This is a genomic window from Mucilaginibacter sp. RCC_168 (assembly GCF_041355315.1).
Classification (GTDB): domain Bacteria; phylum Bacteroidota; class Bacteroidia; order Sphingobacteriales; family Sphingobacteriaceae; genus Mucilaginibacter.
This window is the reverse complement of record NZ_JBFUPN010000009.1, coordinates 173,015-230,685: the sequence shown is the minus strand read 5'-3', so window position 1 is coordinate 230,685 and position 57,671 is coordinate 173,015. Positions and strand designations below refer to the sequence as shown.

The 57,671-nt window shown below is 43.2% G+C and carries 55 protein-coding genes, 1 tRNA gene and 1 pseudogene (1 of these 57 cut by a window edge); 27 read left to right on the top strand and 30 right to left on the bottom strand.

Features of this window, described 5'->3' with window-relative positions; genetic code table 11:
• Positions 1 to 233 precede the first annotated feature (233 nt).
• From AB6735_RS10790 to AB6735_RS10765, 6 genes are all read right to left on the bottom strand, one after another.
• Positions 234 to 620 carry an RNA recognition motif domain-containing protein gene (locus AB6735_RS10790; RefSeq protein ID WP_370995934.1) on the bottom strand — a complete coding sequence of 129 codons (387 nt, stop codon included), beginning with the start codon at positions 618 to 620 and terminating at the stop codon, positions 234 to 236.
• Positions 621 to 836: 216 nt separating this feature from the next.
• Positions 837 to 1,289: a 3-oxoacyl-ACP synthase gene (locus tag AB6735_RS10785; protein ID WP_370995933.1), complete on the bottom strand. Its 453-nt coding sequence runs from the start codon at positions 1,287 to 1,289 to the stop codon at positions 837 to 839.
• Between the two features lie 427 nt (positions 1,290 to 1,716).
• A complete protein-coding gene (locus AB6735_RS10780; protein ID WP_370995932.1) occupies positions 1,717 to 2,346 on the bottom strand; it encodes a gluconate 2-dehydrogenase subunit 3 family protein in 630 nt (209 codons plus the stop codon).
• A 22-nt stretch (positions 2,347 to 2,368) separates the two neighbouring features.
• On the bottom strand, positions 2,369 to 4,102 hold the full coding sequence (locus tag AB6735_RS10775; RefSeq protein WP_370995931.1) for a GMC family oxidoreductase: 1,734 nt from the start codon (positions 4,100 to 4,102) through the stop codon (positions 2,369 to 2,371).
• 128 nt (positions 4,103 to 4,230) lie between these two features.
• Positions 4,231 to 4,902 (bottom strand): DUF1080 domain-containing protein, encoded by a 672-nt coding sequence (locus AB6735_RS10770; RefSeq protein WP_370995930.1) that lies wholly within the window; start codon positions 4,900 to 4,902, stop codon positions 4,231 to 4,233.
• A 158-nt stretch (positions 4,903 to 5,060) separates the two neighbouring features.
• Positions 5,061 to 6,116, bottom strand: a complete 1,056-nt coding sequence (locus tag AB6735_RS10765; RefSeq protein ID WP_370995929.1) for a hypothetical protein — start codon at positions 6,114 to 6,116, stop codon at positions 5,061 to 5,063.
• Positions 6,117 to 6,393: 277 nt separating this feature from the next.
• On the opposite strand from AB6735_RS10765, the gene AB6735_RS10760 reads away from it, so the two are divergent.
• From AB6735_RS10760 to AB6735_RS10750, 3 genes are all read left to right on the top strand, one after another.
• Positions 6,394 to 6,822 carry a CBS domain-containing protein gene (locus tag AB6735_RS10760; RefSeq protein WP_370995928.1) on the top strand — a complete coding sequence of 143 codons (429 nt, stop codon included), beginning with the start codon at positions 6,394 to 6,396 and terminating at the stop codon, positions 6,820 to 6,822.
• 269 nt (positions 6,823 to 7,091) lie between these two features.
• Positions 7,092 to 8,327: a DEAD/DEAH box helicase gene (locus AB6735_RS10755; protein ID WP_370995927.1), complete on the top strand. Its 1,236-nt coding sequence runs from the start codon at positions 7,092 to 7,094 to the stop codon at positions 8,325 to 8,327.
• The gene (locus AB6735_RS10750) at positions 8,324 to 9,325 is read left to right on the top strand and encodes a glycoside hydrolase family 43 protein (RefSeq protein ID WP_370995926.1); all 1,002 of its coding nucleotides are present in this window, start codon (positions 8,324 to 8,326) and stop codon (positions 9,323 to 9,325) included. Before AB6735_RS10755 ends, AB6735_RS10750 begins: the two co-directional genes overlap by 4 nt.
• A gap of 412 nt (positions 9,326 to 9,737) precedes the next feature.
• Here the strand turns inward: AB6735_RS10750 and AB6735_RS10745 are convergent, their stop codons facing one another.
• From AB6735_RS10745 to epsC, 3 genes are all read right to left on the bottom strand, one after another.
• Positions 9,738 to 9,929, bottom strand: coding sequence for a DUF5808 domain-containing protein (locus AB6735_RS10745; RefSeq protein WP_370995925.1), 192 nt, complete (start codon positions 9,927 to 9,929; stop codon positions 9,738 to 9,740).
• 37 nt (positions 9,930 to 9,966) lie between these two features.
• The gene (cysM, locus tag AB6735_RS10740; protein WP_370995924.1) at positions 9,967 to 10,839 is read right to left on the bottom strand and encodes a cysteine synthase CysM; all 873 of its coding nucleotides are present in this window, start codon (positions 10,837 to 10,839) and stop codon (positions 9,967 to 9,969) included.
• A gap of 118 nt (positions 10,840 to 10,957) precedes the next feature.
• The gene (gene epsC / locus AB6735_RS10735) at positions 10,958 to 11,767 is read right to left on the bottom strand and encodes a serine O-acetyltransferase EpsC (protein WP_370995923.1); all 810 of its coding nucleotides are present in this window, start codon (positions 11,765 to 11,767) and stop codon (positions 10,958 to 10,960) included.
• A 513-nt stretch (positions 11,768 to 12,280) separates the two neighbouring features.
• Here epsC and AB6735_RS10730 point away from each other — a divergent pair.
• The 8 genes from AB6735_RS10730 (at position 12,281) to AB6735_RS10695 (ending at position 17,410) form a co-directional block, all read left to right on the top strand.
• Positions 12,281 to 12,610 (top strand): ArsR/SmtB family transcription factor, encoded by a 330-nt coding sequence (locus tag AB6735_RS10730; protein ID WP_370995922.1) that lies wholly within the window; start codon positions 12,281 to 12,283, stop codon positions 12,608 to 12,610.
• 51 nt (positions 12,611 to 12,661) lie between these two features.
• Entirely contained in the window at positions 12,662 to 13,228 is a 567-nt protein-coding gene (locus tag AB6735_RS10725; protein ID WP_370995921.1) for a DUF6428 family protein, read from the top strand.
• Positions 13,229 to 13,246: 18 nt separating this feature from the next.
• A complete protein-coding gene (gene arsN2 / locus AB6735_RS10720; RefSeq protein ID WP_370995920.1) occupies positions 13,247 to 13,678 on the top strand; it encodes an arsenic resistance N-acetyltransferase ArsN2 in 432 nt (143 codons plus the stop codon).
• A 6-nt stretch (positions 13,679 to 13,684) separates the two neighbouring features.
• A complete protein-coding gene (locus tag AB6735_RS10715) occupies positions 13,685 to 14,116 on the top strand; it encodes an arsenate reductase ArsC (RefSeq protein ID WP_370995919.1) in 432 nt (143 codons plus the stop codon).
• On the top strand, positions 14,106 to 15,173 hold the full coding sequence (gene arsB, locus AB6735_RS10710) for an ACR3 family arsenite efflux transporter (RefSeq protein WP_370995918.1): 1,068 nt from the start codon (positions 14,106 to 14,108) through the stop codon (positions 15,171 to 15,173). The genes AB6735_RS10715 and arsB overlap by 11 nt, the downstream gene beginning before the upstream one ends.
• A 220-nt stretch (positions 15,174 to 15,393) precedes the next feature.
• On the top strand, positions 15,394 to 16,188 hold the full coding sequence (locus tag AB6735_RS10705) for an NIPSNAP family protein (RefSeq protein WP_370995917.1): 795 nt from the start codon (positions 15,394 to 15,396) through the stop codon (positions 16,186 to 16,188).
• 86 nt (positions 16,189 to 16,274) lie between these two features.
• A complete protein-coding gene (locus AB6735_RS10700) occupies positions 16,275 to 17,159 on the top strand; it encodes a sugar phosphate isomerase/epimerase family protein (RefSeq protein ID WP_370995916.1) in 885 nt (294 codons plus the stop codon).
• A 104-nt stretch (positions 17,160 to 17,263) separates the two neighbouring features.
• A complete protein-coding gene (locus AB6735_RS10695) occupies positions 17,264 to 17,410 on the top strand; it encodes a hypothetical protein (RefSeq protein ID WP_370995915.1) in 147 nt (48 codons plus the stop codon).
• Here AB6735_RS10695 and AB6735_RS10690 read toward each other — a convergent pair.
• From AB6735_RS10690 to AB6735_RS10670, 5 genes are all read right to left on the bottom strand, one after another.
• A complete protein-coding gene (locus AB6735_RS10690) occupies positions 17,393 to 18,907 on the bottom strand; it encodes a S41 family peptidase (RefSeq protein ID WP_370995914.1) in 1,515 nt (504 codons plus the stop codon). The genes AB6735_RS10695 and AB6735_RS10690 overlap by 18 nt on opposite strands.
• Positions 18,908 to 19,003: 96 nt before the next feature.
• Entirely contained in the window at positions 19,004 to 20,350 is a 1,347-nt protein-coding gene (locus AB6735_RS10685) for an MFS transporter (protein ID WP_370995913.1), read from the bottom strand.
• Positions 20,351 to 20,468: 118 nt separating this feature from the next.
• Positions 20,469 to 21,263, bottom strand: coding sequence for a molybdopterin-dependent oxidoreductase (locus AB6735_RS10680; RefSeq protein WP_370995912.1), 795 nt, complete (start codon positions 21,261 to 21,263; stop codon positions 20,469 to 20,471).
• Complete coding sequence (locus AB6735_RS10675; protein ID WP_370995911.1) at positions 21,244 to 21,951, bottom strand: cytochrome b/b6 domain-containing protein; 708 nt, start codon at positions 21,949 to 21,951, stop codon at positions 21,244 to 21,246. Before AB6735_RS10675 ends, AB6735_RS10680 begins: the two co-directional genes overlap by 20 nt.
• Before the next feature lie 48 nt (positions 21,952 to 21,999).
• The gene (locus AB6735_RS10670; RefSeq protein WP_370995910.1) at positions 22,000 to 22,803 is read right to left on the bottom strand and encodes a DUF1223 domain-containing protein; all 804 of its coding nucleotides are present in this window, start codon (positions 22,801 to 22,803) and stop codon (positions 22,000 to 22,002) included.
• Positions 22,804 to 23,055: 252 nt separating this feature from the next.
• On the opposite strand from AB6735_RS10670, the gene AB6735_RS10665 reads away from it, so the two are divergent.
• The 3 genes from AB6735_RS10665 to AB6735_RS10655 all read left to right on the top strand — a co-directional run bounded on the left by AB6735_RS10665 (position 23,056) and on the right by AB6735_RS10655 (position 24,298).
• Positions 23,056 to 23,628: a sigma-70 family RNA polymerase sigma factor gene (locus AB6735_RS10665; RefSeq protein ID WP_370995909.1), complete on the top strand. Its 573-nt coding sequence runs from the start codon at positions 23,056 to 23,058 to the stop codon at positions 23,626 to 23,628.
• 11 nt (positions 23,629 to 23,639) lie between these two features.
• On the top strand, positions 23,640 to 23,918 hold the full coding sequence (locus AB6735_RS10660; RefSeq protein ID WP_370995908.1) for a hypothetical protein: 279 nt from the start codon (positions 23,640 to 23,642) through the stop codon (positions 23,916 to 23,918).
• Between the two features lie 89 nt (positions 23,919 to 24,007).
• Positions 24,008 to 24,298 carry a hypothetical protein gene (locus AB6735_RS10655; RefSeq protein WP_370995907.1) on the top strand — a complete coding sequence of 97 codons (291 nt, stop codon included), beginning with the start codon at positions 24,008 to 24,010 and terminating at the stop codon, positions 24,296 to 24,298.
• A 62-nt stretch (positions 24,299 to 24,360) separates the two neighbouring features.
• On the opposite strand, the gene AB6735_RS10650 is transcribed toward AB6735_RS10655, so the two are convergent.
• The 4 genes and pseudogenes from AB6735_RS10650 to modA form a co-directional block, all read right to left on the bottom strand.
• Positions 24,361 to 24,948 (bottom strand): dihydrofolate reductase family protein, encoded by a 588-nt coding sequence (locus AB6735_RS10650; protein ID WP_370995906.1) that lies wholly within the window; start codon positions 24,946 to 24,948, stop codon positions 24,361 to 24,363.
• Between the two features lie 200 nt (positions 24,949 to 25,148).
• Positions 25,149 to 25,638: pseudogene (locus tag AB6735_RS10645) on the bottom strand (ATP-binding cassette domain-containing protein); the annotation flags it as partial.
• Positions 25,635 to 26,306 (bottom strand): molybdate ABC transporter permease subunit, encoded by a 672-nt coding sequence (gene modB, locus AB6735_RS10640; RefSeq protein ID WP_370995905.1) that lies wholly within the window; start codon positions 26,304 to 26,306, stop codon positions 25,635 to 25,637. The gene modB and the pseudogene AB6735_RS10645, both read right to left, overlap by 4 nt.
• Before the next feature lie 24 nt (positions 26,307 to 26,330).
• The gene (gene modA / locus AB6735_RS10635; protein WP_370995904.1) at positions 26,331 to 27,083 is read right to left on the bottom strand and encodes a molybdate ABC transporter substrate-binding protein; all 753 of its coding nucleotides are present in this window, start codon (positions 27,081 to 27,083) and stop codon (positions 26,331 to 26,333) included.
• A 327-nt stretch (positions 27,084 to 27,410) separates the two neighbouring features.
• On the opposite strand from modA, the gene AB6735_RS10630 reads away from it, so the two are divergent.
• From AB6735_RS10630 to AB6735_RS10615, 4 genes are all read left to right on the top strand, one after another.
• Positions 27,411 to 29,255 carry a 7TM diverse intracellular signaling domain-containing protein gene (locus AB6735_RS10630; protein ID WP_370995903.1) on the top strand — a complete coding sequence of 615 codons (1,845 nt, stop codon included), beginning with the start codon at positions 27,411 to 27,413 and terminating at the stop codon, positions 29,253 to 29,255.
• A gap of 450 nt (positions 29,256 to 29,705) precedes the next feature.
• Positions 29,706 to 31,586, top strand: coding sequence for a glycoside hydrolase family 30 beta sandwich domain-containing protein (locus AB6735_RS10625; protein WP_370995902.1), 1,881 nt, complete (start codon positions 29,706 to 29,708; stop codon positions 31,584 to 31,586).
• Positions 31,587 to 31,619: 33 nt separating this feature from the next.
• Positions 31,620 to 32,852, top strand: a complete 1,233-nt coding sequence (locus AB6735_RS10620) for a family 16 glycosylhydrolase (RefSeq protein ID WP_370995901.1) — start codon at positions 31,620 to 31,622, stop codon at positions 32,850 to 32,852.
• A gap of 55 nt (positions 32,853 to 32,907) precedes the next feature.
• The gene (locus AB6735_RS10615; protein WP_370995900.1) at positions 32,908 to 33,798 is read left to right on the top strand and encodes a hypothetical protein; all 891 of its coding nucleotides are present in this window, start codon (positions 32,908 to 32,910) and stop codon (positions 33,796 to 33,798) included.
• 55 nt (positions 33,799 to 33,853) lie between these two features.
• On the opposite strand, the gene AB6735_RS10610 is transcribed toward AB6735_RS10615, so the two are convergent.
• From AB6735_RS10610 to AB6735_RS10595, 4 genes are all read right to left on the bottom strand, one after another.
• Entirely contained in the window at positions 33,854 to 35,374 is a 1,521-nt protein-coding gene (locus AB6735_RS10610; protein WP_370995899.1) for a serine hydrolase, read from the bottom strand.
• A gap of 149 nt (positions 35,375 to 35,523) precedes the next feature.
• A complete protein-coding gene (locus AB6735_RS10605; protein WP_370995898.1) occupies positions 35,524 to 37,626 on the bottom strand; it encodes a glycoside hydrolase family 97 protein in 2,103 nt (700 codons plus the stop codon).
• 258 nt (positions 37,627 to 37,884) lie between these two features.
• Positions 37,885 to 38,526 (bottom strand): hypothetical protein, encoded by a 642-nt coding sequence (locus AB6735_RS10600; protein WP_370995897.1) that lies wholly within the window; start codon positions 38,524 to 38,526, stop codon positions 37,885 to 37,887.
• A 236-nt stretch (positions 38,527 to 38,762) separates the two neighbouring features.
• Positions 38,763 to 39,797: a DUF4097 family beta strand repeat-containing protein gene (locus AB6735_RS10595; RefSeq protein WP_370995896.1), complete on the bottom strand. Its 1,035-nt coding sequence runs from the start codon at positions 39,795 to 39,797 to the stop codon at positions 38,763 to 38,765.
• Positions 39,798 to 39,980: 183 nt separating this feature from the next.
• On the opposite strand from AB6735_RS10595, the gene AB6735_RS10590 reads away from it, so the two are divergent.
• Positions 39,981 to 41,132, top strand: a complete 1,152-nt coding sequence (locus AB6735_RS10590) for a M23 family metallopeptidase (protein WP_370995895.1) — start codon at positions 39,981 to 39,983, stop codon at positions 41,130 to 41,132.
• A gap of 139 nt (positions 41,133 to 41,271) precedes the next feature.
• The gene (locus AB6735_RS10585; protein ID WP_370995894.1) at positions 41,272 to 41,793 is read left to right on the top strand and encodes a hypothetical protein; all 522 of its coding nucleotides are present in this window, start codon (positions 41,272 to 41,274) and stop codon (positions 41,791 to 41,793) included.
• Between the two features lie 155 nt (positions 41,794 to 41,948).
• Here AB6735_RS10585 and AB6735_RS10580 read toward each other — a convergent pair whose 3' ends face one another.
• Positions 41,949 to 43,757 carry a glycoside hydrolase family 2 protein gene (locus AB6735_RS10580; RefSeq protein ID WP_370995893.1) on the bottom strand — a complete coding sequence of 603 codons (1,809 nt, stop codon included), beginning with the start codon at positions 43,755 to 43,757 and terminating at the stop codon, positions 41,949 to 41,951.
• A 171-nt stretch (positions 43,758 to 43,928) separates the two neighbouring features.
• On the opposite strand from AB6735_RS10580, the gene AB6735_RS10575 reads away from it, so the two are divergent.
• From AB6735_RS10575 to AB6735_RS10565, 3 genes are all read left to right on the top strand, one after another.
• On the top strand, positions 43,929 to 44,522 hold the full coding sequence (locus tag AB6735_RS10575; RefSeq protein WP_370995892.1) for a DUF308 domain-containing protein: 594 nt from the start codon (positions 43,929 to 43,931) through the stop codon (positions 44,520 to 44,522).
• 39 nt (positions 44,523 to 44,561) lie between these two features.
• Positions 44,562 to 45,146 carry a Crp/Fnr family transcriptional regulator gene (locus tag AB6735_RS10570; protein WP_370995891.1) on the top strand — a complete coding sequence of 195 codons (585 nt, stop codon included), beginning with the start codon at positions 44,562 to 44,564 and terminating at the stop codon, positions 45,144 to 45,146.
• 189 nt (positions 45,147 to 45,335) lie between these two features.
• A complete protein-coding gene (locus tag AB6735_RS10565) occupies positions 45,336 to 46,115 on the top strand; it encodes a polysaccharide deacetylase family protein (RefSeq protein ID WP_370995890.1) in 780 nt (259 codons plus the stop codon).
• Positions 46,116 to 46,248: 133 nt separating this feature from the next.
• Here AB6735_RS10565 and AB6735_RS10560 read toward each other — a convergent pair whose 3' ends face one another.
• The 5 genes from AB6735_RS10560 to AB6735_RS10540 form a co-directional block, all read right to left on the bottom strand.
• Positions 46,249 to 46,683, bottom strand: a complete 435-nt coding sequence (locus AB6735_RS10560) for a VOC family protein (RefSeq protein ID WP_370995889.1) — start codon at positions 46,681 to 46,683, stop codon at positions 46,249 to 46,251.
• A 266-nt stretch (positions 46,684 to 46,949) separates the two neighbouring features.
• Positions 46,950 to 47,828: an NmrA/HSCARG family protein gene (locus AB6735_RS10555; protein ID WP_370995888.1), complete on the bottom strand. Its 879-nt coding sequence runs from the start codon at positions 47,826 to 47,828 to the stop codon at positions 46,950 to 46,952.
• A gap of 118 nt (positions 47,829 to 47,946) precedes the next feature.
• Positions 47,947 to 48,528 (bottom strand): Crp/Fnr family transcriptional regulator, encoded by a 582-nt coding sequence (locus AB6735_RS10550; RefSeq protein ID WP_370995887.1) that lies wholly within the window; start codon positions 48,526 to 48,528, stop codon positions 47,947 to 47,949.
• Between the two features lie 544 nt (positions 48,529 to 49,072).
• Entirely contained in the window at positions 49,073 to 50,932 is a 1,860-nt protein-coding gene (locus tag AB6735_RS10545) for an amidohydrolase (RefSeq protein ID WP_370995886.1), read from the bottom strand.
• Positions 50,933 to 51,274: 342 nt separating this feature from the next.
• Positions 51,275 to 51,347 (bottom strand) — tRNA-Met (locus tag AB6735_RS10540).
• A 145-nt stretch (positions 51,348 to 51,492) separates the two neighbouring features.
• Between AB6735_RS10540 and era the strand changes: the two genes are divergently transcribed.
• Positions 51,493 to 52,368 carry a GTPase Era gene (gene era, locus AB6735_RS10535; protein WP_370995885.1) on the top strand — a complete coding sequence of 292 codons (876 nt, stop codon included), beginning with the start codon at positions 51,493 to 51,495 and terminating at the stop codon, positions 52,366 to 52,368.
• 142 nt (positions 52,369 to 52,510) lie between these two features.
• Positions 52,511 to 53,812 carry a ribosome biogenesis GTPase Der gene (gene der, locus AB6735_RS10530; RefSeq protein WP_370995884.1) on the top strand — a complete coding sequence of 434 codons (1,302 nt, stop codon included), beginning with the start codon at positions 52,511 to 52,513 and terminating at the stop codon, positions 53,810 to 53,812.
• 126 nt (positions 53,813 to 53,938) lie between these two features.
• Here the strand turns inward: der and AB6735_RS10525 are convergent, their stop codons facing one another.
• Positions 53,939 to 55,516 carry a S41 family peptidase gene (locus tag AB6735_RS10525; RefSeq protein ID WP_370995883.1) on the bottom strand — a complete coding sequence of 526 codons (1,578 nt, stop codon included), beginning with the start codon at positions 55,514 to 55,516 and terminating at the stop codon, positions 53,939 to 53,941.
• A 101-nt stretch (positions 55,517 to 55,617) separates the two neighbouring features.
• On the opposite strand from AB6735_RS10525, the gene murQ reads away from it, so the two are divergent.
• A complete protein-coding gene (gene murQ, locus AB6735_RS10520) occupies positions 55,618 to 56,424 on the top strand; it encodes an N-acetylmuramic acid 6-phosphate etherase (protein ID WP_370995882.1) in 807 nt (268 codons plus the stop codon).
• 114 nt (positions 56,425 to 56,538) lie between these two features.
• On the top strand, positions 56,539 to 57,105 hold the full coding sequence (locus tag AB6735_RS10515; RefSeq protein WP_370995881.1) for a hypothetical protein: 567 nt from the start codon (positions 56,539 to 56,541) through the stop codon (positions 57,103 to 57,105).
• A gap of 72 nt (positions 57,106 to 57,177) precedes the next feature.
• Here the strand turns inward: AB6735_RS10515 and AB6735_RS10510 are convergent, their stop codons facing one another.
• Positions 57,178 to 57,671 carry the end of a D-alanyl-D-alanine carboxypeptidase/D-alanyl-D-alanine-endopeptidase gene (locus AB6735_RS10510; RefSeq protein WP_370995880.1) on the bottom strand. The gene runs 709 nt beyond the window's last position, so 494 of the gene's 1,203 nt are visible here — the last part of the coding sequence; its start codon lies off the right edge, out of view; its stop codon occupies positions 57,178 to 57,180.

Genomic DNA, 57,671 nt, shown 5'->3' with positions numbered 1-57,671 from the left:
TAAGGAGGGAAGGGATGTTTAAAAAAAGCTGTTTTGCCGGAGTAGCAAGCAAACAGATCCTTTTCGGGAATATAAGTAACTGGAGCAAAACCTAAACTACCAATTATGTATAGGAATATACTGCCGGTATGTTAACCAGCGACAAAAATGATCCAAAATAAGCCAGGGACAGTACTTTTTTTAAAACAAAACACCGGGTAATGTAGCCCCGGTGTTTTGTTTTAACTTATAATTTACCAACGACCGCCACCGCCGCCGCCTCTGTTACTATCTTTTGAGTAGCCGCCGCCACCACCACGGTTTCCACCGCCGTAGCCGCCACCGCCGCCACGGTTTCCACCGTAACCGCCGCCACCACCGCCTCTGCGGTCGGTTGCTTTTTTCTCTTCGGCCTGGCTTACTGCTATTGAACGACCTCTAACTTCAGAGCCATTTAAGCCGGTAATAGCTAATTGGGCAGCCTCATCATCAGGCATTTCAACAAATCCAAAACCCTTGCTTCTTCCGGATTCCCTGTCAATAATTATTTTTACAGTGCTTACTTCACCGTACGCTTCAAAAAGCTCTTTTAAATCGGCTTCCTCTAATTGAAAAGGAAGACTTCCTGCAAATATGTTCATCAATTTTTAATTTATAATAGCAAGGTTCTTTTTTACTTGCCTCGTTTTGTTAACATCAAATATAGTAATAGATATTTGATGATTACTGCAAGAATTTGTGAATGAACGTTTTTATTTTTTTTTAATAATTAAAATATCATTTAACTAAAACAAAACAACACCCATTTGCGTTAAAGGTTTTCCTTAAAAATACTCATGCAATTTGGGCCAAATCGTCTAATTTACAGACTCAATGATATAAAGTTTGCCATTGAGACTGAAACTATCGCCCGTTGTTTTACCCATGAGCAGAGTACCAATAGGTGAGGCAGGGGACACTGCAAAGTAGCTTTTAGCGTCAACAGAGAAGCTTCCGGCGCTTATAGCCAGGTAAAAATTACCATTATTGGTTGTGATCACACTGCCTGTTTCGGCTTTAATGCTTATGCCATTAGTATTGATACGGTTAAGGGCCACCATGAGTTTATTGGCCTCATTCAGCTGGGTTAAATTACGGTTGGTTTCCTGCTGCATCATGGCCCTGCCGGTTTCATATTTATCCCCGGCACTGCTTTTGGTATCTTCGTTTGATGCTTTTTGTGCTTCTTTGATCCCAAGCTCGGCAGCATCCATGCTTTTGCGTACATAATTTACGCAGGCCTCATGTAATTTCTTTTTCAGATCGCTCATGTATATGATTAAATTTCAACAGTAAGGGAATAATGAAAAGCTATCATACGGTGACATTATATTTATTTCCCAAAAAGCAAATAAAGCAATTTATTATCAGGAGGAGAGAGACAAAATCCGGTATAAAATAAAAGCCCCCTTGCACTCGCTGCTTGGGGGCTTTAAACCTAAACCTTATCACTATTTGCAGGTGTGAACCTACAAAGTAGATAAACGTATCAAATTGCCAAAATGGTATATTAACCTGCCACTAATTGACAAAATAATGATAATTAAACCACCATATATATATTAATCACCTAATTACCAGTGATTTGTAAATTTTCCTACGGATGAAAAAATTTACTCCTGATTTTAATTTTATACAAAAAAACGCCGGGCGACAAATCACCCGGTGTTTTGATACTATTTGCTGGCAAACGCTATATTATACATTCTCCATACCGTAATGTTTCAGTATATCGGTTGGTACGCCTGTCCATTTACCTGGGGCATTACCTGCATAGCCAATATCCTTAACACCCATTTCACTGGTAAAAAAGCCTGATGCGGTTAAATCGCGCATGCGGTTAAAAAATGCTACGCCCTGGGCCATTTCAGGCTTTGCTTTTGCGGGATAGGCAATATCATCAATCACCTCTATTTGCTGTGCATGGCTGCTATCGGTAAATGTTTTGCCAAAGCGGTTGAGGCATTGCAGATCGAGCCAACGCAAACCACCACGCAAAGGTGTTTGGTGGTAAGGCATATCTTTTACAATAAACTCAATAAATTCAGGCACCTTGGCATCTGTCGCGCTGCCCGATTTCTCGTCTTTGGGGATAATGATATCTACCAATACGGTTATGGTAGCCATTTCTGCCGGTGTAAAGAATTTATCGGCATTCAGCTTTTTATCGCGTTCAACCTCAAATGGCTGGCGACCGGCTTCGGGTGCTGCTGGTGCGGATGCTGCCTCTTCACCTGTTTTTTTAGTATCGGTTTTACAGGCTTCCAGTAATAATCCTGCTGAGAGTGTACCAAAGCCTATAGCTTTTAGGGAGTCACGTCTGTTCATAACTAATTTTTATTGGGGCTTGTTAAACGTTTAATTTTTTTCTTTCCTGTAAAATATACTCGGCGGTACGCATAGACAGGGCCAGGATAGTCCAGGTGGCATTTTTATCACCTTGCTGAACAAACGGAGCCGCATCAACCACAAACAGGTTTTTGCAATCATGCGCCTGGCACCATTTATTTAGAGCCGATTTTTTAGGATCGTCGCCCATACGTATGGTTCCTACTTCGTGGATGATCTTACCCGGGGCCTCTAAACCGTAATTGGTATCGGCACCCTGAGGAGGCCCATAAATGGCGCCCATGTTATGCATGATCTCCTGGAAGGTTTCCTGCATGTGTTTTGCCTGCTTGATCTCGTCATCGGCCCATTTATAATGAAAACGCAGTACCGGGATACCGTACTTATCTACCACATTGGGGTCAATTTCGCAATAGTTATCATAGCGGGCAATGGCTGTACCGCGACCGGCCATACCAAATTGTGTACCATAAAAACGACGGTAGTCATCTTTTAATGAAGCGCCATAACCACCGGCTTCTTTCTTTTTACCATTACGATCGGGCACTGCGCCATTCATATTATGGATGCCGCCGCCAAAACCGTATGATGGCATGTGTAAGCCACCACCATATTCAATGTGATAGCCGCGAGGAAAATCCAGTTTTTTATTATCCAGCCACCATGGCGAGTAAATGTGCACACTGCCCACACCATCTTCGTTGTAGCGTTTACGATCCATCAGTTGCGGCAGGAAACCACCCGCACTTGATCCGGTTGAATCATGCAGGTAACGACCAACTACACCACTGCTATTGGCCAAACCGCCCGGATGCGCCGCTGATTTGGAATTCAGCAGGATACGTGCCGATTCACCGGCGCTGGCACCAAGTACTACCGCTTTGGCATTTACCTGGTATTCCTGCATATCTTCTTTACTGATGTATGACACACCCGTAGCCAGGCCTTCTTTATTGGTCAATACCTCACGCACCATGGCATTGGTAATCACCTTTAGATTGCCTGTTTTAACAGCAGGGATAACTAAACATGACGATGCCGAAAAATCGCCGTAAACCTTACAGCTCCGGCCGCACTGCCCGCAGAAGAAGCATGCACCACGATCTTTATTACCCGGCAGGGCCTCAGTTAAAACCGAACCACGACCAGCAATTGTAGTGACGCCCGCTTTTATAGCTCCTTGTTTAATATACAATTCATTTAACCTGGGTTTTGGTGGCGGAAGGAAGATACCATCAGGCTCGTTTTCCAAACCTTCTTTGGTACCGTAAACACCTATCATGCGGTCAACCTTGTCATAATATGGCTTAACTTCATCATAGGTTATCGGCCAATCATCAGTAAGGCCATCCTTGGCTTTAAAATCATGCGGCCCCATACGCAGCGAGATACGGCCCCAGTGATTGGTACGGCCGCCCAGCATCCGCGAGCGGAACCAGAAAAATTCTGTTTTGTCTTTGGTGGTATAGGGTTCACCTTCCAGTTCCCAACCGCCATAAGCAGCATCAAAATCACCAAAAGGACGGGTTGTACCCGCGCCTCGACGAGGTGATTCCCATGGCCATTTTAATTGTTGTGAGTCTTTGGCTGGGTCAAAATAGGCTCCGGCCTCCAACATTAACACTTTTACACCGGCATTGGCTAACACATAACCAGCCATACCGCCACCAGCTCCCGAACCCACAATAACTACATCGTAAGTTTCTGCTGATTTCTTGATTTGTAGATCGCTCATATAATATCAGGTGTATCCTCTGTTAAGAGAAGAAAAGATGCACGCGCAGGCATACATCTGCATTCATTTGGTTTTTATGGTATAAATATATTGAACGCAAAGCGTTACAACATAATCATTTTTAAATATTATAACTGTTTGATGTAAATATTGCGAAATGCAACGTCATGGCCGTGATCCTGAAGCGCAATATGGCCTTTTGGATATTTGGCGAAATCGGTCCAGTTTTTGAATTTACTGTTTGCCAGTAATCCTTTCCACTCTTCGCTGCCAATCTCTGTTTCTACTATTTTAGTTCCATTTAACCAAAAAGTAAGATGACCATTTTTTTTCCGCAATACAACAGAGTTCCATTCGCCGGCTGGCTTGGCAACGTCTGCTGATGGAGCTTTCATATCATATAATGAGCCCGCAAGGTGGTTTGCCTTTTTGTTGTCACTTGCTTTGGCATTATCCAATACCTGCATTTCGATGCCGGTAAGATAAGTTTCGTTGAATTTAGGATCTTCGTGCACACCGAAAATAATTCCGCTGTTGCCTGTTTCAGAGATCTTCCAATCCAGTTTCAGCTCGTAATTTTCGTATTCACCATCGGTAACCAAATCACCCTGGCCTTCGGCTTTAGGGTCAAGCTGCAATGCACCATCAACAACTTTCCATGCACCAGAACCGGTTTTTAAGTAGGTATGCCAACCGGTGGTTGTTTTACCATCAAATAGTGGTTTAAAGCCTTTGGTTTGGGCCGATACCGCAAAATGAAGCACAGGGATAGCCATGAGGCTCAAAAGGGTCTTTTTCATTATAATTGTTTTAGATTTAATTAAGATATACCATTAGGTTGGGCTAAATATATCTGCTTTTTTTCAATGCTAAAACGATTATATGAAAAATAAATTACAAACAGCTGTGAATAGCTGTGTAAAAATCTGGTTATATAAAAACGGGCTTCTTTTTAAGCTTAATGTTTACCAAAATTGAATGAGAGGTCTGAGGCCAAACCAATGGTTACATAACCATAACTATCCTCAAAAAACTGGTTATAGTCATCCTGTCCGCGGTAACCACCACCAACCATCAGGGCTGTGCTTGGCATAAACGGGAACTGGTAATAATACTTCAAACTTACATTTAGTCGTTTCTTAAAATCAACGGCCGAATAATTGTCGTACTTATCAGCTATGTAAGTAAAATCAAACCGGATACGCTGCCAGTTCTTGTACACTTTTTTTCCTTTCTCCAAGGGGTCGTCATAAGCTTTAGCCAGATTATACATCCGGCTGCCATTAACCCTGATAAATCCGTAATGATCCTTTAATCCTTCAGACATGCCCAGGCCAAATAAACCGGCGTGTACTTCAAGGGCTATATTATCGTAACGGTTAATGATCAGGTTTTCTTTATCGATCCGTTTACCCGTATAATAGGTAAGCGTATAAAAATTGGTGGTAAATTTTCCGCTGTCGCGATTAAAGCTGCCATCCGGATTTAGTGACGGCCCCCTTACCCCGTTCGAGTGATGTGAGTAGCCAAAGGACAGAAACTTTGGTTTATAAGTATCCTCATTCAACCGGTAAAATATGGTAGCCCCGGGCATAAAGCTTGGCGATTTTACCGGAGCTCCATGAGAGGCCAGCAAACGTATTTTAACTCTTGCGGTAAACGTGGCAAAAAACCGCGATTTGGGTGTTTGGAATAAGATAAAGTTTGGCGCCAGATCGGCAGTTAACTGGGTTTTTATCTTGTTAAAATAATCATTACCTCCCTCGGAGGTCCGCAGGTTTTGTATAAAGATATTATCAAAGGCATTATTGATCAACCGCCGCTTTAACAGAACAGAATCGGCGGTGGTGTCAGGCACAGATACCCCCGGTTGCTTAAGCGCCGTGTCTTTAGCCATCAAACTGGCAGGCAAAGCCAGGCAAAGCAGGCAACAGATCACTTTTAAGGCAGGGATTAGATGAATATAGCGGGCGTTGTTTTTAAAACGCGTTTTGGGGGGTATAAGATTGATCAATGTAGTATGAATTATTTTGACCGGTAGTTAAAGACCTAAAACCAATAATTTCCTGTCGCACATATGTTAAAAATTACGGCGGCAATATTAGATATTATTCTTTTTTATGAGGCATATGCAGTGTCAAACAAACGTAAAAGCTATCTATATACCCATTAGATGGCAATTCCCTGATAAAATACTGAATTGTTGATATTTATAAGCAGGGTATCTCTTGTTTTTCAATACTGTTTGTTATATTTGGTTATAGCCAATTCGTCATTTTAACCTTAGTGCCATGATAAAAGTTTCAAATATCCTTGCCCGCAAAGGCGGCCGCATAGTTACCATTGATGCCGGTAAATCAGTTTTGGAAGCATTAAAATTAATGGCTGATGAAAACATCGGCTCTGTGGTTATACTGGAGGATGGCGAATACGCCGGCCTGCTTACCGAACGGGATTATGCCCGAAAAGTGATCCTGAAGGGAAAGTCATCCCACGAAACCCTTGTGCGCGATATTATGAGTACCGGCTTACCCCGTATACTGCCTGATAACTCCATTGAAACCTGCATGCACATCATGAGCGAAAGTAATATCCGCTATCTGCCTGTTTTTATCGATGATACGCTTTGCGGTATTATTTCTATCAATGATCTGGTTACAGAAACCATACTATCTCAATTAGAAACCATTGAACAGCTAAAGAGTTATATACACTCATAGGGGAGCATGGATTTTGCGAGCAAGGAGTAAGGACTTGGAGTAAAGACAATTTGTTTTACCATTCCTTCCTTATCCTCTCTCCTTAACTATATATCTTTGTTCAAAAAATCCATATTCCTTGCTCCAAAAGCCCTTGCTCCAAAAAGCTCTTTTTTCCAAAAAGTCTTTATTTCTTTGCTCCCAAGACCCTTGTTCCCTCTTCCTTAATCCAAAAACTTGCTCCTTGTTCCAAAAATCTATACCTTGCGTAACACACCAAGTAGAACATAGTGACGTTTCAGGATTTCAATTTCAACGAACAATTATTCGAGGGCATACAAAGTATGGGCTTCAACAACCCAACGCCTATACAGGAAATGGCCATACCCGTAGTTTTAAAGGGTCATGATCTTATTGCCTGCGCACAAACCGGTACCGGTAAAACCGGCGCTTATTTGCTGCCTATATTAAATTTCATCAGCAATAGCAATAAACACCATACCAGCGCGCTTGTATTGGCGCCCACCCGTGAGCTTGCCCAGCAAATTGACCAGCAGGTAGAAGGACTGGCTTATTTTACGGGCATTAGCTCCATAGCTGTATTTGGTGGTGGCGATGGCGCCGTTTACGAGCAGCAACGCCGGGGCATTCAAAATAATGTAAACATTATTATAGCTACACCCGGCAGGCTGATTGCCCACCTTACATCAGGGGTTTTAAAGCTGAACCACCTTACCCATCTGATACTGGACGAAGCCGACCGGATGCTGGACATGGGTTTTTCTGATGATATCAAAAAAATCATCAGTTATCTGCCCAAAAACAGGCAAACGCTGCTTTTCTCAGCCACTATGCCTGGCCGTATCCGCGCACTGGCTAAGGCCATCATGAAGGAACCCGAGCAGATCAATATCGCCTTGTCGCAACCCGCTGTAGGTATCGATCAACAGATCTACCGTTTGCATGATCAGCAGAAAACACCTTTGCTGCAACTCATCCTGCGCGATTCTGCCTATGCCAGCACCATCATTTTTGCATCGCGTAAGGAGATCGTTAAATCATTATACAAAGAACTCAAAGCCATAAAAATTAACGCCAATGCTTTTCACTCCGATCTGGAGCAGCGTGAGCGTGAAGAAATACTACTGCAGTTCAAAAACAAACAGTTGCCGGTAATTATCGGTACCGATGCCTTGTCGCGCGGTATTGATGTGGAGGGGATCGACCTGGTGATCAACTATGATGTTCCCGGCGACCCGGAAGATTATATCCACCGTATTGGCCGTACCGCGCGTGCAGCCACTACAGGAACCGCCATTACTTTTGTAAATCACCGTGATGAACGTAAGCTTAAGAACATCGAACAACTCATAGAACGCCCTATCCGCCTGGTAGGTTTACCCGATGAGCTGGCCGCTATACAGCCTACGCATAGCCATAGTGCCGATCGATCGGACAATAAAAAGAAACCCAACAGACGTTTTAATAAGAAAAAACCAAAGAACAATACTAATACCCAAAAATGAACAGGAGCACAGCCCCAAAGCTGCTTTTAAGCGTACTATTAGGCGTAACATTATTAACACCTGCTGTTAATGCCAACGCACAAGACAAAAAAACATCAGGCAATCCCGTGGTTGAAGGCTGGTATGCCGATCCCGAAGCCAAAATATTTAACCACCAGTACTGGCTATATCCTACATACTCTGCCAAATACAATGAGCAGGTATTTATGGATGCCTTTTCATCGCCCGATTTGGTGCATTGGACCAAACATCCACATATTATTGATACCAGCGGAGTTAAATGGGTGAGGCGTGCTCTTTGGGCTCCCGCAGTTACCGAAAAAGATGGTAAATACTACATTTTCTTCGGCGCTAACGATATCCAGAACAATAACGAAAAAGGCGGCATAGGTGTAGCTGTAAGCGACAAGCCCGAAGGCCCTTTCAAAGACTACCTGGGCAAACCCCTTATCGACCAGATCATTAACAAAGCCCAACCTATCGACCAATTTGTTTTCCGTGACGATAACGGCCAGTACTATATGATATACGGAGGCTGGGGTCAATGTAATATAGTGAAACTAAAGAACGATTTTACAGGTGTTGAGCCTTTTGAAGATGGTGTAATCTATAAGAAAATAACCCCCGAAGGCTATGTAGAAGGCCCTGTAATGTTTAAGCGCAAGGGTAAATATTACTTTATGTGGAGCGAAGGCGGCTGGACCGGTCCGGATTACCGGGTGGCTTATGCCATTGGCGACACCCCTTTTGGTCCATTTAAGCGCATTGGCACTATTTTGAAGCAGGATGCCAGCATTGCCACCGGCGCAGGCCATCATTCGGTAATCAACGTACCCGGTACAGACGAATGGTATATTGTTTACCATCGCAGACCGCTTACCGAAACGGATGCCAACCACCGGGTGATGTGTATCGATAAAATGTACTTTGACAAGGATGGCAACATTCAACCCGTGAAGATTACGAACGAAGGCGTTACTGCCAGGAAGCTCAAGTAGAAAACTTTTTAAACCTTTAATTTTAACACTTTTTTAGTCGAAAACAGGGTAAAATAGCTTAGTTATTCATCATTTTTATTACGTTTTACCTCCATTTTAACACTTTTTAACAAATTTTTGATGGATTTTGAAACGTTTAAAAAGCATTAATTTATTTACTGCCAAACAGCTCCATACCAACGGTCGATTTTTGATCTTTTTTTTCTCTTAACCAAACAGCCCGCTTGTCTTTTGAAAGACAAGCGGGCTGTTTGATATATAAATGTACGAAATTTAAAGAGACGATCAAACTTGCGGGCGGAGAAAATTTGCCATACTGAACAAAGTGAAGCATCTGTTTCGCGATACACCTATCGAAGAAGATCCTTCGTTCCTCAGGATGACAAATATTAGGATAGACAAGCGTGACGTGTCACTTTTTAAAAACAATAGCCCATACGACCAAGCCCACTATAGCCGCCATAATTACATAGCTGGCGGGGCGGGCAAAATTCAGCGTCCAGCCCATAAACCTGATGCGTTTGGGAACGATTGTGCGCGGATCGTTTTTATTGAAATAAAATACCCCGTATTTATAGTTTGAGCCGTCTTCGATAGGTTCCATATCACCAGTAATTTACTTACTCAAATATAAACTTTAATTACCCAAACAAATCACTGCTCAAATACCTGTCGCCGCGGTCGCAGCAAATGAAGACTATAACCCCTTCTTTGAGCTCAGCAGCCAGTTTGATAGCTGCTGCCAGTGCACCACCACTACTCATGCCGGCAAATATGCCTTCGGTTTTGGCCATTTCACGGGCCATCTGGGTGGCTTCTGCTTCGGAGATATCCATTACCCGGTCGACCCGGCTGGCATCAAATATTTTTGGCAGATAGGCTTCAGGCCAGCGGCGGATCCCCGGAATGGATGAACCCTCGGTAGGCTGGCAGCCTATTATCTGTATGTCTTTATTCTTATCTTTAAAATACCGGGAGCAGCCCATAATGGTGCCCGTGGTACCCATTGCGCTTACAAAATGGGTTATTTTACCTTCGGTATCACGCCATATTTCCGGACCGGTAGTTTTTACGTGGGCCATGTAATTATCGGGGTTCGCAAACTGGTTCAGCAGGAAATAGCCTTCGGTAGCGCCTTTTTCTTCGGCATAATCGCGGCAAAGCTCAATTCCTTCCAGCAAGGTTACTTTGGCGCCATAGGCCTCCATGGTTAAGGTACGCTCCCGGGTGGAATTGGAGGGCATCACCAGTTCAATTTCCAGTCCAAAAAGCCGGGCTATCATAGCCAGGGCGATACCGGTGTTGCCGCTGGTTGCTTCAATGAGTTTAGTCCCGGGCTTGATATCACCCCGTTCAATAGCGCTGCGGATCATGTTGAGCGAAGCCCTGTCTTTTACACTGCCGCCGGGGTTATTGCCTTCCAGCTTGGCGTATATTTTTACGTTGGGATTGGGGTTAAGTTTTTGTATTTCAACCAGGGGCGTATTTCCTATGATATCAATAATGCCAGCCATAAATTTTATCTTTTTAGTATCAAGCCGTTAGTATCAAGTATCACGACGTTCTTCTTTTGCTATGTATATACAATCTCTTTAAAATCTTGATACTTGATACTAACTACTCGATACTATATTACACTTCATCACTTTTCAAAGTCCGGTGACTCGGGCTATGGTACACTCTCGAGTGCGGGGGTACACTTTTAGTAAGCCATACGTTACCCCCTATAAGGCTGTTATGTCCAATAATGGTTTCGCCGCCCAGGATGGTAGCCCCGGAGTATATCACCACATGATCTTCCACCGTTGGGTGCCGTTTGGTATTGGCCATACTTTTATCCACACTCAGGGCGCCCAGGGTAATACCCTGGTACAATTTTACATGGTTACCGATGATGGCGCTTTCGCCTATCACAATGCCGGTACCGTGGTCGATATAAAAATACTCGCCGATTATTGCAGCCGGATGTATGTCGATACCCGTTTTAGAATGCGCGTATTCCGTCAGTATCCGGGGGATCAAAGGCACGTTGTCGGTATACAAACTATGCGCCAGGCGATATAAGGATATGGCTAAAAAGCCCGGATAGGTGCGCACTACTTCAAACTCACTTTGTGCGGCAGGGTCGCCATTAAAAATGGCCTGTATATCGGTATTCAAGATCCTGAACAGCTCCGGCAGTCCTTTAAAAAACCGGCTGGCGCGTTCTTTATTATCACAATCGTCGCAGCCTTTGGTTACCTCCATCATGTGGTGCAGTTCATTCTCCAGCAGGGTAAACTCTGCCTTAAGAGCGGCAACATCAGCAAATATTTGTCCGGTTTGCTCGGGATATAGCAAATGAATTACCTGGAGCGCCCACCGGGTGATCTCCTTGTTCGACGGCACGGCCTCAAGCCTTTGCTGCTTGTTAAAAATTTGCTCGTAAAAATCCTCACTCATGTTTTATACGGGCTGTTGTAGAAAACAGCGCGTTATAAATGCAAGTTTAGGCAAAAGAATGTGTTTTGTATGTAAAAAACGCTACTTAATTGATAGATATAGATGCTTGGCGGTGGGCGAGTTATTGGTGAAGTGGTGTTTTGCCCAGCGTAGATGACTCACCCCGCCTGCGCTTCGCTGGACGACCCTCTCTTCAGCTTCGCTGGAAAGAGGTTGGGGAAAAGTACATGACACGCCCGGCCACCGTCTCCTTCCATGCGTCATTGCGAGGTACGAAGCAATCTCTACATAGGCAGATCGGCTATTCAAGGTTTACTCTGTACAGTATAGAGATTACTTCGTGCCTCGCAATGACGTTTTTTTATATTTCCGCCCTCTTTCCGCCGCAGGCGAAGAGAGGGTCGGCGAGCGAAGCGATGCCGGGGTGAGTCGATGCCGGTTGCTATGTATCCCAAAAAAAAGAAAAATAATTCTTGACAATTCGATATTAATCGTAATATTGCAATATATATTATGGGAATCACCAAAACAGAAATATTTACCGACGAGCAAAACAAACTGGCCGTGCAGTTAAAAGCCATAGCGCATCCGGCGCGTATTGCCATATTGCAGCACATTATAGCGGCCAAAGCCTGCATCTGCGGCGATCTGGCCGATGAACTTGGTTTGGCGCAGCCCACCATTTCGCAACATCTTAAGGAGTTGAAAAACGCGGGATTGATACAGGGCACCATAGAAGGCGTAAGCGTTTGCTATTGCATAGAGCCCAAAGCCTGGAGTGATTTACAAATGAAATTAAATGTGTTATTCTCTTCGTACAAGGACCTGAGTAGTTGTTGTTAAAATTTTTTATATTGATCAATCGCAATATTGCAATAATAAAATATATCAATCATGAACAAAGTAGAGTCTATCAATTGGTCAACGTTTAAGGAAACGCTGCTACAACACCCCGACCTGGACCTCCAATTTCAATATGCCGAAGGTAAACTGGTGGATGCGGCTTATCACATCACCGAAATTAAACAGGCGCCCATCACCTCTGTTGATTGCGGCGGTGTAATGAATGCCTGGACAGAGATCATTGTACAATTATGGGTTCCCGAAGCCGAACAGCAGGAACGATCTATGAAGGTAAAAAAGGCTTTGTCTATTGTGGATATTGTAGAAAAAATGCTGCCGCTCAACCCTAACGGAACGGTTAAAATAGAATTTGGCAATTCGGAATTTGATACGCGCCAGATGTTTCCGGGAGATATGATCGTGAACGGCGAAAGCCTGATCATCGACCTGCGCCCGGATGCTGTGCAATGTAAAGCGATCAGTCGCGGCGGGAGTTGCGGAACAAACGAAAAGGGCGAGGAATGCTGTGCACCAGAGCCTGCAAAACCAAAGGTAGAATTGAAGAACCTGGCTGTTAAAGCTGAAGCCTGCTGTACACCGGGTTCAGGCTGTTGCTAAATATTTACGAATACAGATATGATCATAGAACAGGCACAACCTTACAAGCAGGAGATCATTGCATTGCTGGAGTCGCAAAAGCTCCCTGTAAATGATCTTCCGGATAACTTAGATGATTTTCTGGTTGCCATACAAAATCAAAAAGTTGTTGGCGTTGCGGGATTGGAGATTTACGGAAATTTTGGTTTACTGCGCTCACTCGCCGTACACCCCGAATTCAGGAATGCGGGCGTAGCGCAACAATTGCTACAACGCATAACTGAAGAAAGCAGCTCAAAAGGCCTCGTGGCACTTTACCTGCTCACGGAAACGGCAGCAGATTATTTTGACCGGAAAGGCTTTCTGCGCATTGGCAGGGATGAAGTGCCACCCGAGGTGCAGCAATCATCGGAGTTCAGCCATGTTTGCCCGGTCTCTGCCATCGTCATGAAAAAAACACTAAAAAAATAATAACTAATGAAAAATGTATTGGTGCTTTGCACCGGAAACAGCTGCCGCAGCCAGATAGCTGAAGGTTACCTGCGTTATTTTGCAGGCGACAAAGCCAATATTTACAGCGCGGGTATCGAAACACATGGGGTTAATCCGCGGGCTATTGAGATCATGAAACGCGATGGAATCGACATCTCCCATCACACCTCCAACAATGTTAATGAATACCTGGATATTGATTTCGACTATGTGATCACCGTTTGTGATAACGCCAAAGAGAGCTGCCCGTATTTCCCGACAAAGGCTGTAAAACTGCATTACAACTTTCCCGACCCGGCGAAAGCTACAGGTACAGAAGCGGAGATCATGGAGAAATTCAGACAAGTGCGCGAAATGATCAGGCAGTATACCCAAAACTTTGTTAACGAGAATTTAAAAACATCCCATGCCGGTTGAACATTGCGCCCCGGTGGTTGAGCGTAAAAAGCTGAGCTTTTTGGACCGGTACCTTACGCTCTGGATATTCCTGGCGATGGCCATAGGGGTGGCTGTTGGTTATTTTATTCCTTCATCGGCCGGGTTCATCAATTCATTTTCCAGCGGTACAACCAATGTTCCACTGGCTATCGGTTTGATCCTGATGATGTACCCGCCATTGGCCAAAGTAAAATATGAAAACATGGGCCAGGTATTTAAAGATACTAAAGTATTAAGCGCCTCTTTGGTGCTCAACTGGGTAGTAGGACCAATACTGATGTTCTTTTTGGCCATAACCCTGCTACGTGATCATCCGGCTTACATGATAGGATTGATCCTGATCGGCCTGGCCCGCTGCATAGCCATGGTGGTAGTATGGAACGAGCTTGCCGAAGGGAACCGCGAATATGCCGCCGGGCTCATCGCCCTTAATAGCATTTTCCAGGTATTACTCTACAGCGTATATGCCTGGGTATTTATCACCGTTTTGCCGCCGTTATTCGGCCTTAAAGGTCTGACAGTACATATTACCATGGGCGAGATAGCCAAAAGCGTGGGTGTTTACCTGGGCATCCCGTTTGCCGCCGGCATCATCAGCAGGTACACGCTTATCAAGATGAAAGGTGAAACCTGGTTCCAACAAAAATATGTACCCTTTATTTCACCTATTACGTTGATCGCCTTGTTATTTACCATCGTGTTGATGTTTAGTCTTAAAGGCGGTCTTATTGTACACATCCCTTTTGATGTTGTGCGGATAGCTATACCGCTGGTTATCTACTTCGCCGTAATGTTCCTGCTGAGTTTCTTCATCGGTAAATCATTCGGGGCCGATTATTCAAAAAGCACCTCCATCGCATTTACGGCCACGGGGAATAATTTTGAACTGGCTATCGCGGTAGCCATCGGCGTGTTCGGCATTAATTCCGGCGAAGCTTTCGCAGGTGTTATCGGTCCGCTGGTGGAAGTACCTGCTTTGATCGCCTTGGTAAACCTGGCTTTCTGGTTCAGGAAGAAATACTATTTAAGCAAGTAACAAGACTGATAATCATGTCATTGCGAGAGGAACGACGAAGCAATCTCCTCCCGTTCTCATCGGCAAGAATAGCTACGAGATTATTAATGCTGTTAATTGTTTTTTAAGGTATTAATGAGCTCCCGCTGGTCGGTTATCCACGCTGCGCCCGCAATTGACATATTTAATAATACGTTTTACCTTTATCTTATTACCTTTATTTTATTAACCAAAATATTCCATGAAACGACGTTCATTCCTGAAAGCTTCAGCTTTAACGGCCGCGGCAGCCGGTATATCAACCCAAAACAGTATGGCAGCCATCACCAAAGAAAAAAGCAGTACCGAGTTTTACGAGTTGCGTACCTATCTCCTAAAAAACGAAACGCAGCAAAAACTGGTGGAGGATTATTTTCAAAACGCAGCCATCCCGGCACTCAATAAACTGGGCTGCAACCACATCGGCGTGTTTACCGAGCTAAAACCCGAGGGGCAAACCAAAATTTACGCGCTGATTCCGTTTAACAATCTAACCGATTTTTTAAACGTACAGGAAAAACTTAACCTCGACCCGGTTTACCTGGAAAAAGGAGCTCCTTATTTAACCGCCCCGGCTACCGAACCAGCTTATGAGCGTATTGAAAGTTCGTTATTAAAAGCGTTCAAGCATATGCCCAAAATGGAAGTGCCCAAAAAAGGTCAGCGTATTTTTGAGCTGCGCCGGTACGAGCACCCCAGCGAAAGCGCGGGTCAAAAGAAACTGGAAATGTTTAATGATGCCGGCGAGATAGATATTTTTAAAAAGCTGGGTTTTAATCCCGTGTTTTTTGGCGAAGTTATTATCGGCGATCACCGGCCCAACTTAACCTATATGATCACGTTTGACGACCTGGATGCCAAGGCCGCACACTGGAAAGCTTTTGGCTCCAACCCCGAATGGAAAAAGGTAAGCAGTATCCCCGATTACGCCGATGCTAAGCTGATAACCCATATTACATCAACATTGTTACAGCCAACAGCGGCGTCGCAGGTTTAATTAAAGGGGCAGCAGTGATAATAATCGCTTGCTTTTAGTGTTCATATTACACTATATTTACATTAACCAATTTTAAAAGTAAATCGATGACAACCAGACGTTCATTTCTCAAAACTTCGGCATTAATTTCTGCCGGACTTTTAGCGGCTCCGAACTTATTTGCTTACGATAAAAAGTATATCGGCCTGCAATTGTATACCGTGCGTGATGCCATGTCAAAAGACCCGGCAGCGGCTTTGGCTAAAGTTGCCCAGGTTGGCTATACCTCCGTTGAGGGCGCTACCTATACCGGCAACGAATTGTTTTACGGCATGGATGCTAAAGCATTTAAAGCGCTTTTAAAACAAAACGGCCTCATTATGCCAAGCGCGCATTACCGCCTGGGCGAAGAGCAGGTAAACGGCGCCTCACAAAAAGGCACTATCCTGAATGATTGGGAAAAAGCGGTTACCGATGCAGCCGAAGTGGGTGTGAAATATATGGTATGCGCTTACTTATCAACACCAGAGCGCGGCAACCTGGATCATTATAAAAAAATAGCCGAAGATTTTAACAAAGCAGGCGAGATCTGCAAAAAATCGGGCATACAACTTTGCTACCACAACCACGATTTTGAATTTATACAGGAAAATGGCAAATATCCATACGAGATCCTGCTGGCAGCAACTGATAAAAACCTGGTGAAATTTGAAATAGACCTGTACTGGTTAACCAAAGCCAACCAGGACCCTATCGCGCTGATTAACGAGCACCCCGGCCGATTCCCGCTGTGGCATGTGAAAGATCTGGATAAAACGCCCGAACGCAAATTTACAGAGGTTGGCAACGGCATCATCAACTTTAAAAAGATATTTACCCAGGCCAATAAAGCAGGTTTAAAATACTTTTTTGTAGAGCAGGACATTTGCCCCGGCGATCCTTTCGACAGTATTACCCAAAGCATTACCTACATTAAAAAGAACTTAGTTTAAAAATACTGTTACAATAGCACATTATACACAAACCATCGTTTTATATATAAAGCGATGGTTTTGTTTTATCATACCCGGTCGCTCCTGCACAAATTTTAATACCTATGAAAATGCAGATCGATATCAATATGATAAAATGCCTGCTGATAGCATTGGCAGCATCATTCCTGTTTGCCTGCGCGGCAGAAGCGCAGCAAGGCAAACAGCTAAAACCTCTGCTTAAACAGCTGGAGTTAGCGTATCAGGCTTAAGGCCTTTTTCAAATCAGGGTCTGTTTTATTCACTATGTCTTCCAGACTATATTCTACCGGGTAATCGGGCATAATGCCGCGGCCCGGCGCAGGGTGCCTGGCAACCGACACAAAGCGTAACAATGGAAACTCAACAACGATATGCGTATTGGGTAATGTTAAATGTTGTATAGTTCCGCCGCTACAGCCCTCGGCACCGCCTGCCGTTTCCCGGCCAATAAATTTGGCGTTTTTACAAAATGTTTTGATGGCTGTTGCCGAAAGCGCTCCTGAAGAAAAGGTAGCGCCATCAATTAACACCAACAAATTGCCTTTGAAGTGAGCCGTTTTATCAAGAGGGGCGATGCCAAGCAAATTTCCAAAAACAGGTCTGAAATCAACATGATAATAAGCGCCCTCTTTAATATTTGTTGGTTTAAAGCTTTGGTTAAAGCTTGCTGTTTTTTCGGTATCAAAGTATTTTTCAAAATGATTGATGGCGGGGTTAGGCAACTTTGATCTTACATCGCCCACCATAGGGAAAGGCGTATCAGCCAGATAGCTCAATAATTTTGCTCCCACCCTGATATCGCCACCTGTGTTATGCCGCAGATCAATGATCAGGTTTTTTATCCCTTTTTCATGGACCTGTTTAAAAGCCTCCTTAAAAATAGTTGTATCGTTATATTGATAACTATGCACCTCAAACCATGCAGTTGAGCCGCTTTTTAAAAATCGCAAGGGTAAATAATCTGTGTTTTTAGCTATTATCCAGCCGGCATAATTATCAACCGTTTTGGGATGCTCCAATTGCGCGGCGCCTTTCACGGCGGCATTAACGTCCATAGTTTTTAATACGCCTTGTTTAGTGCGCAGGGAAATATGATAAGGAGGAGTCCAGTGGTAATAGTAATTGCAGGCATCCTCAAAACCGTCATATTCACTCAAAAATAATTCTTTAAAGGTTTTATTATGTCCATCACCGGCATACAGATCAGATCCGTGATCGATAATAGCGGCAACAGGAACATTATTTATACTTACTATTTCATCTCCGGTATGAAGTTCCGCTATCTGATAGGTGGTGATCCAGGCCTGGTTACCGCGAACTAATACTTCAAAAGGTAAATGCGGTACTTTGGCCTCTTTGTATGCTTCGGAATGTTTTAACTGTGTATGCCCGCAACCGAGTTTGCTTATCAGCGGATAAACCCGGCTAATAAAATCTTTTTCGGACAAGGGCGTATCAATGGACCCGGCCACCTGATCATAAACTTTCTGCAAGCTGTCTGGGGTCATATACATGCCATACGCCGGATGCATCTCCTTAATGGCCGACCAAAGTATAGAAAGATCGTCACGCATGCTTTTTACAGCTAATTTTTGAATCGCGGTATCTGCACTGGTCGGCTTTAATGATGCCTCTTTTTTAGACCCCGGCTGATGACAAGCTGTAATTATAATCGCTGTAAAAAAATAAAGGAAAGTTTTGAAGACCGGCTCAAGGTTTGTTTTCATTGTTAATAAGGGGATGTGTACTGTTTTTAAATATAAATAAAAACAGATACATTGTCTGAACCATAATTCGCCTGATTAAAGGATTCTAATCAAGGTTCAAATATCCCCTCTTCGCTCGCGGAACCGGCTGAAAAAAACCAAGGCCAGTATGCAAAGCACACACCCGCAAATACCGTTAAGCCGCAGGCCATAGTCGTGCCCCGGATCTTTACCATAAACGGTTAAAAAGGCAAATAGTGCTATACCCAGTGTTTGGCCAAGCTTCACAAAAAGATATTTCACCGCGAAGAACATCCCCTCGCTGTTCTCACCGGTTTTTTTGGCGTCGTTCTCAGCAATTTCGGCCAGTATAGCATTGGGTAATATGCCCAGCGATGCCAGCGGGAACGATGTGCTTAACACCAATATATAAACCTGTGCCTTTGGCGATAGCGGGAGTTTTCCCAGGAAAAATATGGCTACAAAAATGAGACTTAACCAACCGAACGAAAAAAGCATAATGGGTTTTTTACCTATCTTTTTAGACAAGTAATTGATGAGCGGGTAAAACACCAATGAAAACAACACCATAACCGCCATCAGCAAACCGCCCATTGATTCGGGCAGGCGCAGCAGCACCTTCACAAAAAACAGTAAGCCGCTCGATATGATACTGAGCGCCATGTAGTACGAAAAATCGGAAATGAGGTAGTACTTAAAATTGCTGTTGCTGAAAGTTAAGCGAATTGCCGAAAGCAAGGGCAGGTGGGATGGGAGGCTCCTCGAGTATTTCTTCTCATCAATAGCCAAAACGGGTACCAGCATTGCGAGGCCCGCAAACACACAGAGACCCAAAACGGTGTATTGTACAGCGGTATCCCGGTTGGGTGTATGGAAGATGTGCTGCAGCAGATCGGCAAAATTATTGACCAGGGCCGATATAATAATACCTATCACAAAACCAAACTGCTGCAAGGAGGATAACCTTACTTTTTCGGCGCCGGTACGCGCCAGTTCAGGCAACAGGGCATTGTATGGAATGATGTAAGTTGTTGCACCCATAAAAAACCCGATAAGCGTAAACGTGAGCCATATGGCATTAGTGATACTTTCGCCTTTAACCGGGGGATAAAAAGTAAGCGAGCAAAAAAGTATCGCCGGTACAACCGCCCATTTCATAAAGGGAATACGCCGGCCTTGCTTATTGTTGCTTTTATCGCTCAATGAGGCTATAAAAGGATCAAACAGGGCATCCACAAACCTGCCCGAAGCCGCTATAAGCGACATGATATTAAACACACCAAAAACAAGCAATTGGGGCACTAAGGGTATCAGTCCGGCGTTGGATGGCGGCAAATAGAAATAGGGCAGCATCACGATGATGAGATTGGTCATGATGCTCCAGCCTATCATTCCACAGGCATAAGCAAGTTGTTTTGAAAGTGGCAGTTGAGCAGCCGGCATATATGCAATATGCAAATATTATGCAGATGTGCAAATTATAGATGTGCAGATTATAGATGATGGATAAATTGAATACTTTTAGCATCATCTGCACATTTGAAATTTGCACATCTATCATCTACAACCCTGAATAATAATCGTACCCCTGCTCGGCCCAGTAATCTGGCGGGCGGGTATCACTAAAGCTCATACTGCCAATGCGTTTTAAGTTTTTAATCCCGTATTTCACCGGGATGATCAGGCGTAAAGGCGCACCATGTTTGGGCGGCAGTGGCTTTTCGTTCACCTCATAGGCCAGCAGTGTTTGCGGATGCATGACGCTGGGCATATCTATCCCAACATAATACTCCTTATCCGGGGTGGCTAATCCCACATATTGTAATTCCGTTTCGGCACCGAGCTTAAAATGATTGATAAAATCACTGAATTTCACTCCACCCCAATGCGATATCTGATCCCAACCCTCCACACATTTAAAATCATATACAATATCTGTTTTGGGCAGGGCCTTTAAATCATCCAGCGAGATCTGCAATACTTCACCGGTATGTTTTTTTACCTGCAATTTCCAGGCATCTATGTCTATTTTTCCTTCCGAACCGATGTCGCTGTTATGGCGCACATTTTTTGCCGCCATTTCTTTGGGATAGGTTTTAACCAGGTTGTTATTGCTAAAAATACGGCGAAAAGCCAGTTCTGTTTTGTTCAATGCCCTTCTTAATGGCGCACGGGCGCCCGCGGTCATGGTCCGTGCTTCCTCGGGCGAATTGTATAACCATTTCCAACCGCCATACGCCACACTCCCCGCCACAATAAAAGTACCGAACGAGAGAAAGTTGCGCCTCGTGATCTTCTGCTCAACGGTAAGCGGTTTTTTAGGCGCTTTCTGCTTTTTACTGAATGTTTTTTTCATCACTTGGTGGTGTAATTTCAATAACAGGTTTAGGTTCGTCGTTTATCACTTCAAATCCGGAGATTACTGACCGGAAGTTGTTCCACCCGGCCAGGATCACCTGCACCACATGGATCACAAAAAAAAGCACATAGCCAATAGTCAGCGCGAAATGAAGGATCCGTGCAAAATGGTAGCCCCCGCAAAGCCAGGTGAGGTAATAAAACTGTACCGGCTTATAAATAGCCAGTCCGGTTATCACCGAACCCATGCCCATGATGATGATAGCTGTATAAGCGATACGCTGGGCGGCATTATACTTGTTTTGTGGCGGCGCCATTTTACGGATATGCAGATCGTGCAGTAACACCAGCCAGGCCTCTTTGAATGAATTTTTTTTTGGCACCAGTTCGCGCCATTCGCCCGATATGATAGTGTACAGCACATACAAAATACCATTCAGCGTAAAAAACCACATAAACAAAAAGTGAAAAGCCATCCCTTCTGAAAGGCGGTGGGGGATACGCAAAGCATTGTAAAACCAATCGGGGAAAAAGCTGAAAAAGGTATGTCCGAACAAGGTTATCTTATACTCGTCATTTGCCCAATAGATCAGCATTCCGCTCCATATCATAATGGTGAGTATCGGAAAGTTTACCCAATGCGTCCAGCGCATGGCTAAAGGATGTTTCTCTTTAATAACTTTCATCAAGGGGCAATTAGTGAATTAGTGATTTAGTGAATTAACGATTTCCTCTTATTTGCTTGCGTTAACCGTTGTTGTAAGATTGGCTTTTGCGGCAGCCAGTATTTCGCCGTTGGTTTTGTTTTGCACCAGGCCTATTACTTCCCAATCCTGGGCATTAACGCCTTCGGGCAAAGCAATGCTGGTACTGCCATTACCACCTGCACTTAACGGCTGGCTTTGTATTTTACGCACAATTTGAACATGCGATAAAGTGCGACCACCATTTTCGCCTCGTTGAACTTTGGTTTGCGCTGCTTTTTGCACCAGGGCCAAAAGCAGATCGCTGTTTTTTTCGGCGCCGGCTACATGGTACTGTATGGTAATATGATCCGGTCCTTTTTGTGTGTTAAGGGTTAAAGTTGCCGCGGAATTAGTTCTCAGACCGGCGGTGATAGCATTGCGCAAAGTACCTTCTTCCGAACCTACAAATTCCTTTTTGCCGTTAACCACAATTTGCGGTGTATAAACCGATTGCAGGTTTAACCAATTGGCGTACTGATTTTGGCGTTTGGAGTAATCGGCGCTGCTAAAAACATCTTTCCAGCCCAGGCGGTTCCAATAATCAACATGAAATGCCAGTATATAAACCAGCTTGTCCTTGTCTTCTTTTTGTATCCGGGCCACCAGCTCATCGGCTGGGGGGCAACTGGAGCAGCCCTCTGAGGTAAAAAGCTCCACTACGGCAAAACCTTTGCCATCGGCTGCTATTTTATTTTTTACCGGGGCCTTATCTTTAGGAATAATAAAAGCCGCCAATACCATAACCGCGGTTATAAAACCGGCGGCAAGGGCAAATATTTTAATTGATCTCATATTGCTGTTGTTTGATATACGTTTTTCCTGCTTAGTCGGGTTGCGTATCGTAACCTTACAATAAATTTTATTTTTTCTTTTAAGAATGCCGGTTGGGTTATACCGGCACAAATCTTTTATAATTATGAGGTATATGTAAATTTAATTAATAAATAGGATTATATCACGGCGACTTAAAAAAACAAGTGTTGCTTTGTAAGGATTTAAATGTGCTTACGACTAATGTTTAAATGTTATAAGTAAATTTATTTAATGGTAACTGAAAAACAATTACTGGACCCGCGCAATTGGGTAAACGCCCATGCCGATTACCTGTATTCGTACACGCTGTCGCGTCTTAATGATGAAGAACAGGCGAAGGACCTGGTGCAGGAAACCTTTTTGGCAGCTTTAGAAAAAGTGAATCGCTTTGAGGGCAAAAGCACCGAGCGGACCTGGCTTACGGCTATTCTGAAAAATAAGATCATTGATGTGTACCGTAAAAAATCATCGGGCCTGGCCAACATAAGCGAGAAAAAAGCCGAGGAAGAACAAAAAGATTTTTTTGAGGAAGATACCGGTCATTGGACCGAAGCCCACCAACCCCTGCCATTTGGCATTGAAGATCATGAACCGCTGAGAGGTAAGGAGTTTAACCATATCCTGCAATTATGTATGCAAAAACTCCCTGTGCTATGGAAGTCGGTTTTCACCATGAAACATATGGACGATGCCGCTACGGAATTTATCTGCAGTGAACTCCGGGTTACCCAGGCCAATTTTTGGGTTATTATTCACCGGGCCAAGCTTAGTCTGCGGGCTTGCCTGCAAAAAAACTGGATCTAAAAACATTAACCATGAATCACTTAAAACGAGTTATATACAACTGCAAACAAGCCACCCTGCTCATCGAGAAACGACAGATCAAAAGCTTGAGTTTCCGCGAAACCATCGAGCTCAGGATACACTTGGCCGGTTGTTCCATGTGTCAGCTATACAATAAACAAAGTCAGGTTATCCACCAGATGGTGCTGCAGCTTTTCCATGATACCGAACAACAGGCATCAACGCTCTCGCTTGATGAAAACTTTAAAAAAGAACTGCAGGATCGTATTGAAGAAGAACTGAATAAATAATTAAAATACTTTGTAAGGTTTATAAATGTGGCCCGACTAAGGGTTAAATGTTAATAACAAACCACACATTAAATTTTAAAAATCAAAGTATGAAATCAATTATTTCAGGCGCTTTAGCCGCAGGTTTAGTAGCCGTATGTTTAACCTTAAGCGTGCAAGCCAAAACAGTAAGTCCAGTAAAAATAGCAACCGTTGCGGTAAGCGATACCGGCAAAATGGGCAAGATGGATAAAATGGCGAAAGGTAAAAAAATGGACAAGATGTCGACCGACAAAATGGGCAAAGACAAAATGTCGAAGGGTAAAATGAGCAAGGATAAGATGTCAAATGACAAAATGGGCAAAAAGAAAATGTCAAAAGATACTGCAAGTAAAATGTGAGTTTGTGTATTGTTTTGAGTGGGAGGGGCTTATACTCCTCCCTTTTTTGTTTAATCTTTCCCCTATCTGGTGTAATGCAATAAAATTGTACCGCAAGCGAATGGTTTACAATTCACAAGCCTCAGTTCTGAATCATTTTTTAAAGGATTAAACGTTTGTTGTCCGTTACCAAGCGCAACAGGATTTATAAGCAAATAGAGCTCATCAACCAAATCATGTTGAATTAGCGATGATGCAAATGAATCACCGCCATAAACCATAATGTCTTTTCCTTGTTCATTTTTCAGGGCTTTTATTACCTCTTCTAAATTGCCGTTTATAATGGTGGTATTGTCCCATTTACTGGCCTCGAGTGTATTTGAAAAAACAATATTGGGGATCTCTGTGAATCGTTTTCCAAGTTTATACTCCGTTTCATCAGGATTGCTCGCTACATCGGCCCAATATGGGATAAAACCTTCTCCCGTTTTTCGCCCATGTAAAATGCAGTCAACATTTTTAAGATTGTCGATGCTAAAATCAGACATTCCGCTGTCCCATTTATTATCAAGCAAAATGTTCATTTGTAATTTTAACGTTCTCATGTCCATCCGTTTTAGGGTAAATTGATAGTTCAAAGTTACTTGCTCAATGGCAGCAGGAAAAGGCATGATCACGACATTTTAGCGTTATGATTACGACATTTTGGAGCCTGTTTTAAGAATTCAATGCCCACAATCGCATTACTCAAACACCATTTCCTCATCGGCCCAGCCTTCAAGCTCTTGTGGGTTATGGCTTACAATAAGGGTAGTTATATTCAGCTCTTTGATCACTGTTTTCAGCTCCATTATCAATTCGGCTTTCATTTTAGCATCAAGGGCAGAGAAGGGCTCATCCATTAACAGTATCCGAGGCTTGGTGGCCAACGCGCGCAATATGGCTAAACGCTGCTGCTGCCCACCCGACAGGTAATCGGGCTTGTGCTCCTGTAAAGTATCCAGTTTACCCAAAAGCAATAATCTTTTTATCCAGGCTTCATCCTTGGTGGCGTATTCCAGGTGTTGCCTTACGGTCATGTTTGGAAACAAGGCGTACTGCTGAAAAACAAAACCGGTATTTCTTTTTTGAGGGGGTAGGTTGATTTTTGTTTCCGCATTAAACCAGGTAATACCATCCGTTATGATGGTTCCTTGTTCTGGTGTTAACAACCCGGCTATGACCTTTAAAGATGTTGTTTTTCCCGATCCGGATGGCCCGTATATTTTGGTGATACTGCCGGTAGCAAACTGCCGGTTAACCCGCAATACCTGTTGCCCGTGATAGGCTTTTAGTTTTTTTTCGATAGCTATACTAATCATCCCAGTGGGCTTTTTGCCTGATATTTATTAAACACAAAAACACCTGTCACCAGTACAAAGGTAATGGCAAATAAAATGAGCGAATAATTATTGGCCATAGCGTAATCCCGCTGTTCCACAGCATCATAAACCGCGATAGACGCCACCCGGGTTACGCCCGGAATACTACCGCCAATCATGAGCACCACACCAAACTCGCCCAGGGTATGGGCAAAAGTAAGAATCGCTGCTGTTAATAAGGATGGTTTGATGTTGGGCAGCAGAACATACCTGAATGTTTGCCATTCGGTTTTGCCCAGGGTGTAGGAAGCTTCTGCTAAAGCCGAAGGCAATTGCTGTAAGGCCGATTTTACCGGGCCAACCATAAAGGGCACACTATAAATAACCGATGCCAGCACCAGGCCCTGGAACGAGAATACAAACTGCACATCAAATACTTTCTGCAGCCATTTGCCTAAACCATGCTGCGGACTAAAAGCCAGCAACAAATAAAAACCCAGTACCGATGGAGGCAGCACCAGTGGCATAGTAATAAAAGCTTCTATGATGATCTTAAAAAGCGACCGTCCCCTGGAGAGCCACCAGGCAAAGGGCAAGCCTATAACAAGCAGTATCAGGGTGGTGATACCGGCCAGTTTTAAGGTAAGCCAAATGGGTGAAAGATCCATCAGTTGGTATAGTATTGATTGTTTTTATGGAAGCTGGTAGCCATACGCAGTAAATATCCGTTTTGCAGCGGGGCTCAATATGTATTGGTAAAATTTTATGGCATCGGCGTTATTGGCTCCATGTTTTAACAGCACCAGTCCCTGCAATATGGGTTCATACTGTTTTGGGTCAATCACCTGATAGTACAGCTTTGTTTTGCTGCCGGTTTCTTTAATAAGCGACTGCGTGGTAAAGCCCAGATCAACCACCCCCGTGGTGATATAAGTATTTACCTGTGATATGCTTTCGCCGTTAACAATTTTGGGCTGTACATCGTCCAAAATACCTTTCCGCTGTAATAACTCAGTGGCTGCTTTACCGTAAGGCGCTATAGCCGGATTAGCAATGGCTATTTTTTTTATCCGGGCGCTCAATAATAAACGCTCCCAATTGGTAAAGCCGATATTTTGCGAGCTGCAGATGATCAAACTCCCGGCGGCATAAACAATGGGTTTCTTTTCGGCGAAACCGTTTTTAAACAAGGTTTCCGGAAAACTCATATCGGCCGACAGAAATACATCAAAAGGGGCGCCGTTGCTGATCTGGGCCACCAACTTTCCGGAGGAGCCAACAATAGGTTCGATCACGATACCGGTTCTTTGTTTAAAATCCTTCTGTAAAACCGTTATAACCGATTGCAGATTGGCCGCGGCGGCCACTCGTACATTCTGCGCCAGCACTATGCCATGCAGCAAAAGAGTTGCAAGTGATAAAAATGTAAGCCCCTTTTTATTCATAATGTTCAATAAAAGATACTAATATACACTGTTAGCCTATGAGTAATGGCTATTTGGCCGTTTTTTGAAGCAAAAACGATTAAATTAGGTGTATAATACTTATTTACACCGCGTTAAATAAGTGTACAAAGTACCTTTAATAGGATAATAAAAAGAAAACTATTATAATTGTATCCGGCCTGACACTAACCAAAACTAACCAGCTTCGATACCGGTAATTATTGATTACCGGTACCGAAGATCCCTTACCTGCTTGTGAGCATGTTGAAATTTTTATTGCGGTCATTTCTGTTAACCAAGGTTTTCTTTTTGTGCCTTATTATAAACGTGTGCGCGCAAAATACAGTACCCATAAATGATAAGGTACAGCAGCATATATTTGAATATAAACAGCTTTTATCCCTGGAAGATACCACCGGGAAACTTACTTTTAACCAGGTAAAAAACCTGGCGCTTACCGGCAGTTTCAAAGTTAACACCGAACCAACCCCCGTAACCAAACATCCCGGCTCTGCGTACTGGTACCGTTTGAAGATCGGTAAAAACCAGGGCACCAAAAACAGCTGGATCCTGGAGTTTTTTGATCAAACTATTGATAGTATTACCGTTTATTCACCCGGCATACAAGGTAATTACCAGGTAACTTATCTGGGCAGCCGACATCCCTTCGGGGCCCGGTTCTATCAGCATAAAAACCTCACGCTTAACCTAAACCCCAATGCCGATAATGATGGCGTTTATTACGTCAGGATCAAATCAAACCATTCAGTAAACATCATTATCGTACTCCGTTCGGTAAGCCGGTTTATCAGTTACGCGCTGGATGAGTATTTCTTTTTTGGTGTTTTTTATGGGATGATCCTGGTATTCGGTCTGTACAATTTCATGATGTTTATTGCCATGCGGCAGATACAATACCTGTATTACATCGCCTACAACATCAGCATTGGCTTATATGAAATGTGTGCCGATGGCATCGCTTATCAGTACATGTGGCCAAACGCCCCTTTCTGGAACCAGTATGCTTACGGCATAGCCTTATTTGCCGCCAGCATTTTCGCCGTGCTGTTTACCCAAAAATTGCTTAATTTAAAGGTTAATGCACCGCGCCTAAATAAACTTATCCGCTGGGTAATTGTAGGGCGGAGCCTGTTTTTTGCTGCCTGCCTTTTGATCAATAATTGCTGGTTCAATTATAAGATCATTGAGTTTATCCCCTTGTCGCTTGCTTTTTATGCGGGTTGTTATACTTTGCTTACCGGATATAAGCCAGCCCGCTTTTTTGTGATAGGCTATAGCTTTTTGCTCATCGGCTTTATTATCAAAAGCTGCATCGCCCTTAATATATGGTGGCTCCCTGTTACCGAGTTTGATTATTATAGCCTCAGTGGTTGTTTTATCATGGAGATGTTGTTTATATCCTTTGCCATTGGCGATAAAGTACGCATCCTGAAAAAAGAAAAGGATGATGCCCAGCACAGCATCATTATGCAGATGAAGCAAAACGAAGAGCTCAAAGATATACTCAACAAACGCCTGGAAGAACAGGTACAGGAGCGCACCAAAGAGCTGGTTGAAAAATCGGGTATGATAGCCGAACAGAACGAGGAGCTCAGGTCTGTTAATGAATTGCTGCAGCAACAAGCCGAAGAAATTTCAAGGATGAACATTTTGCTGGAAAAGGATAATATTATTTTACATAACGACATTGAAAAAGTTACGCACGACCGTGTAATGTCTGCCGAGGTTGATTTTGAAGAATTCAGCAGGATCTATCCCGACCGTGAAACCTGCTTTAAATTTCTGTCGGACTTAAAATGGGCCAATGACTATGCCTGTCGAAAGTGCAATAACACTCATTATGGCAGCGGGCACCTGCCTTACAGCCGCCGCTGCTCCAAATGCGGCTATGAAGAATCGGTAATAGCTTATACCATTTTACAGAATACGCGTATACCTATCAATAAGGCCTTTTACATGATATTTTTAATGTATTCTACCAAAGGCAAAATATCATCGCATAAGCTGTCGGAGATTCTGTCTATCCGTCAAAGTACCTGCTGGGCTTATAGCTCTCGGATTAAAAAAGTGATGGAAACCCGTAAAAAAGAGATCAAAGATGCCGGAAACAAAGGCTGGAGCAAGCTCGTGATCGACAATTCAGCTAATTAAGCCATTTCTCTGTTTATTAGGCCGTTACTATTCTTTCAGGCATAATGCCGCTCCTTCTTTTTTCTTTAAAATTAATTGCGATACAAGCGTATCACAAATATTTATTTTATTTATAAAAACCCTCTCTGCAACGTTAAGCGGCCCTTTTATAAAGTTTATGAGCCTGTGCTTAAAGCGTATCGAATTTTATATAACTTATTATCAATCAGTTATTTATGAATATTTTTCTTGCTTATTACGTTTAAAATAACATAAATTTGTTACAACATTTATAAACCGTACATAACACTGCCTTCCTGAAAAACACATTGCACTGGTGTATTTGATACACGGGTTAAAATTCCAAATATTTTAAGCTGTGGTTAAATTACATGTAATGTTTTGCGCCTGCTGCAGATGGACCGTACGTGAAGACCGATGCACAAAAAACCAATTAACTAATAACAACTTATGAAGATCAATTACAATTTAAAATGGCTGGCGGTATTTATCCTGCTATCCGCCGGCGTATTTTACTCCTGTAAAAAGGATTCCCGCGCTTCGGCGGCGGTTACGCCCGGACAGGATACTCAAACCGTATCCCGCGCCGCTAATGAGGTGGTAAATGCCTGGGTCACGACATCCGACAGGTCGAAACAGTTAGAGGCACAAACCAGTTTCAATTTCGCTGCCGACGCCGGCACCAATGCCACCACCGTAACCGTTGACGAAAACGTAACCTACCAGGGCATCGATGGTTTTGGCTTTACCTTAACTGGAGGAAGCGCCGGTTTGTTGAATGGTCTTGGTGGTAACCAGGCTGCGGTATTGAATGAGCTTTTTGGCACGGCCAACGGACAAATTGGTATCAGTTATTTGCGTATCAGCATTGGGGCATCCGACTTGAGCTCCAGTGATTTTACCTATAACCAAACATCCGGCGATGTAAACATGAACAATTTCAGCATCAGCCAGGAAAACCAGGACCTGATCCCTATTCTGAAAAAAATACTGGCTATTAATCCCTCCATCAAGATCCTGGCCTGCCCATGGACGGCCCCAACCTGGATGAAGGTGAATACTACCGGAAATAACGGCTATACCGGCGGCAGTTTAAACACCGCTTATTATGATGCCTATGCCCGCTATTTTGTAAAATACATACAGGCTATGAAGGCACAAGGCATTACTATTGATGCCATAACGCCACAAAACGAGCCCCTAAACCCATACAACAATCCAAGTATGGTGATGCAGGCCAACGAGCAGGCCAACTTTATTAAAAACAACCTGGGGCCACAGTTACGTGGCGCGGGCCTGAATACTAAGATCATTGCGTATGATCACAATACCGACAGAATAGACTATCCCGAAGCCGTACTGGCCGATGCAGGCGCTAATCCTTATGTGGATGGTTCTGCTTTTCACCTGTACTCCGGTAGTATTGGAGCCTTGACAGATGTGCACAATGCTTATCCTAACAAGAACATTTATTTTACCGAGCAATGGGTTGGAGCCCCCAGCAACTTTGGCGGCGACCTTTCCTGGCACGTAAATACCCTTATCATTGGCGCAACCCGCAACTGGAGCCGCAACGTATTGGAGTGGAACCTGGCATCGGACCCTAATAATAACCCGCATACACCGGGCGGCTGCAGCACCTGTTTGGGTGGCATTACTGTGAGCGGTACATCCATCACCCGTAATGTTGGCTATTATATTATCGGTCATGCCGCACGCTTTGTACGTCCGGGAGCATTTCGCATCTCCTCAAACTTATCGGGCAGCATCCAAAACGTTGCCTTCAAAAACTCAGATGGAAGCAAGGTCCTGGTAGCCTTAAACAACGGATCATCAGCCGTTAATTTTAAGGTAAAATGGGGTACCGAATCCTTTACTTATAGTCTGGCAGCCGGCGCAGTAGCCACATTTAAATGGTCGGGCACACAATCAACCGGCGGGGGAACAGGAGCGCCGATAGGTTCTACTGTTACACTTAAGGGTTTCAATAATCAATATGTAAGCAGCGAAAATGGCACCCAGGCCATGAACTGTAACCGGCCAACAGCTTCTACATGGGAAACATTTACGGTGGTTGACGCAGGCGGCGGTAAAATCGCACTGCAAGCTATGGGTAAATATGTATCCTCAGAAAACGGCACACAGGCCATTACCTGTAACCGTACTTCTATTACCGATACCGAAAAATTTGACTGGATAACCACTGCCGACGGGAAAGTTACCCTGCGCGGCAACAACAGCAAATTCATATCCAGCGAAAACGGCACACAAGCCATGACCTGCACCCGCGCTACAGCCAGCGGATGGGAAGCTTTTGGCGTAAACCAGTAAAACTTATAAACTAACTATTAACATACTTATCTTATGAAATCACTTTTAATTTCTGTAAAAGGAGCCCTTATAGTAATGGCGCTCCTGGTAGTTACCACATCATGTAAAAAGGACCTGAACAAGCCTTCGGCTTCGCAGGCAGATCCAACCCAGGTTAGTACACCCAGGGCAGGCACGCTGGTATGGTCTGACGAGTTTAATGGCACCAGTGTAAACACTGCCAATTGGAACATCGATAATGGCAATCCTGGTGTAAATAATGAAAAGGAGTATTATCAATCGGCCAATGCCACCGTTGGGGGCGGATTGCTTACCATTACCGCGCGTAAGCAAACGGTAGGCGGTCAGCCATATACTTCGGCTAAGCTGACCACCGCGGGTAAGTTTCAGCCAACCTATGGTCGTATCGAGGCCAGCATCAAGCTGCCAGCAGTACAAGGAACCTGGCCCGCTTTCTGGATGCTGGGCGCCAGTATCAACAATGGTACACCATGGCCAAGCTGCGGCGAAATTGATATTATGGAGCAGGTGAACACCTCCAATACCATCCTGGGAACCATGCACTGGGCCATAGCTGGCGGCAATCAGCATACCCAATATGGCGGCAGCACTACAACCAGTCCTACAGGTTTCCATACCTACGCTGTAGAGTGGGATACCAACTCTATCCGTTGGTATGTGGATAATACCCTGTATGTAACCGGCAATATTGCCAACAATATTAACAATACAGGCGCTTTCCACAATCCGTTCTTTATTATCCTGAATCTGGCTATCGGCGGCGACTTGCCCGGCAATACCATTAACGATGGCGCTCTACCTTGTAACATGCAGGTTGATTATGTACGTGTGTATGATCTTTCGGGCACCAGTAATCCATCAAACCCGCCAATTGGTCAAAATATAACGCTTAAAGGTTTTAACAACCAATATGTAAGCAGCGAAAATGGCACACAGGCTATGAACTGTAACCGGCCAACCGCTTCGGCATGGGAAACTTTTACGGTTGTTGATGCCGGCGGCGGTAAAGTCGCGCTGCAAGCCATGGGTAAATATGTGTCTTCAGAAAATGGTACTCAAGCCATCACCTGTAACCGCACAACTGTTAGCGATTGGGAAAAGTTTGATTGGGTCCCTACAACCGACGGCAAAGTTACACTTAGAGGAAATAATGGCAAATTCATTTCAAGTGAGAATGGCACACAGCCTATGACCTGTACCCGGACAACGGCATCGGGCTGGGAAGCTTTTGGTATAAATCAATAACCTAATCTTTATATTTAGCCTGCCTTACCTCAAAGGCAGGCTTTTTATTTACCTGATGAAAAAATTTATAGGTTTTTGCTTCGCGCTTTTTACAGGCACATCATGCTTGTACGCTCAATCTATCGAAAAAAAATTGCAGGTATCGCTGGCCACAGGTTATCAGCAGCAAAGTTTTCACTGGTCGATAGCCGGGAACCTTAACGGGCAAAACCCCAATATTTATTCAGAGCTTAAATGGCAGCACCTGGGCGGGCAAAATATAGCTGCTAATGTACAATGGAATGTATGGAAACGTTTTTCCCTGTATGCCGGCTATAACCGGCAATCTATATCATCAGGTTCTGTAACAGATACCGATTATGGGGCCGATAACCGTACCAACCCCTCCTATCACGAAACATTTAACGGAGATGAAGGCAGCATCTCCCTGTGGAATGCAGGAGCCGGGTTTATCCTGATCAACAACGAGCGCTTTAGCCTGATACCTTATGTGGGGTATACCATGAGCAAACAGGCCTTACATTTACTGGATCGCACCGGCAACTTTCCTGATTTAAACAGCACCTATCAACCCAACTGGAAAGGGGGCTTTTTAAAAATAACATCGTCTGTACGCATTATCAAAAATTTAAAATTTGCTGCTGATATTACCTATAGCCAGGTTAATTATAACAGCAAAGCCAACTGGAACCTGATCCAAACTTTTCAGCACCCGGTCAGCTACAGTCACCACGCCAGCGGCTATGGGATTGATGCCGGCGGACAGTTTGTTTACACCATCTACCGCAACCTCAGCATACACGTCGGCGGCGGATACTTTAACTGGCAAACCGGCAATGGTACCGATGAGCTTTATCTCAATAATGGTCAGGTTGATAAAACCCAGCTCAATGAGGTTGTGAACACGGGCTTTAGGGTACAGGGTGGGGTGGGTATCGCTTTTTAATATAAGAAAAGGAGCGCTCGTATTGAGCGCTCCTTTTCTTTACGTGTTCTATTTGTTAATTCTCTTTCGAAAACAAGTAAGGATCATACTCCAATCCGTCATTCACTTTAATTTCTGTAGATACTACTTTGCCACCGTCTGTTTTAAACCTCAGCGGAAAAATACCATAGGCCAGATTGTTGTATGCCAATACCCATTCGCCATTGTCCATATATTTCAGGGATGCAGTAAGGTATTGATGGTTGCTGAATTTTATTAACAAGTCCTTTTTATTTACAGATATTTCCATTTGTCCGTAAAGTGGGTTTTGATATTTGCCGGTGTAAGCAGCAAGTGACAACTCTGGAGTTTTCCCTTTTACACGAGCCAGCATATCATTGGTTTTCTTTACGGTTTCCTGCTGATCTGTATTAAAGTCTTTTAGCATAGCCTGGCTGCGGTCTTTATAGGGAACACCCAGATAGGCATCCAATATCTGGTACCGCAGAGCCTCAAAAAAGCTTTGATTATCGTTATTAGTTAAAATGGTAATGGCCAGTTTTTCTTCGGGCACAAAACAGGTGTTGGTTACAAAGCCGTTTGCACCGCCGGTATGCCAGAAAATCTGTTTGCCATTATAATCTGCCTCAAAAACACCAAGACCGTATCCCCTGAAGTGCATAGGATAAGTCGCCGAAGCCCTGCTACTCAAAATCGTATTTTCATCGCGGGTTTTTTGAAGGGCTTTCCAGGCTATGATCTGTTTTCCTTCGTACCTGCCGCTATCTAACTGCATGCTGAGCCATTTGGCTACGTCTTTTACGTTACTAACTATGCTGCCGGCAGGCGCCAGGTTATCCACCTGGTCATACGGTAATTCAACCATCTGGCCAGTAAAGGCATTGGTATATGGTTTTGAAACGCCCTTGCGCGCCGCTATACCCACAGTTAGGGGATAGGTATTGCTCATGCCCAGCGGTGTTAGGATACTATCCTGAATGTAAGTTTCCCAGGGCTTGCCGGTTACCTGCTGTATTACCTGGCCCGCGGTTAAAAAACAACTGTTGCAATAGCCAAAGCTTTGTCTGAATTCCATGGATGGTTTCAGAAGTTTCATCCGGTTCATAATTTCCTGGCGGGATAGCATAGTGTTCCAAAAGGTAAAATCGCCCTGAAAGGTTTTGGTACCTAAATGATGTCCCAGCAGATCTTTTATAGTAAGCAAGGGTGTGATAGAGGCATCGTATACCGAATAACCCGGAAAATATTTGGTGATCTTATCATCAAGGGACAGCTTTTTATCTGCATCTAACTGTGCCAGCGCCGTACCGGTAAATAGCTTGCTGTTACTGGCTATCATAAACAAAGTATTTTCGTCAACCGGTTCATTGGTTTTGATGTCCCGCACGCCATAGCCTTTCATGATCACTGTTTTACCATCTTTCACTATGGCAATGGCAAGGCCCGGAAGGTTCCAGTCTTTTAAGCCTTGCTTAATATAGGCATCGAGTTTGTTTTCAATAAAATCTGGTTGCTGCGCGAATGTTAAAGTAGCTGTAAAAAAGCTCAATAACGTTAATAAGGAAAGTCTCTTCATTTCGTTTTCAAAAGATGCAAGATAGGAAAAAACCCGGGCAGCAAAAATTGGATGATCATGTTATAAATGGGCCACAAAAAAACCCGCTACTAATAGCGGGTTCTCCTTAATCAATATATTTCAAACACCTATCCCTCTGCACTCATCCTTTATTTGATACTGATTGCCATACCGCCACCAGAGGCAACAGGCTGTTTCAGTATAGTTTTAGACGTAACTTTGATCTTCCGGATGGCATAGCTTTTCGGGTTTTTATCATAACTGGCATCCTTACCATCGGCATAAACAGTTGCTTCGTACGTTTTGCCCTTGGGCAAATACTCAAATGTAATATTGGCTATGCGCGGGTTTTCGTCGGTAATACTGCCGATGTACCACTCTTCTTTATTTTTGGCCTTACGGGCAATAGTGATATAGTCGCCGGGCTCCGCTTCAAGGATATGGCTCTCGTCCCAATCAACAGCAACATCTTTAATAAACTGGAACGCGTCCATGTATTTATTATAGGTTTCGGGCAAATCGGCTGCCATTTGCAGCGGACTATACATGGTTACATACAAGGCCAGCTGATGCACCAGCGTGGTATGTACAAATGATTTATTCTCGGGATTGTAAACGCTGCATTGTGTTTCAAAGATCCCCGGGGTATAATCCATAGGACCACCCATTAACCTGGTGAAAGGCAAAATAGTGGTATGATCGGGATTGTTGCCACCAAAAGCCTCATACTCTGTTCCTCTTGCAGCCTCATTGCCTATCAAATTGGGGTAGGTACGGCAAAGCCCTGTTGGCCTTATCGCCTCATGCGCGTTCACCATAATTTTATAGTCAGCAGCTTTGGTAATATCATACAGGTAATGATTGACCAGCCATTGCCCGTAATGATGCTCTCCCCGCGGGATGATCTGACCAACGTAACCGCTTTTTACGGCATTGTAACCATTCTCTACCATAAACTTATAAGCTGTATCCAGGTGGCGCTCATAGTTGCGTACCGAGCCAGATGTTTCATGGTGCATAATGATCTTCACTCCTTTTTCGGCAGCATAACGGTGCAGTTCTTTTACATCAAAATCGGGGTAAGGGGTTACAAAATCAAATACATAATCTTTGGTTTTGCCAAACCAGTCTTCCCAGCCCTGGTTCCAGCCTTCAACCAATACAGCGTCGAACCCGTTTTTAGCAGCGAAATCGATATATTCTTTTACATGCTGTGTGGTGGCTCCATGCTTGCCATTGGGCTTGGTTTTTGAATAGTCGGTTATGCCCAACTGCACGTTCTCCAGGTCTGTATAGGCCCAGGTACTTTTGCCGGTGATCATTTCCCACCATACACCCACGTATTTAATGGGTTTTATCCAGGATACATCTTTGTATTTGGTTGGCTCGTTTAAGTTCAAGATCAGTCTTGATTCCAGTATGCCCGCGGCTTTATCACTCACAATTACGGTGCGCCATGGCGATTGTGTTGGGGCTTGCATGTAGCCTTTATCGCCAATAGCATCAGGCGTTAAAAAGGATTCCAGCACAAAATTCTTGTCGTCCAGGTTTAACGACATGCAGGAGTAATCAATCAGGGCGGCCTCATGTATGTTGATGTACAAACCATCTTTACTTTTCAGCATCAATGGGGTTTGCACTCCTGTCGGCGAGAAGGTGGTTTGCGATACATTGGGTGTAACCGCGGCTTTCATTTTGCCCCGGATCTCGGAAAGGTTTGATGTTACCGTTTCATACTCCTGGGTATCAAAATCACCGGGCAGCCAAAAGGCTTTATGATCACCGGTTAAGGCAAATTGCGTATGCTCTTCTTTAATGATAAAGTAGTTCAGGTTTTTTTGCGAAGGGAATTCATATCTAAAACCCAGCCCATCATTAAATAAACGGAAACGGATGCGGATATACCTTTCCTGAACGGCCTTTTGTGTTAGAGTTACCAGCAATTCGTTGTAATGGTTACGAATGGTTTTTTCCTCACCCCAAACCGGGTTCCATGACTCATCAAAGGTGCTTTGTTCTGATTTGGCGATGGTAAAACCGTCCAGAAATGATGGCACATCTTTGGTTTCTAAACCAAGCTTACTGGGCTTGATCACCGCCCTTTGTTTGTAATGGAGCTGATAGGTTGGCACGCCATTTCCCTGCAGCTCAAATTTGAGTGTAAGGTTTTTATCGGGTGATGTTATTTCCTGTGCCTGAACAAAAAGCACAGCATGAAGCATGAACGCTGCAATGAGTATAGATCTACGCATATTTTAGAATTAAAAACCGGCTTTGATTAATTGGTTACCAACAAAGTTTATCATCCTATAAACAGCTTCATATTTATTTATTTAAAATATAAATGCTTTATTTTCCAATACATTCATTTTCAATTATTTGAAAACACAAAACAGGGTTTTTAATTTGTTTTTTATAAACAATTTTCCACCCTTTCGTCATCCAGAAAACAAAAAAGCCCTAAATCTCATAGATCTAAGGCCTAATTGTGGTTTGGCTTTAGGATTTAATTATTTTCCGAATGCATAATAGGCAGATAGAATAAAAGAGTTTACAAAGTTCAAACTAAAGGTGTTTGCATTGCCCAGGCTGTTGCCGGTAAATTTTTGATGCTGGTAGCTTAAATTAGCCAAGCCCGCTGCAAGTCCTATGTTTTTAGAGGGAAAATAAACAAGATCCATATTTACACCTCCGCCATAACTATCACTATTATAATTGTTTTCGTTACTGGTATAAACGTATAATTGTTTCTGCTTTTGATAGCCCAGGTACGGCCCTGTACGTATCCCTATCTTATTATCAAATAAAAAGTATTTCCTTAAAAAGATAGTGGCTGAAAAATTTTTGTTCTGCTGCTGGATCTGCGAACTAAAGGCGGGATCATACTTCTGGTTAGAATAAGAATACCCGGCTGATGCGCCAATGTCTAATTTATCCGCAATAAAATAGCTGTAGCTGGGCGAAATAGAGTAAGATGTTAACTTGCCTTTAGAATTATCGCTTGTAGTATTACCAAAAACGGTTCGCGAGTTTGAATTGGTAAACGATATTCCAAATGTTGCTCCTAATTGTTGATTGCCCTTTTCTGTTTGTGCTTTAGCCGCTTGAAGAGTAATAACTGATAATACTACCAGTAGAAGTTTTTTGTACATAAAATTGTGTTTGAAGGGTTAATGTTGTTTTATAAATCGGGAGTACGACCCGAATTATAATATTTGGTTTAACCATATAAATATTATAATATATAAAACACTAATACTGTGCGATTTAAAATTCAACAGGTTATTTACCTTATATAAAAACAGTTATACAATAAACTTTTAAATAATAAAGGCGGCTCCCGGATATCAGGGAACCGCCTTTATTGCAGTATTATTTTAAAAATGTATTAATTAAACTTCACATTCACATTTCCACTTGATGCATCGGCACTAACAGATGCACCACCGCCATTCACTGTTCCGCGTACATGATCTTTTTCCCACTCGCCGTTAAACCCATTTATTTTTCCGGAACTAATCCGGTCGCCCCGAATGTCCAGGCTAAGCCCTTGTTTTAATGGCAGTTCCAGATCGATATTTCCGGAACTTACGTCCAGCTTTAAATATTTACCAACCCTTTTCATTTGCGCATGCAGGCTGCCCGCGCTGGTTGAAGCATTTAAACTACAATCCAATTGCCTTAAATCGATACCACCGCCAGATGTACTGGTGATCAGCTCGCCGGTTATATTGTTACCCTGCACACCGCCGCCGCTGGTACTCGCGCTGATATTACCGTTCAGGTTATCCAGCTGCAAGCCACCGCCGGATGTTTCCAGTTTGATTTTCCCGGTGCAGTTTTTGGCAATAATTCCACCGCCGCTGGTTTCCAGGTTGATATCGTTACCAGAATTAGAAACGTGTATACCGCCGCCACTGGTTTCACCCCGAACTACGCCGTTAAGCCTGTCTATCTGTAAACCGCCTCCACTGGTAGTAAAACTTTCGTTTCCTTTTAAATTATCCAGGCTGATACCACCACCACTGGTTTTAAGGTCTGTTGATGTTTGTTCCGGAACATATATTTTGAATGATATGCTCATCTGTCTTTTCCAATCAGAAAAATTGTGTTTGTTTTTCGCAATAGCACGAACCTCATGCCCGGTAACCGAAACACTCAGGTCATAATCTTCGTCAAGGCGTTTTTTGATCTCGTCTTTTGAAAGTTCGCGACCATTATTACCTTTAATGTAAACTTCCACCCGTGCGGCTTCGCCGCTTCTGCCGCTAACTAAGATACCGCCGGCCGATGTATTTACTACAACCCGGTTAATGGCATCACTGCTTAATGATTTGGTAAGGTATGGCGTCCTGCTATCATCCTGCGCCATAGCAGCAGTTGTACTACAGGCAAGGGCAAATAGTAAAAAGTATGTTTTCATATGATTTGATATTGGTTTATTTCTTACATAAGACCACACCTTTATCAAATACGTTGCATCCCGATCAATATTTATTTAGACCGGATCATCAATCCGGTTGAATATTCAGGCATACCGGTTGAATATATTTGATGGCTACATTTTAATTATGCTAATTTTAGTATCAGCAATTACGCTATTCAAATGCCCGCGAAAAACAAGTATATCCTTTGGGCTGTCATTGCGATTATATTATCGCAAGGGAAAAGTTATGCGCAGCAATATCAAACCACCGTTGATATGCGCGTACCTTTTGTTTCGGCCCCAACGGCTATCAACGGTAAATCATGCATTTACTACGAGCTCAACATCGCCAATTTCGCAAAAGACTCGCTAAGGCTGAAAATACTTGATGTGTTAAATGCTATTAATTCTTCTGCTATTTTCAATGTTGATGAAACCCGATTAAAGACCCGCGTTAAACAGCCGGGGATATCCCCAAAAGACGATAACCTAACGTTATCGCCGGGCTCATTCGCTGTAATTTACCTGGAGTTTAGTCTACCATTCAAAAATACAGCAATGCATTTAGTTCACCGGCTTGAATTTGATCTGCTGAATGGGAACAAAAAAACACCTGTTTCAATAAAAGGAGCTCCGATATCGATTGGATCAAAAGCCCCATTGGTCCTCGGGCCACCGTTAAACGGGGGACCATGGGCTGCCATTTATGAACCATCGTGGAAAACCGGTCACCGTCGCGTTTTTTATACCATAAACGGAACAGCACGACTGCCCGGACGATTCGCCATTGATTTTATAAAGCTGGATAATAATGGCCGCTATGCCACCCATAACGAAGATACCATCCGGAACTGGCATGGCTATGGAAATAATGTGCTGGCGGTGAGTGATGGGGTTATTGCCTCTGTCCAAAACAACTTCCCAGAGAGTTCAACACTTTCAGGCTATCAATCCCCATCGCCCGAAAACGCTACTGGTAATTATATCTCTATCAAAATCGGAAAGGATCAATTTGTGTTTTATGAGCACCTGAAACCCGGCAGTATAAAAGTTAAACCCGGCCAAAAAGTAAAAAGGGGAGAGGTGATTGCTTCTTTAGGTTTTACCGGGCAAACAACCGGACCGCATTTGCACCTTCACCTGGCTACAAAAGATTCGCCACTGGGAGCCGAGGGCATCCCGTTTGATCTTGAGCAATTTAAACTTTTAGGCTCTTATCCTGATTTATCCACTTTTGGAAAAAAACTGTGGAGATCCACAGTAAACGGCGCATCCATACTCGTAAGCAAAGAACGGCCTGCGCCAAATTCAGTAGTCCTGTTTGATAAGTAATTGGTTTAAAGACCCGACCATTTATGGATATGAGAATTTATTTACTTACAATAATTCTGGGCAGCTGGTAAACTATAAATATACTTTAAACGGCCACCCTGTTACCTATACAAATTATTACTACAGAGAAGGGAAGCTTGTGAAAGAAGAGCTTTTCTATAACCTTCGGCTTAAGAATACCTGGAAGGAAACTACCTACACTTACAGTTCTGATAGCTTACTTATTAAGAAGGATATTTATGGTATGGACAACGGAATAAAAACATCAATGGGCTATAATTATTACACCTATGACGACAAAAGGCTGATCAATGAAAAATATTGGGAGCTATCTGCTGATAAAACTCCTATAACAGTGCAATGTGATTACAATGCGGATGGTTTGCCTAGTAAAATGTCAGTACAAAAGGATACCTTATATAAAACCGTTCAATATCAGTATCTGGCAAAAAAGACATCAAAAATACACGTAGAAACAAACGCGACAAGCGGCCTTTCAAGGGAATTTCCCATTTTGGTATACCTTGGAAATCTAAAAAAATTTCCCATTAAATATGATACTGAGTATAGCTACGACAAAAATGGAAATCTTATTGAATGGAAAAATTTTCTAAATGAAGAACCACAAAGCTTTTATAGCTATAGCCTTCAATACTATTGATCTCTTTCTTGTATGCAAAACTTTTACACGAATTGAAAGGCGCTTAAACCCAGGCCTTTAACAATCCGGAATCCATCAACGTCCCGGTCCTCGCTACTTTCATCACGAAACCAAGACTAAAGTTGAAAAGTCTGATTAGTACTATCCAACTCTTATTAAGGTGTCAACTTATAGCTTTCTTTAATAACGGCTTCATTCACGGCTTTAACCCGTTCTATTTCCATTTTTTCAACCGCCCGGTCATAAGTAAGCACTCCGTTTATCTCATGTTCTACGTCGGTGGTTTGGGTATAGATGGCTACGCTGAGTCCTTTGTATTTCATCAACTGTTCAACCTCGTCAAGCAAAAACACGTACCTGTCCGTCAGTCGCGCCTTGGTTGGTTCATAGTCATAAGCGTTATTGGCTACGGGCCACATATGATCGCGCACAAATAAGCCCACGCCGCCAAACTCGCCCAATGATGCCGCCCGTTGTTGGTCAGGAACCGACGCCCCGTATGGACCAACATAAATATGGGTATCTACATAATCGCCATTACCCGGATCGCCATAGGCTTTCTGATAGGATGGGTTATTATTAAAGCCAGAGTTACCATTAACCAGCCTTGACTGATCATACTGCTTCACCCAACTGGTTATATTTTTAACATCAAATGCTCCCCAGTTTTCATTAAAGGGCACCCAGGTAATAATGGATGGTGAATTATAATGCTGATCGATAAGTGTTTTCAACTCCCTCCTGAATTCGCCCCTGGTTTTGGTGGTATCTTCGTTCTGATACCAGATGGCCGGCATATCCTGCCAAACCAACAGGCCCAGTTTGTCGGCCCAATAGTAAAACCGTTGCGGCTCAGTTTTCATATGCTTCCGGATGAGGTTGTATCCCGCGTTTTTGGTAAACTGGATATCAAACTTGAGCGCCTCTTCTGTGGGGGCGGTCAGTACACCGTCTGGCCAGTAACCCTGATCGAGCAGTCCTAATTGCATGATGAACTTACCGTTGATCAAAGGCCGGGTAACGCCATTAACCTTACCCAATTTAATATCGCGCATACCAAAATAGCTTTTTACTTTATCGGTGATCTTGCCATGAGCATCTTCCAGGTTGATGCTGAGATCATATAAAAAAGGATCATCCGGCGACCAAAGCTTTGGCGTTTTAATAGGCAGATAAAAGTAGGTGCCATTGGATGATGTTGCTTCCGAAACCACTTTGTTTCCATCAAGGGCTACCGCGACTATTTTTCCTTCGCCTTTGGTATTTACCAGCACTTTTAAGCGGCTGCCAGTCAGATCGGGCAACAGGCTGATGCTTTCAATATGCGCTTTGTTTACCGGCTCCAGCCACACGGTTTGCCATATGCCCGAGCAGAAGGTATAGTCACCCCTGGGACCGCTCTTGCCTGATGGTACCCGGCCATCATTCAGATCATAAGCCGCCAAAACCAAGGTGTTTTTTCCATTGGTTAAGTAGGGGGTAATGTCAAAACTAAAAGCATCATAGCTACCAGCATGACTACCCGCTTTATGCCCATTCACAAACAAGGTTGCCTGATGGGCCACGGCTTCAAAATGAATAATTACCTGCTTGCTTTTCCAATCGGCAGGAATTACAAAACTACGCCGGTACCACATATTGATCTCCTGCTTACGCTGAATACCAGATAATGCCGATTCCGGGCAATACGGAACCCGTATTTGTTCAGCCTCACTTTCAAAGGATAAGGGCTTTTCCGGGTCGAGCGCGCCGGCAACATCTTTTCCTCCCCGGTAATCCCATTTTCCATTTAAACACATCCAATCACCGCGTTGTAGTTGTGGCCGTGGATAATCGGGAAAAGGAACTTCGGCTTCCCGGGCGGCTTTTGTCCACCGGGTAGGTAAAGCAGGCGCCTGAGCAAATAAACAGGAGCAATTAATGATGAGTAGAAATGATACTAAAACAATCCGGTTTTTATTCATGATCATTGGTTTATTGGAGGGGCTCCCAAACTTATTAAAATAAATTTATTTGATGATAGCTCCTCATTATCAAATAAAAAAGCATTAAAGCAGCTATTCTGATTTTCACTTAAGTGAAAAAATGCTACTTCAATGGCGGCTACATTTGCTTTCAAAAACATCAATAACGTCATGAACTCATCAATTGAATCAATAAAAACCACCGACTCAGCAACCACTGTTCAAACTGCCAGATCGCTGCGCGGCCTCTACTTTGCACGTACCGCATTTTCTGTTATTTGGGTTATCCTCATTTCAGTTTTTGTTAAAACTAACAGCAGCATCACTGCCATACTTTTTATTATCTATCCCGCTTGGGATGTTATTGCCACCTACTGGGACATTAAGGCCAATCCGCCGCACGTATCCAAAACACCACAATATGTAAATATGGTTATCGGGATCCTCACTACTATTGGCGTAGCGCTGGCTTTACAAAAGGGCGTTCCTGCAGCGTTAATCGTCTTTGGTGCCTGGGCAATTGTTACCGGTCTTATACAATTGATACTCGGTCTGCGCCGCCGCAAAGAATTGGGAGGGCAATGGCCAATGATCATTAGCGGGGGTCAATCTATACTGGCAGGTAGTGTATTCATTGCTATGGCAAAGTCACCAACAATGGGCATCAGCAATTTGGCAGGCTATTCGGCTTTTGGCGCTTTTTATTTTCTGCTCGCCGCTATCCGGCTGTCAAAAACTATAAAAGGGTTTGAAAAGGTGGCCTGATTATTTATACTTGCTAAAATGTAAAATCGTGACGCTGTGATGGACCCTCATGAAATACTGAAAGCACATTTAACGAGTTTTTCCGCTTTAACCGAAAAAGACATAGTTGATAGCAGACCCTTTTGGAAACCACGCAAAATTAAAAAAGCTGACTTTTTCAATATGCAATACATGGTTTGTAACGATCTGGGACTGGTGGTTAAGGGGATTTTCCGGATCTACTATAGCCGTCCCGATACAAGCGAGGAGACGAATATCTTTTTCTTTTCCGAGAATCAGTTTATCGTCTCCTTCCGGAGTTTCATTACCCGTAACGCGTGTCATTATTTCATCCAGGCGATGGAGGATTGCGAAATAGTTTATATCAGCTATCATGATCTCATGAGTTTGTATGAAACCCATCCCAACTGGGCTACGTTTGGCCGGCTGCTGGCAGAATTATTCTTTACCTACTCGCAATCCCGGGCCGAGGAGCTCTTGTTTTTTTCGCACGAGCAGCGCTACATCAGACTTTTAGACGAACACCCTAATATTATTAACCGTATACCGGCCTATCATATTTCCTCGTACCTGGGCATCAAGAATCCGTCTTTGAGCCGGATCCGAAAAAGGATACAACGGTAAAAAGTAGGTTTACGTTTAAAAAACTTTAAAAAGTATTAATTAGATAACATTCAAATAACTACATACCAAACGGTCGATAGTTATTTGAATGTTAACCCGGATTGATCTGATATGGACCAGATAGGCCTGCAAAAAAATATTGTGTAAAACTATTTGAAATGGTAGGTTTGAGTTATTAATAAGCTGTTTATGAAAAAACTTGTTCTGCTTTTTTTAATGTTAAACTTTACAGCTTATGGGCAGCAGAGTAAAAGCAAAAAAGCCATTATTGTACTTACCTATGATGATGCCCTGGCATCCCAGTTAGATATAGCTATCCCTCAGTTAGATGCAGCACACCTTAAAGGCACCTTCTTTTTAATGGGCAATATCAATCAGATAACCATACCCAGGTGGCGGGCAGTAAGCAAAAATGGACATGAACTGGCCAACCATACGCTTTATCATCCTTGTCTTATGTCGTCCGTAAAAGGCAACCCGGCTAATAATTCGGCTAATTATACAGTATATACCATGCTTCGCGAAATTGCCGAGATGAACAACCTGCTTTACGCGGTTGACGGGGTAATGAGTCATACCTATGCTTACCCTTGTACCGAAATTGCCGTAGGTGGTGTAAATTATGTAGATTCGTTACGAAAATCAGGGTTGGTAAAATATGCACGTATAGGCGGAGGCCCTGATGCAGTGATAACTGATTTTAAAAACCTTGACCCATTACAGGTGCCATCATGGGGAGTAGCAGCAGATTCGATTAACGGCGACGGCCTTATTGCTTTTGTTAAAAAGGCACAGCAAAAAGGTGGCTTGGGAATTTTCATGTTTCATGGTGTAGGCGGCGATTATTTAACTACACCAGCATTGGCGCACCAGCAACTACTCAATTATTTACAGCAACATCGGGATGAAGTAGAGGTTATGACCTTTCAGCAAGCTATGGATAGCTTAATGGGGGCTAAAAATAATTAAGACCAATCCCCCGCTGCCGCAAACGCCCCGCTTGTGGTATTCACAATGGGCCCCTAAGCATGTTGACCACAAGCGGGACGCTCGCGGTAACAGAGTAATGCAAGTTAGGTGTTCGCTATTTTCTCTGTTAAATTTATCCCCTATAATTCGGGTCAAATTCCACAATCCATTCAATACCATATTTGTCTCTAAACATTCCGGCGTATGTACCCCAGGGACTATCGCCAATGGGGCCTTCAATATCTCCACCTGCTGATAGTCCGTGAAATATTTTGTCTGCCTCTTCACGACTTTCTGCACTAACTAATATTTTAGACCTGTTTTCGCTTTCGCTTACCCGTCCCATAAATTCGGGAACGTCATTGGCTATTAATACATTGTGTTTGCCAATTGGTAAGGCAATGTACATTATCTTGTTTTCATCATTTCCTGCTACCGGAAACTCAGCGCTCGCTAAGTCCTTGAAGCGGATGATCTTTGCGAACTCCCCGCCAAAAACTGATTTATAAAAAGTGAATGCTTCTTCGGCATTTCCGTTAAAGTTGATCCATGGATTAATTGTTCTCATAATTTTTATTTTTAATTATTTATTCAGCCTATGATAGATGTTATCACCGCAGCACCAACTTACAAAATATCTCAAACACAAAAAAGCCTCCAATCTTTCGATTGGAGGCTTTTTACTTTCGTAGCCCTCATTGGGCGTTTCTATAGCTATTTCTTAGAAGACCTTAGGAAAATAGCATTTTGCGCTTTGCAGCTAAAGTTCGTTGGATTGATAGCGGGTCTACTGCAGCACTATTCCCTTTTGTTGGGCAACTCGTTTTCTTTTTCTTAATTGTTTTTACTTAGCCATTCCTGGAGCGGCACAAATTTATGGGTGGCTGTTTCTTTCGCCAATTCAATTCGTGATATGGAATCGGGCCCCATATAAGTGTGTTTTTCAAAATACCCAAACATCTCGGCTAACTCTTTTGCCCCTTCAAAAAAAGTTGAAAATATTTCGGCTGGTACTTGTGAAAAGCTGTACTCTTGGCCATTGGCTTTATAGGCATCTATGATGTCATTAAAACTGTACAACTCTGTTGCCAGGGCAAGGTAATTACCGTTTCCAACTTTTTCGGGTTGCAAAAATGCACCGGCGACAACTTTTCCCAGATCATTAATGTCCGCCATGTGAATCGCTTTTTTTGTTGGGTCAATCGGTAGTGTCCAACCGGTTGTGCCATCTTGTTTTGGCTGTGGGCCCATCATTCCAACAAGGTTTTGATAATAAAATGGAGGCTGAACAAATGTTACATATTTGAACCCTGCACTTTTTACCAGATCATCTACCTTTGCTTTACCACTAAAGTGAGGCACTTCAAATTCCGCTTCACTAATAAGCTCAACATCCGGAAGTGTTGACCATATAAAATGTTGCACTCCCGTTGCTTTTGCCGCTTCAATGGCATTTTTACCCTGGGTGATTTCGTCGGCGCCTTCCCAAAAGTTGGTCACCACAAATACACCATAGGCACTTGCAAAAGCATCTTTTAAGGATTGCAAATCTTTTAGATCTGCATAAACGGCTTCATTTGCCTTGCCTGTATATGTTTCCGGATTACGGGTTATTGCTTTCACATTAAAAGAGCCTTCATTTACAAGGGCATTTACAATACCCTTACCTTGTGCACCTGTTGCTCCAATTACTACTATTGTTTGCTTTTTCATCTGTTTATTTTTATGATGTAAAATTGCAGCAACAGCGCCCCTCGCAACGATGAGAAATGATAAAAAAAAGCGTTGATAAATATCAACGCTCTTGTAAAATCAACAATTGAAACAGAAGTTATTTACTTGCTTGTTTTCTAATTCTGCTTAAAGTTTCTTTAGTTATGCCCAAAAAAGAAGCAATGAGATGTTGGGGAAATCGTTGAATAAACTGAGGGTGGTTATCGGCAAATTCTTCATAGCGTTTTTCTGCTGTATTACTAATGGTAGAATTCAATCTTCGCTGAGAAACGATGAAGCTTCGTTGGTCCATTAACCTTGTCATTTGTCCAAATGAAGGTACCTTTTCTATCAGATCCAGCATGTCTGTTACTCTGGCAACAAGTAGTTCGGTGTTTTCCCAGGCATCAATATTAAATCTTGATGGAGTAAGCATGAGCGCACTTTCACGGTCGCTTGCCCAATAATTTTCGATGTATAATTGTACAATATGCTCCGCACCTTTGTCATCTACACTGTATTGTCTCATAGCACCTTTTACAATAAAACCAACGTATTTACACACATTGCCTTCTTCTAAAAAGTATTGCTTTTTCCTGAGCTTTTTAGGCTGGAAAGCCGCTACAATTAACGCTTCCTCATCACTTGTAAGTGGCGATGTAGCGTGCTCCCTGATGTATGCTAATAGGTTTTTGTGCACTGATTTTAATGATTATTAAATTGAACCCAATGCAAAGATATATTTCCCCAATGCTACCGCAAGCGTCCTGCTTGTGGTATTTAGCTACAAGACAAATTCTAATCATATTTACCACAAGCGGGACGCTTGCGGTAGCAGAGGGGATGCGGTGATAACACCATAGGTGTTCGGAAGAATAAATTGCGACATTACACTTTATAAAGTATCTAAAACAAGCTTGCTCCGTTAGGAGCTACCTGTTTATAGCACCGCATCCCCCTCTTTTATGCCTCGTAGAGGCTACCCTTATACAATTTACCTGCTCAGTTAGGGTGCACCTACGGAGCAAAAAGATATTTTGTCTTGTATTTCTACAAACAGGTAGCTCCTAACGGAGCATATCGACAATAAAATGCAATAGGTCTATTTACCCTTTAATCTTCCTAACACTTATAGTGTTATCACCGACTACAATCTAAATATTCAGAAATAAAATATCCCCCGCAGTTGAGGCGGGGGATATGTATAGCAGATGTCTGAAAAAGAATATCTTCGTTTGGTGATATTATGATTCTCCAGTATACACAGGCACACCGCCCAGCCAAGTTTCCAATACCGGGATATTGCGCATTTTCATATATTGTGAGGATTGGGTAGTTAATGAAAGCGGATCCTGAGCTAATATAACAAAATCGGCAAAGTAGCCTGGGTTTAATGACCCAACCCATTGATCAGCATAACATTGCCAGGCCGCATCATAAGTAACAGCAACTAAGGCCTGCTCGGGTGTAATGCATTCGGCAGCATTTAATACTTCAATACTTGCTGTATTCTCTTCCATTATCCGGGTAATGGATTGTTCCATCATCCGCAGAGGCCCCAATGGACTTACCTCATTGTCGCTGTGAAGAGTAATTCTCATGCCGGCTGCAAGGGCTGAATTGCAAAGGTCGAGCGATTGCGCCTTGTCCCCGAATATAACCTGGCTAAAAGCATAGCCCCAATATCCCACATGCCCGATAAGGAAGCTTGGCGAAACACCCATCTGCTTCATCGTGGTGATCTGGTCTCCTGTAAGCAGCGAGCAATGTTCTATGCGGTTGCGAAGTTCGGCGCCACTATATTGAGCAAGCGCGTATTGGTAAGCCTCTATGGCGAATGTTACAGCTTGGTCGCCATTGGCATGAATCATCAGGGGCCAGCCTTTGCTGGCTAAAATCGTACTGATCATGGTTTCGTAATTTGGCGGAACAACATTTCCCGGGATGCCGGTCTCCGGAAAATTGAATATCCCCTCAGGATAAACAGCATCACACAAATAAGGGGTACTCTGATAACCGGTTAGCCCCTGGTTTGAACCATCAGAAACTACTTTAATATGGCCATAATATACCGGCGTGTAAGTGTCCAACTGTGGGTAGTTGCCTAAACCATTAGCATCATTTTGGCTGGCGCAAATGAGTGCCCCGCCAATCCGTACCAATGCCGGATGGTTATCCACATAGTTAGTTAACAGTTTTTGAAAAGCGCCGTTCAGCCCGGCATCATACATAAAAGTGGCTCCCCTTGAATTGGCAGTTTTAAAAAGCTCGGTCAGGTAAGTATTGATATCAAGGCCCATAGCGATGATCTGTGGCATGATCACTGTCAATGCCGGTGTCATTTGTGGGCTTTCCTGCAGCTGGCCACCGGTTTGCGTGATATAATCTTCAACTGATGAATAATTGTCGTGCACCTCTTTACTGAGATAATACACATGGGTTAATGCCCTGGTATTTAAGTAAAGCGTATGCATAGAGGCACTTAACAACATGATTGATCGTTCCGAATTTATGTTGTCGAGTACGGTGTTGTTAATGGTTTGCAATTCGGTTTCACCACCAATCTGCACAAAGGGCATCAGCGAGGGATCTAATCCTCTCCCTAAAATAACATATGCGGGATCTTTAGGGATATTACTGTTGATGATCGATCCGACAGAGGCCAGATCATATGGCGACCGCAGATCCTGCCCGTTAAAAGGGCTCACATCTATCCAGCCGGTCATCATAGCTGTTGGTACTATATGAACGTGCGGCTCGATCAGACCTGGAAGCAACGTTTGTGTGCCAGTTAATTCTTTGCTTTGATACCCGGCATAATTTTGATCCATATACGCCGCTACTGTAGTTTGGCTGCCAGTTACAACAACATTTCCATCGGCTATCCCGATGGCTTCAACCGTGTCTGTCGATCCGCCGGTCATTGGCCTGATAGTACCGCCGCTGATCATCAGCGTTTGTGGTTGTTGGGCGGTTTGTCCGGGCCCTGGTTTCATTTTCGCCAGGTTTTCGGGACTGAAAAGGTCGTCCTTAAGAATGTCTAAAACAGGGTTGTTACAGGCGCAATGTGTGCAGCCATGAACGTGTGCGTGTCGTTTTTCCATACGGGTGATAAGGTTAATATTGGGTAAATTGGTTTTTAGGTATCCGCTATAACAACAAAGCATATGGCAGATAAACAAAAATATATAAAAGAATATTTCTTATCAATAGCTAATATGTATTAATAATTAACATAATTCATCAATAATTATTTTATTAACTATTGTTTACAAACAATAGCGATTGTCTTATTTGAAACAGACAAACAAGATTCAATTATTAATCTACGGTTAATATACTTGCCAATTCAGCCCTTGTCGGGTGCTATCACTTCACCACTAACCTACAAAATATTTTAAACGAAAAAAGCCTCAAATCTTTCGACTTGAGGCTTTTAACTTTCGTAGCGGGAGCAGGACTCGAACCTACGACCTTCGGGTTATGAGCCCGACGAGCTACCAACTGCTCCATCCCGCACTGCTATTCTTATATGTTGCGATCCGTCATAACTTCGGAAAGTTCCTTCCAATTGTCAAAAATGCAATTTGCACTCCGTTTTAATTGGACTGCAAAGATATAATTCGTTTCTTTGCAGTCCAAATATATTTTTAATTATTTTTATATGAGTCATCAGGCGGGTTTTGTAAGTATAATTGGTAAGCCCAATGCAGGTAAATCAACCCTTATGAACGCCCTCGTTGGCGAAAAAATGTCTATCATCACCCCCAAAGCACAGACTACACGTCACCGTATTTTGGGAATCGTTAATACCGACGACTACCAGATCGTGTTTTCTGACACACCTGGCGTCATCAAACCTCACTATGCCCTGCACGAAAGCATGATGCACCAGGTAGATGGTTCTATTGTAGATGCCGACCTGATTTTGCTGGTTACCGACATTTATGAGGAATTTGATGAAACCGATGTGCTTAAAAAGCTGGAAGGTTCATTAGCCCCAATTGCGGTACTGATCAACAAGATTGATCAGAGTGATGAAGAAACGGTAAAAAAGAAAGTAGAATTTTGGCAGGAAAAGCTAAAGCCAAAAACGGTTTTCGCGATCTCGGCCCTGTTGGAGCATAATATCAAAGCCGTTATGGACTTTGTGGTAGAAAACCTGCCGGAGCATCCACCTTACTACGAAAAAGATGCCCTGACTGATCGCAACGACCGTTTTTTCGCGTCAGAAATGATCCGTGCGCAACTGCTTAAACAATATAAAAAAGAGATCCCTTACAGTGCCGAGGTTATTGTAACCGCCTTTGTTGAAGGCGAAACCCTGCACCGCATCAGCGCCGAAATTATTGTTGAGCGCGACTCGCAAAAAAACATCATCATTGGCCAGGGCGGCAAAATGCTTAAAATAGTAGGTACCTATGCACGCCGCGATATGGAAGAGTTTTTCCAAAGAAAAGTTTTCCTCGAGATGTTTGTGAAAGTGATACCCGACTGGCGCAGCAAAAAAAACTACCTTAAAAAATTCGGATACGAATAAACAACACAGATGTGAGATCTGAGATATTAGATTTGAGATAAATCTGGTATTTATAAATTAATCAAATAATTTTGATGTGGATTTGAATATGTAGCCTTGAATGGCCGCTCATCTCAAATCTCACATCTCAAATCTAAAAAGAATGAGTAACATAGTAGCCATAGTGGGCCGCCCAAACGTAGGCAAATCAACTTTATATAACCGTTTAACTGAAACCCGCAAAGCCATTGTCGACGATTTTAGCGGTGTAACCCGCGACAGGCACTACGGCGTTTCTGAATGGACCGACCATCATTTTACCGTTATTGATACCGGAGGCTACGTTGCCAACTCTGCCGATGTATTTGAGGCGGCTATACGCGAACAGGTAGAGATAGCTATTGAAGAAGCCTCGGTTATCCTGTTCCTGGTTGATGTTACCACCGGCATTACCGATCTTGATGATGAAATTGCCAACATGTTGCGTAAAGGCAACAAGCCGGTGTTTGTGGTGGTTAATAAAATGGATAACAATGCCCTTTTATCTGATGCTACCGTGTTTTATAGTCTTGGTTTAGGGGAGATCTATAATATCTCCTCCATGACCGGTTCAGGTACCGGCGAATTGCTCGACGAAGTGGTTAAGCACTTTGAGAATGAGTTTCCGGAAGAAAACACCCGGCCTAAATATGCTATTGTTGGGCGGCCAAATGTGGGCAAATCATCTATTATTAACGCCTTGATAGGTAAGGACCGTAACATTGTTACGCCTATAGCCGGTACTACCCGCGATTCGATCCATATCCACTATAACCAGTACGGCCATGATTTTATGCTGATTGATACTGCCGGTTTGCGTAAAAAAACAAAGGTGAGGGAAAACATTGAGTTTTACTCCGTGATGCGTACCATTAAGGCACTCGAAGAAGCCGATGTCATCATCCTGATGATTGACGCGGTAGAAGGGTTTGAGTCGCAGGATATGAATATTTTTCACCTGGCCGAAAAAAATAAAAAAGGCGTACTCATCGTAGTAAACAAATGGGACCTCATCGAAAAGAATAACAAAACCATCAAGGTTTTTGAAGAGCAGATCCGTGAAAAGATCGCGCCTTTTACTGATGTGCCTATTGTATTTACCTCCGTTACCGAAAAACAGCGGGTGTTAAAGGTAATTGATGTAGCTAACCAGGTTTATCAAAATCGTGCCCGTAAAGTAGCTACCTCTAAATTAAACGAGGTGATGCTGCCTATTATCGAAAACTATCCGCCGCCATCCATCAAAGGCAAATACGTAAAAATCAAGTATATAACGCAAATTGCAGGTACATCGCCCATGTTCGCGTTCTTCTGTAATTTGCCGCAATACATAAAAGAGCCTTATTATCGCTTTATTGAAAACAAGCTAAGGGAGAATTTTGATTTTGCCGGCGCGCCTATACAAGTTTGGTTCAGGCAGAAGTAGGACACGATTTTAAGGATTAAGAAGGATTTACAGGATTTTTCTTCACGGAGGCGAGTATTACTGCACCACGGAGCATAGCCATGATGTAGAAGTCCTTCAATCTTTTCCTAATCCTAAAAAATCCTGTTAATTGGTCAGCGCTTTTTTAAAGGCCTCGTCATTGCTATTCATTACCTCATAAAAAGCATTATCACCCCATTTAAAACGGGCGGCGTTGGCTTTGAGGATGCTTTTGATATAGTCGTGAGATATCAACAATTCGTGCGAGTCTATTTCCTTTAATGTTTTTGAAGAGTACAGGATAAAGTTGTGGAAATCATCATCACTAACAGTATACTCTTTTATAAAATCATCTCCGGTTGCAAATTTGTTCAATATGGGTTGCATCCGGTCAATCACATAGGCTGTGAAAAGTTGCTGGTCAATTAGGTTCTGTACAACGTAGGTGCTTTGTGCGGTATCAGCCGGCACAAAAACATCAGGCATAATGCCGCCTCCACTAAAAACTTTACGTCCGCTTAGGGTATGATACGAGCCTTTAAAAACAGAATCATTCCGGATGCTCTGTTCCGAAAAAAGTTCACCCTTTTTCATCCGCAAGGCCAGTTCGTTCCGGTAGCTTTCCAAACCTCCTTTATATGATTTTTGGATCGATCTGCCCGATGGGGTATAATACCGGGCCACGGTTAAATTTACGGCAGAGCCATCGCCAAACGGAAACTGCTGCTGTACCAGGCCTTTGCCAAATGAGCGGCGGCCCACAATGGTAGCCCGGTCCAGATCCTGCAATGCGCCCGCCAAAATTTCACTTGCCGAGGCCGAATACTCATCAATCAATACGGTTACCTTTCCCTGTTGAAACGAGCCAGAATCGGTGGCAAAATAATCTGTACGGGGTTCATGAATGCCTTTGGTATATACAATTAATTTGCCTTTACCCAAAAACTCATCTGCCAGAGCTGTTGCCGCATTCAAATATCCGCCGCCATTACCTCTAAGGTCAAGCAGCAAGCTATTCATGCCATCTGTTTTAAGCTTAGTCAGCGCTTTGCGGAAATCTGTATCCGTAGTTGATGCGAACTTGCCTATTTTAATATAACCCGTTGTCGGGTTAGCCATATAAGCTGCATTAACACTGCTCAGGTCAACCCGCCCTCGTTTTATGGCGTATGTTTTTATTTCCGTTCCATTGGCAACGCCAAGCAATAAGGGAGTGTCCTTTTCTCCTCTAAAAACCTTATTCACCCTATCGGTGGTAAGCTTTGTTCCGGCGAATTTTTTATTATCTACGGTAATTATTTTGCTGCCTGCCGGTAAATCCGCCTTGGAGGCAGGGCCCCCTTCATAAATCTGCGTAATAACCATGGTATCCCGCAATATTTGGAATTCGATGCCAATGCCATTAAACCCACCATCTAAACGTTCGTTAATTGATTGTGCCTGTTGTGGCGGTAAATAAAGCGAATGCGGGTCCAAATTTTGAAGCATCTCATTAACTGATGCCCCTTCAATACTGTCGATGTTAACACTATCAACATAATTATGACCAACCAGGTCTAAAACTTTCGACAGCTTGTTATTATCTGAAAATGAAAAACCAAGGTTCCGGTCGGCAAATTTTCTATCGCCTATCAGCAACCCAATGGTAATCCCTAACAGCACCAGGATCATCGTCCTGAAAATAACGCCCGCGGTCTTTTTCATATTCAGCAAACAAAGTTAATCAATGCCGCATCAATAATTTTTATTGGCATCCTTTCATTTGATGTTTTTTACCGAATTTTGTTATAAATTATTTAAAATTAATGGAAACCATTACGGAGCGGGAATCACATTATAAGAATTTAGAGCAGCTATCTGTTCTTGAGATATTGGAAAGCATAAACAAGGAAGACCAAACAGTTCCCCTGGCTGTTAAAAAAGCCTTGCCTCAAATTGAACAACTGGCTACTATAACAGCCGCTAAAATGCGTGATGGTGGTCGTTTATTTTATATTGGCGCCGGTACCAGCGGTCGTTTAGGTGTGGTTGATGCTTCAGAATGCCCCCCAACATTTGGTGTTCCGTTTGATATGGTTGTTGGTATTATTGCCGGCGGCGATGGCGCCATACGCAAAGCGGTAGAATTTGCCGAAGATGATACCGAACAAGCCTGGAAAGATCTGGCAGAATTTCACATTACTGATAAAGACGTTGTGGTGGGCATTGCGGCTTCCGGCACTACTCCATATGTAATAGGAGGGTTAAAAATGGCCCATAAACATAATATTGTAACCGGCTGCATAGTTTGTAATAGTGGCAGCCCTGTAGCTGCCGAAGCACAATACCCGGTTGAGGTAATTACCGGACCGGAGTTTTTAACCGGGTCAACCCGGATGAAAGCCGGCACGGCTCAAAAGCTGGTTTTAAACATGCTGAGCACCAGTGTCATGATTCAGTTAGGCCGGGTGAAAGGAAACAAGATGGTTGATATGCAGCTGAGTAATAACAAGCTGGTTAACCGTGGAGCCCGCATGGTAATGGAAGAAACCGGGTTAAATGAAGATGAGGCCGCAGCGCTGTTAAAACAATACGGAAGCGTACGCAATGCGGTTGATAATTATAAAAAATAATTTTTTGACGTGCAGATTTTAAATGTGCAGATGTGCAAATTATTAAAAATGATCTGTACATAATAATTCTACTCATTTGAAATCTGCACATCTGCACATTTGAAATCTGAAGATATGCACGAGATAGAACCATATTACCGGTGGCGGGATGATTACATAGCATCAGAAGATGAATATTCACCTTTTTATGCTACTGAATATAGTGAGTTTGAATTTGATAAGCAGGTATATAACTATCTGTTGCACCCGCAGTGGGACTCCTTCGGCTCCAACACATTGTATCTTAAAGTACTGTTTGCCGATTATGAAAAGGGGTACACCATTATTGAGCTTATTGGCGAGTGGAACGACGCCATCAACAACGACATCATGATGCTGAAGCGCGAACTGCTGGAGCTCATGATCGATAACGGCATCAATCATTTTATACTGATAGGCGAAAATGTGCTCAACTTCCATTCTTCTGATGATTGCTATTACGAAGAGTGGTTTCAGGATGTTGAGGATGGCTGGATAGCCGGCATCAATTTCCGCGAGCATGTGATAGATGAGTTTAAGCGTAATAATATTGATTATTATATCAATTTTGGCGGTGGGCTTGATGACCTGGGCTGGCGTGCCTTAAAACCGATACAAGTATTTAAAATGGTAGACGAACAGCTGATGCGGCGGTTAAATTAGACCAGTATAACCACGTCATTTTAACGTTTTTTACTCTGTGTCTTTTTATGAACATTTACTGCTGGAAGGGATTTAAAATTCTTCATGAATATACGTCATGATCCGTACCATTTCGTCACGGATTTCTTTAACAGGCCGGGTAAAATTGTTATTCATAAAGGAGAATGCCAGACGTTTCCCTTTTCGGGTAACCAAATAGCCGCTTTGATTGTAGCTGTTGGATAACGAGCCGGTTTTTGCCCATACAAACACCCGTCCATTATCTGTTTTATAAGCATTTCTAAGTGTGCCCGAAGCACCTCCGGCAGGCAGCATGCTATACAATAACGAGTCGTTATTTACCTGATCTTTAATTTTTTGCAATAAGGCGACAATACTTCGCGGGGTAAACAAATTCATACGCGAAAGCCCGGAGCCGTCAACCCATTGAGGTTCATCCGGCAGATCATTTAAAAAGTGCTTTTTGGAATAGCCGATCACCGAATCGGTATTGAGGGTATTAAATTTGACCGATGAACAGGTCAACAATAGCTGCTCTGCAATAAAATCATCGCTGGTTTGTAGCA

Bases quoted from the DNA above. Each gene is read 5' to 3' on its own strand.
- AB6735_RS10790 (WP_370995934.1), bottom strand. From the start codon at position 620: ATGAACATATTTGCAGGAAGTCTTCCTTTTCAATTAGAGGAAGCCGAT.
- AB6735_RS10785 (WP_370995933.1), bottom strand. From the start codon at position 1,289: ATGAGCGATCTGAAAAAGAAATTACATGAGGCCTGCGTAAATTATGTA.
- AB6735_RS10780 (WP_370995932.1), bottom strand. From the start codon at position 2,346: ATGAACAGACGTGACTCCCTAAAAGCTATAGGCTTTGGTACACTCTCA.
- AB6735_RS10775 (WP_370995931.1), bottom strand. From the start codon at position 4,102: ATGAGCGATCTACAAATCAAGAAATCAGCAGAAACTTACGATGTAGTT.
- AB6735_RS10770 (WP_370995930.1), bottom strand. From the start codon at position 4,902: ATGAAAAAGACCCTTTTGAGCCTCATGGCTATCCCTGTGCTTCATTTT.
- AB6735_RS10760 (WP_370995928.1), top strand. From the start codon at position 6,394: ATGATAAAAGTTTCAAATATCCTTGCCCGCAAAGGCGGCCGCATAGTT.
- AB6735_RS10750 (WP_370995926.1), top strand. From the start codon at position 8,324: ATGAACAGGAGCACAGCCCCAAAGCTGCTTTTAAGCGTACTATTAGGC.
- AB6735_RS10745 (WP_370995925.1), bottom strand. From the start codon at position 9,929: ATGGAACCTATCGAAGACGGCTCAAACTATAAATACGGGGTATTTTAT.
- cysM (WP_370995924.1), bottom strand. From the start codon at position 10,839: ATGGCTGGCATTATTGATATCATAGGAAATACGCCCCTGGTTGAAATA.
- epsC (WP_370995923.1), bottom strand. From the start codon at position 11,767: ATGAGTGAGGATTTTTACGAGCAAATTTTTAACAAGCAGCAAAGGCTT.
- AB6735_RS10730 (WP_370995922.1), top strand. From the start codon at position 12,281: ATGGGAATCACCAAAACAGAAATATTTACCGACGAGCAAAACAAACTG.
- AB6735_RS10725 (WP_370995921.1), top strand. From the start codon at position 12,662: ATGAACAAAGTAGAGTCTATCAATTGGTCAACGTTTAAGGAAACGCTG.
- arsN2 (WP_370995920.1), top strand. From the start codon at position 13,247: ATGATCATAGAACAGGCACAACCTTACAAGCAGGAGATCATTGCATTG.
- AB6735_RS10715 (WP_370995919.1), top strand. From the start codon at position 13,685: ATGAAAAATGTATTGGTGCTTTGCACCGGAAACAGCTGCCGCAGCCAG.
- arsB (WP_370995918.1), top strand. From the start codon at position 14,106: ATGCCGGTTGAACATTGCGCCCCGGTGGTTGAGCGTAAAAAGCTGAGC.
- AB6735_RS10705 (WP_370995917.1), top strand. From the start codon at position 15,394: ATGAAACGACGTTCATTCCTGAAAGCTTCAGCTTTAACGGCCGCGGCA.
- AB6735_RS10700 (WP_370995916.1), top strand. From the start codon at position 16,275: ATGACAACCAGACGTTCATTTCTCAAAACTTCGGCATTAATTTCTGCC.
- AB6735_RS10695 (WP_370995915.1), top strand. From the start codon at position 17,264: ATGAAAATGCAGATCGATATCAATATGATAAAATGCCTGCTGATAGCA.
- AB6735_RS10690 (WP_370995914.1), bottom strand. From the start codon at position 18,907: ATGAAAACAAACCTTGAGCCGGTCTTCAAAACTTTCCTTTATTTTTTT.
- AB6735_RS10685 (WP_370995913.1), bottom strand. From the start codon at position 20,350: ATGCCGGCTGCTCAACTGCCACTTTCAAAACAACTTGCTTATGCCTGT.
- AB6735_RS10680 (WP_370995912.1), bottom strand. From the start codon at position 21,263: ATGAAAAAAACATTCAGTAAAAAGCAGAAAGCGCCTAAAAAACCGCTT.
- AB6735_RS10675 (WP_370995911.1), bottom strand. From the start codon at position 21,951: ATGAAAGTTATTAAAGAGAAACATCCTTTAGCCATGCGCTGGACGCAT.
- AB6735_RS10670 (WP_370995910.1), bottom strand. From the start codon at position 22,803: ATGAGATCAATTAAAATATTTGCCCTTGCCGCCGGTTTTATAACCGCG.
- AB6735_RS10665 (WP_370995909.1), top strand. From the start codon at position 23,056: ATGGTAACTGAAAAACAATTACTGGACCCGCGCAATTGGGTAAACGCC.
- AB6735_RS10660 (WP_370995908.1), top strand. From the start codon at position 23,640: ATGAATCACTTAAAACGAGTTATATACAACTGCAAACAAGCCACCCTG.
- AB6735_RS10655 (WP_370995907.1), top strand. From the start codon at position 24,008: ATGAAATCAATTATTTCAGGCGCTTTAGCCGCAGGTTTAGTAGCCGTA.
- AB6735_RS10650 (WP_370995906.1), bottom strand. From the start codon at position 24,948: ATGCCTTTTCCTGCTGCCATTGAGCAAGTAACTTTGAACTATCAATTT.
- modB (WP_370995905.1), bottom strand. From the start codon at position 26,306: ATGGATCTTTCACCCATTTGGCTTACCTTAAAACTGGCCGGTATCACC.
- modA (WP_370995904.1), bottom strand. From the start codon at position 27,083: ATGAATAAAAAGGGGCTTACATTTTTATCACTTGCAACTCTTTTGCTG.
- AB6735_RS10625 (WP_370995902.1), top strand. From the start codon at position 29,706: ATGAAGATCAATTACAATTTAAAATGGCTGGCGGTATTTATCCTGCTA.
- AB6735_RS10620 (WP_370995901.1), top strand. From the start codon at position 31,620: ATGAAATCACTTTTAATTTCTGTAAAAGGAGCCCTTATAGTAATGGCG.
- AB6735_RS10615 (WP_370995900.1), top strand. From the start codon at position 32,908: ATGAAAAAATTTATAGGTTTTTGCTTCGCGCTTTTTACAGGCACATCA.
- AB6735_RS10610 (WP_370995899.1), bottom strand. From the start codon at position 35,374: ATGAAGAGACTTTCCTTATTAACGTTATTGAGCTTTTTTACAGCTACT.
- AB6735_RS10605 (WP_370995898.1), bottom strand. From the start codon at position 37,626: ATGCGTAGATCTATACTCATTGCAGCGTTCATGCTTCATGCTGTGCTT.
- AB6735_RS10600 (WP_370995897.1), bottom strand. From the start codon at position 38,526: ATGTACAAAAAACTTCTACTGGTAGTATTATCAGTTATTACTCTTCAA.
- AB6735_RS10595 (WP_370995896.1), bottom strand. From the start codon at position 39,797: ATGAAAACATACTTTTTACTATTTGCCCTTGCCTGTAGTACAACTGCT.
- AB6735_RS10590 (WP_370995895.1), top strand. From the start codon at position 39,981: ATGCCCGCGAAAAACAAGTATATCCTTTGGGCTGTCATTGCGATTATA.
- AB6735_RS10580 (WP_370995893.1), bottom strand. From the start codon at position 43,757: ATGAATAAAAACCGGATTGTTTTAGTATCATTTCTACTCATCATTAAT.
- AB6735_RS10575 (WP_370995892.1), top strand. From the start codon at position 43,929: ATGAACTCATCAATTGAATCAATAAAAACCACCGACTCAGCAACCACT.
- AB6735_RS10570 (WP_370995891.1), top strand. From the start codon at position 44,562: ATGGACCCTCATGAAATACTGAAAGCACATTTAACGAGTTTTTCCGCT.
- AB6735_RS10565 (WP_370995890.1), top strand. From the start codon at position 45,336: ATGAAAAAACTTGTTCTGCTTTTTTTAATGTTAAACTTTACAGCTTAT.
- AB6735_RS10560 (WP_370995889.1), bottom strand. From the start codon at position 46,683: ATGAGAACAATTAATCCATGGATCAACTTTAACGGAAATGCCGAAGAA.
- AB6735_RS10555 (WP_370995888.1), bottom strand. From the start codon at position 47,828: ATGAAAAAGCAAACAATAGTAGTAATTGGAGCAACAGGTGCACAAGGT.
- AB6735_RS10545 (WP_370995886.1), bottom strand. From the start codon at position 50,932: ATGGAAAAACGACACGCACACGTTCATGGCTGCACACATTGCGCCTGT.
- era (WP_370995885.1), top strand. From the start codon at position 51,493: ATGAGTCATCAGGCGGGTTTTGTAAGTATAATTGGTAAGCCCAATGCA.
- der (WP_370995884.1), top strand. From the start codon at position 52,511: ATGAGTAACATAGTAGCCATAGTGGGCCGCCCAAACGTAGGCAAATCA.
- AB6735_RS10525 (WP_370995883.1), bottom strand. From the start codon at position 55,516: ATGAAAAAGACCGCGGGCGTTATTTTCAGGACGATGATCCTGGTGCTG.
- murQ (WP_370995882.1), top strand. From the start codon at position 55,618: ATGGAAACCATTACGGAGCGGGAATCACATTATAAGAATTTAGAGCAG.
- AB6735_RS10515 (WP_370995881.1), top strand. From the start codon at position 56,539: ATGCACGAGATAGAACCATATTACCGGTGGCGGGATGATTACATAGCA.